The sequence below is a fragment of the Streptomyces sp. NPDC001292 genome (assembly GCF_042896465.1).
In the GTDB taxonomy this organism is placed as follows: Bacteria; Actinomycetota; Actinomycetes; order Streptomycetales; family Streptomycetaceae; genus Streptomyces.
The window spans coordinates 57,672-113,926 of record NZ_JBIAXG010000022.1; the positions used below are offsets into that span (position 1 = coordinate 57,672).

Annotated in this window: 49 protein-coding genes and 9 pseudogenes (1 of these 58 only partly in view); 26 read left to right on the forward strand and 32 right to left on the reverse strand. The window is 68.7% G+C overall.

The window, feature by feature from the left end; genetic code table 11:
- The 3 genes from ACFY4A_RS22790 to ACFY4A_RS22800 all read left to right on the forward strand — a co-directional run.
- A protein-coding gene (locus ACFY4A_RS22790; RefSeq protein ID WP_390726955.1) for an SsgA family sporulation/cell division regulator crosses the window boundary here: on the forward strand, positions 1-176 show its 3' portion. The gene continues 244 nt to the left of window position 1, outside the view; only the last 176 of its 420 coding nucleotides appear in the window; its start codon lies off the left edge, out of view; its stop codon occupies positions 174-176.
- A 183-nt stretch (positions 177-359) separates the two neighbouring features.
- The gene (locus ACFY4A_RS22795) at positions 360-1,211 is read left to right on the forward strand and encodes a Bax inhibitor-1/YccA family protein (protein WP_390726956.1); all 852 of its coding nucleotides are present in this window, start codon (positions 360-362) and stop codon (positions 1,209-1,211) included.
- Positions 1,212-1,610: 399 nt separating this feature from the next.
- On the forward strand, positions 1,611-1,850 hold the full coding sequence (locus tag ACFY4A_RS22800; RefSeq protein ID WP_390831262.1) for a hypothetical protein: 240 nt from the start codon (positions 1,611-1,613) through the stop codon (positions 1,848-1,850).
- Here the strand turns inward: ACFY4A_RS22800 and ACFY4A_RS22805 are convergent.
- From ACFY4A_RS22805 to ACFY4A_RS22825, 5 genes and pseudogenes are all read right to left on the reverse strand, one after another.
- A pseudogene (locus ACFY4A_RS22805) lies at positions 1,837-2,112 on the reverse strand (tannase/feruloyl esterase family alpha/beta hydrolase); the annotation flags it as partial. The gene ACFY4A_RS22800 and the pseudogene ACFY4A_RS22805 sit on opposite strands and share 14 nt — an antisense overlap.
- Positions 2,113-2,202: 90 nt before the next feature.
- Positions 2,203-2,688 (reverse strand): hypothetical protein, encoded by a 486-nt coding sequence (locus ACFY4A_RS22810; protein WP_390831209.1) that lies wholly within the window; start codon positions 2,686-2,688, stop codon positions 2,203-2,205.
- Between the two features lie 54 nt (positions 2,689-2,742).
- Positions 2,743-3,075, reverse strand: a complete 333-nt coding sequence (locus ACFY4A_RS22815; RefSeq protein WP_390831210.1) for a hypothetical protein — start codon at positions 3,073-3,075, stop codon at positions 2,743-2,745.
- A 96-nt stretch (positions 3,076-3,171) separates the two neighbouring features.
- Entirely contained in the window at positions 3,172-3,864 is a 693-nt protein-coding gene (locus ACFY4A_RS22820) for a cytochrome b/b6 domain-containing protein (RefSeq protein ID WP_390831211.1), read from the reverse strand.
- On the reverse strand, positions 3,812-4,537 hold the full coding sequence (locus tag ACFY4A_RS22825; RefSeq protein WP_390831212.1) for a molybdopterin-dependent oxidoreductase: 726 nt from the start codon (positions 4,535-4,537) through the stop codon (positions 3,812-3,814). The genes ACFY4A_RS22820 and ACFY4A_RS22825 overlap by 53 nt, the downstream gene beginning before the upstream one ends.
- A gap of 496 nt (positions 4,538-5,033) precedes the next feature.
- On the opposite strand from ACFY4A_RS22825, the gene abc-f reads away from it, so the two are divergent.
- From abc-f to ACFY4A_RS22840, 3 genes are all read left to right on the forward strand, one after another.
- Positions 5,034-6,668 (forward strand): ribosomal protection-like ABC-F family protein, encoded by a 1,635-nt coding sequence (gene abc-f / locus ACFY4A_RS22830; RefSeq protein ID WP_390831213.1) that lies wholly within the window; start codon positions 5,034-5,036, stop codon positions 6,666-6,668.
- A 79-nt stretch (positions 6,669-6,747) separates the two neighbouring features.
- Positions 6,748-8,412 (forward strand): ABC-F family ATP-binding cassette domain-containing protein, encoded by a 1,665-nt coding sequence (locus ACFY4A_RS22835; RefSeq protein WP_390831214.1) that lies wholly within the window; start codon positions 6,748-6,750, stop codon positions 8,410-8,412.
- A gap of 160 nt (positions 8,413-8,572) precedes the next feature.
- Positions 8,573-9,136, forward strand: a complete 564-nt coding sequence (locus ACFY4A_RS22840) for a CGNR zinc finger domain-containing protein (protein ID WP_390831215.1) — start codon at positions 8,573-8,575, stop codon at positions 9,134-9,136.
- Positions 9,137-9,179: 43 nt separating this feature from the next.
- Here ACFY4A_RS22840 and ACFY4A_RS22845 read toward each other — a convergent pair whose 3' ends face one another.
- The 3 genes and pseudogenes from ACFY4A_RS22845 to ACFY4A_RS22855 form a co-directional block, all read right to left on the reverse strand.
- Positions 9,180-9,866, reverse strand: a complete 687-nt coding sequence (locus ACFY4A_RS22845) for a hemerythrin domain-containing protein (RefSeq protein ID WP_390831216.1) — start codon at positions 9,864-9,866, stop codon at positions 9,180-9,182.
- Between the two features lie 163 nt (positions 9,867-10,029).
- A complete protein-coding gene (locus tag ACFY4A_RS22850; protein ID WP_390831258.1) occupies positions 10,030-10,557 on the reverse strand; it encodes a helix-turn-helix transcriptional regulator in 528 nt (175 codons plus the stop codon).
- Positions 10,546-11,188: pseudogene (locus ACFY4A_RS22855) on the reverse strand (cupin domain-containing protein); the annotation flags it as partial. The pseudogene ACFY4A_RS22855 and the gene ACFY4A_RS22850, both read right to left, overlap by 12 nt.
- A gap of 27 nt (positions 11,189-11,215) precedes the next feature.
- Here ACFY4A_RS22855 and ACFY4A_RS22860 point away from each other — a divergent pair.
- Entirely contained in the window at positions 11,216-11,518 is a 303-nt protein-coding gene (locus ACFY4A_RS22860) for an alpha/beta fold hydrolase (RefSeq protein WP_390831217.1), read from the forward strand.
- Here the strand turns inward: ACFY4A_RS22860 and ACFY4A_RS22865 are convergent.
- Entirely contained in the window at positions 11,496-12,233 is a 738-nt protein-coding gene (locus ACFY4A_RS22865) for a hypothetical protein (protein ID WP_390728884.1), read from the reverse strand. The genes ACFY4A_RS22860 and ACFY4A_RS22865 overlap by 23 nt on opposite strands.
- Positions 12,214-12,759, reverse strand: coding sequence for a SigE family RNA polymerase sigma factor (locus tag ACFY4A_RS22870; protein WP_390831218.1), 546 nt, complete (start codon positions 12,757-12,759; stop codon positions 12,214-12,216). The genes ACFY4A_RS22865 and ACFY4A_RS22870 overlap by 20 nt, the downstream gene beginning before the upstream one ends.
- A 210-nt stretch (positions 12,760-12,969) precedes the next feature.
- Here ACFY4A_RS22870 and ACFY4A_RS22875 point away from each other — a divergent pair, with 210 nt between their 5' ends.
- The 4 genes from ACFY4A_RS22875 to ACFY4A_RS22890 are packed head-to-tail and all read left to right on the forward strand — an operon-like array spanning position 12,970 to position 17,340.
- Positions 12,970-13,872, forward strand: a complete 903-nt coding sequence (locus ACFY4A_RS22875; RefSeq protein ID WP_390831219.1) for a hypothetical protein — start codon at positions 12,970-12,972, stop codon at positions 13,870-13,872.
- Entirely contained in the window at positions 13,869-15,236 is a 1,368-nt protein-coding gene (locus tag ACFY4A_RS22880; RefSeq protein WP_390831220.1) for a peptidoglycan-binding protein, read from the forward strand. The genes ACFY4A_RS22875 and ACFY4A_RS22880 overlap by 4 nt, the downstream gene beginning before the upstream one ends.
- Positions 15,233-15,976 (forward strand): ABC transporter ATP-binding protein, encoded by a 744-nt coding sequence (locus ACFY4A_RS22885; protein WP_390728880.1) that lies wholly within the window; start codon positions 15,233-15,235, stop codon positions 15,974-15,976. The genes ACFY4A_RS22880 and ACFY4A_RS22885 overlap by 4 nt, the downstream gene beginning before the upstream one ends.
- Entirely contained in the window at positions 15,973-17,340 is a 1,368-nt protein-coding gene (locus ACFY4A_RS22890) for an ABC transporter permease (protein WP_390831221.1), read from the forward strand. The genes ACFY4A_RS22885 and ACFY4A_RS22890 overlap by 4 nt, the downstream gene beginning before the upstream one ends.
- A gap of 291 nt (positions 17,341-17,631) precedes the next feature.
- Here ACFY4A_RS22890 and ACFY4A_RS22895 read toward each other — a convergent pair whose 3' ends face one another.
- On the reverse strand, positions 17,632-18,261 hold the full coding sequence (locus tag ACFY4A_RS22895) for a hypothetical protein (protein WP_390831222.1): 630 nt from the start codon (positions 18,259-18,261) through the stop codon (positions 17,632-17,634).
- 723 nt (positions 18,262-18,984) lie between these two features.
- Between ACFY4A_RS22895 and ACFY4A_RS22900 the strand changes: the two genes are divergently transcribed.
- Positions 18,985-21,135: a BTAD domain-containing putative transcriptional regulator gene (locus ACFY4A_RS22900; RefSeq protein ID WP_390831223.1), complete on the forward strand. Its 2,151-nt coding sequence runs from the start codon at positions 18,985-18,987 to the stop codon at positions 21,133-21,135.
- A gap of 77 nt (positions 21,136-21,212) precedes the next feature.
- Here ACFY4A_RS22900 and ACFY4A_RS22905 read toward each other — a convergent pair whose 3' ends face one another.
- A complete protein-coding gene (locus ACFY4A_RS22905) occupies positions 21,213-21,710 on the reverse strand; it encodes a sigma-70 family RNA polymerase sigma factor (protein ID WP_390831224.1) in 498 nt (165 codons plus the stop codon).
- 705 nt (positions 21,711-22,415) lie between these two features.
- On the opposite strand from ACFY4A_RS22905, the gene ACFY4A_RS22910 reads away from it, so the two are divergent.
- The 3 genes from ACFY4A_RS22910 to ACFY4A_RS22920 all read left to right on the forward strand — a co-directional run bounded on the left by ACFY4A_RS22910 (position 22,416) and on the right by ACFY4A_RS22920 (position 25,173).
- Entirely contained in the window at positions 22,416-23,147 is a 732-nt protein-coding gene (locus ACFY4A_RS22910; protein WP_390831225.1) for a YbaB/EbfC family nucleoid-associated protein, read from the forward strand.
- 323 nt (positions 23,148-23,470) lie between these two features.
- Entirely contained in the window at positions 23,471-24,235 is a 765-nt protein-coding gene (locus tag ACFY4A_RS22915) for an MBL fold metallo-hydrolase (protein WP_390831226.1), read from the forward strand.
- A gap of 371 nt (positions 24,236-24,606) precedes the next feature.
- Positions 24,607-25,173, forward strand: coding sequence for a hypothetical protein (locus ACFY4A_RS22920; RefSeq protein WP_390831227.1), 567 nt, complete (start codon positions 24,607-24,609; stop codon positions 25,171-25,173).
- Between the two features lie 109 nt (positions 25,174-25,282).
- Here ACFY4A_RS22920 and ACFY4A_RS22925 read toward each other — a convergent pair whose 3' ends face one another.
- The 5 genes from ACFY4A_RS22925 to ACFY4A_RS22945 all read right to left on the reverse strand — a co-directional run bounded on the left by ACFY4A_RS22925 (position 25,283) and on the right by ACFY4A_RS22945 (position 29,763).
- On the reverse strand, positions 25,283-25,519 hold the full coding sequence (locus ACFY4A_RS22925; protein ID WP_390831228.1) for a hypothetical protein: 237 nt from the start codon (positions 25,517-25,519) through the stop codon (positions 25,283-25,285).
- Between the two features lie 638 nt (positions 25,520-26,157).
- A complete protein-coding gene (locus ACFY4A_RS22930; protein WP_390831229.1) occupies positions 26,158-26,913 on the reverse strand; it encodes a hypothetical protein in 756 nt (251 codons plus the stop codon).
- Between the two features lie 247 nt (positions 26,914-27,160).
- Positions 27,161-27,763: a GPP34 family phosphoprotein gene (locus tag ACFY4A_RS22935; RefSeq protein ID WP_390728869.1), complete on the reverse strand. Its 603-nt coding sequence runs from the start codon at positions 27,761-27,763 to the stop codon at positions 27,161-27,163.
- Positions 27,760-29,199, reverse strand: coding sequence for a dihydrolipoyl dehydrogenase family protein (locus ACFY4A_RS22940; RefSeq protein WP_390728868.1), 1,440 nt, complete (start codon positions 29,197-29,199; stop codon positions 27,760-27,762). The genes ACFY4A_RS22935 and ACFY4A_RS22940 overlap by 4 nt, the downstream gene beginning before the upstream one ends.
- A gap of 117 nt (positions 29,200-29,316) precedes the next feature.
- Complete coding sequence (locus ACFY4A_RS22945) at positions 29,317-29,763, reverse strand: VOC family protein (protein WP_390728867.1); 447 nt, start codon at positions 29,761-29,763, stop codon at positions 29,317-29,319.
- Positions 29,764-30,159: 396 nt separating this feature from the next.
- Between ACFY4A_RS22945 and ACFY4A_RS22950 the strand changes: the two genes are divergently transcribed.
- Entirely contained in the window at positions 30,160-31,026 is an 867-nt protein-coding gene (locus ACFY4A_RS22950; protein ID WP_390728866.1) for an SGNH/GDSL hydrolase family protein, read from the forward strand.
- 76 nt (positions 31,027-31,102) lie between these two features.
- On the opposite strand, the gene ACFY4A_RS22955 is transcribed toward ACFY4A_RS22950, so the two are convergent.
- Positions 31,103-31,300, reverse strand: a complete 198-nt coding sequence (locus tag ACFY4A_RS22955) for a hypothetical protein (RefSeq protein ID WP_390831230.1) — start codon at positions 31,298-31,300, stop codon at positions 31,103-31,105.
- Between the two features lie 122 nt (positions 31,301-31,422).
- The gene (locus ACFY4A_RS22960; protein WP_390831231.1) at positions 31,423-31,848 is read right to left on the reverse strand and encodes an organic hydroperoxide resistance protein; all 426 of its coding nucleotides are present in this window, start codon (positions 31,846-31,848) and stop codon (positions 31,423-31,425) included.
- An 859-nt stretch (positions 31,849-32,707) separates the two neighbouring features.
- Between ACFY4A_RS22960 and ACFY4A_RS22965 the strand changes: the two are divergent.
- Together ACFY4A_RS22965 and ACFY4A_RS22970 are read left to right on the forward strand one after the other, a co-directional pair.
- A pseudogene (locus tag ACFY4A_RS22965) lies at positions 32,708-32,851 on the forward strand (hypothetical protein); the annotation flags it as partial.
- A 335-nt stretch (positions 32,852-33,186) separates the two neighbouring features.
- The gene (locus ACFY4A_RS22970; RefSeq protein WP_390831232.1) at positions 33,187-33,678 is read left to right on the forward strand and encodes a LuxR C-terminal-related transcriptional regulator; all 492 of its coding nucleotides are present in this window, start codon (positions 33,187-33,189) and stop codon (positions 33,676-33,678) included.
- Between the two features lie 63 nt (positions 33,679-33,741).
- Here ACFY4A_RS22970 and ACFY4A_RS22975 read toward each other — a convergent pair whose 3' ends face one another.
- The 7 genes from ACFY4A_RS22975 to ACFY4A_RS23005 form a co-directional block, all read right to left on the reverse strand.
- Positions 33,742-34,176, reverse strand: a complete 435-nt coding sequence (locus ACFY4A_RS22975; RefSeq protein WP_390831233.1) for a peptide deformylase — start codon at positions 34,174-34,176, stop codon at positions 33,742-33,744.
- A 1,001-nt stretch (positions 34,177-35,177) separates the two neighbouring features.
- Positions 35,178-36,443, reverse strand: coding sequence for a ParB/RepB/Spo0J family partition protein (locus ACFY4A_RS22980; protein ID WP_390831234.1), 1,266 nt, complete (start codon positions 36,441-36,443; stop codon positions 35,178-35,180).
- A complete protein-coding gene (locus ACFY4A_RS22985) occupies positions 36,440-37,705 on the reverse strand; it encodes a ParA family protein (protein WP_390831235.1) in 1,266 nt (421 codons plus the stop codon). The genes ACFY4A_RS22980 and ACFY4A_RS22985 overlap by 4 nt, the downstream gene beginning before the upstream one ends.
- 260 nt (positions 37,706-37,965) lie before the next feature.
- Positions 37,966-38,412 carry a transposase gene (locus ACFY4A_RS22990; RefSeq protein ID WP_390831259.1) on the reverse strand — a complete coding sequence of 149 codons (447 nt, stop codon included), beginning with the start codon at positions 38,410-38,412 and terminating at the stop codon, positions 37,966-37,968.
- A gap of 6 nt (positions 38,413-38,418) precedes the next feature.
- Entirely contained in the window at positions 38,419-38,718 is a 300-nt protein-coding gene (locus ACFY4A_RS22995) for a hypothetical protein (RefSeq protein WP_390831236.1), read from the reverse strand.
- A gap of 94 nt (positions 38,719-38,812) precedes the next feature.
- The gene (locus ACFY4A_RS23000) at positions 38,813-39,085 is read right to left on the reverse strand and encodes a hypothetical protein (RefSeq protein WP_390831263.1); all 273 of its coding nucleotides are present in this window, start codon (positions 39,083-39,085) and stop codon (positions 38,813-38,815) included.
- Positions 39,025-39,387: a transposase gene (locus ACFY4A_RS23005; RefSeq protein ID WP_390831237.1), complete on the reverse strand. Its 363-nt coding sequence runs from the start codon at positions 39,385-39,387 to the stop codon at positions 39,025-39,027. The genes ACFY4A_RS23000 and ACFY4A_RS23005 overlap by 61 nt, the downstream gene beginning before the upstream one ends.
- A gap of 2,059 nt (positions 39,388-41,446) precedes the next feature.
- Here ACFY4A_RS23005 and ACFY4A_RS23010 point away from each other — a divergent pair.
- Positions 41,447-41,655 (forward strand): annotated as a pseudogene (locus ACFY4A_RS23010) (IS110 family transposase); the annotation flags it as partial.
- Between the two features lie 31 nt (positions 41,656-41,686).
- Here the strand turns inward: ACFY4A_RS23010 and ACFY4A_RS23015 are convergent.
- Both ACFY4A_RS23015 and ACFY4A_RS23020 read right to left on the reverse strand, forming a co-directional pair.
- Entirely contained in the window at positions 41,687-42,508 is an 822-nt protein-coding gene (locus ACFY4A_RS23015) for a hypothetical protein (protein WP_390831238.1), read from the reverse strand.
- 150 nt (positions 42,509-42,658) lie between these two features.
- Positions 42,659-43,018, reverse strand: a complete 360-nt coding sequence (locus ACFY4A_RS23020) for a transposase family protein (RefSeq protein ID WP_390831239.1) — start codon at positions 43,016-43,018, stop codon at positions 42,659-42,661.
- 114 nt (positions 43,019-43,132) lie between these two features.
- Here ACFY4A_RS23020 and ACFY4A_RS23025 point away from each other — a divergent pair.
- The 3 pseudogenes from ACFY4A_RS23025 to ACFY4A_RS23035 all read left to right on the forward strand — a co-directional run.
- Positions 43,133-44,226 (forward strand): annotated as a pseudogene (locus ACFY4A_RS23025) (IS21 family transposase); the annotation flags it as partial.
- A 142-nt stretch (positions 44,227-44,368) separates the two neighbouring features.
- Positions 44,369-44,470 (forward strand): annotated as a pseudogene (locus ACFY4A_RS23030) (transposase); the annotation flags it as partial.
- Between the two features lie 555 nt (positions 44,471-45,025).
- Positions 45,026-47,115: pseudogene (locus tag ACFY4A_RS23035) on the forward strand (ISAzo13 family transposase).
- A 15-nt stretch (positions 47,116-47,130) separates the two neighbouring features.
- Here ACFY4A_RS23035 and ACFY4A_RS23040 read toward each other — a convergent pair.
- A pseudogene (locus ACFY4A_RS23040) lies at positions 47,131-47,604 on the reverse strand (transposase); the annotation flags it as partial.
- Between the two features lie 1,169 nt (positions 47,605-48,773).
- Here ACFY4A_RS23040 and ACFY4A_RS23045 point away from each other — a divergent pair.
- The 3 genes from ACFY4A_RS23045 (at position 48,774) to ACFY4A_RS23055 (ending at position 52,028) form a co-directional block, all read left to right on the forward strand.
- Complete coding sequence (locus ACFY4A_RS23045) at positions 48,774-49,892, forward strand: bifunctional DNA primase/polymerase (RefSeq protein WP_390831260.1); 1,119 nt, start codon at positions 48,774-48,776, stop codon at positions 49,890-49,892.
- Positions 49,889-51,442 (forward strand): phage/plasmid primase, P4 family, encoded by a 1,554-nt coding sequence (locus tag ACFY4A_RS23050; RefSeq protein ID WP_390831240.1) that lies wholly within the window; start codon positions 49,889-49,891, stop codon positions 51,440-51,442. The genes ACFY4A_RS23045 and ACFY4A_RS23050 overlap by 4 nt, the downstream gene beginning before the upstream one ends.
- 202 nt (positions 51,443-51,644) lie before the next feature.
- Entirely contained in the window at positions 51,645-52,028 is a 384-nt protein-coding gene (locus ACFY4A_RS23055; protein WP_390729858.1) for a DUF6009 family protein, read from the forward strand.
- 157 nt (positions 52,029-52,185) lie between these two features.
- Here ACFY4A_RS23055 and ACFY4A_RS23060 read toward each other — a convergent pair whose 3' ends face one another.
- The 3 genes and pseudogenes from ACFY4A_RS23060 to ACFY4A_RS23070 form a co-directional block, all read right to left on the reverse strand.
- Positions 52,186-53,103, reverse strand: coding sequence for an alpha/beta fold hydrolase (locus ACFY4A_RS23060; protein ID WP_390831241.1), 918 nt, complete (start codon positions 53,101-53,103; stop codon positions 52,186-52,188).
- An 88-nt stretch (positions 53,104-53,191) separates the two neighbouring features.
- The gene (locus ACFY4A_RS23065) at positions 53,192-54,157 is read right to left on the reverse strand and encodes an RNA polymerase sigma factor (protein WP_390831242.1); all 966 of its coding nucleotides are present in this window, start codon (positions 54,155-54,157) and stop codon (positions 53,192-53,194) included.
- A 139-nt stretch (positions 54,158-54,296) separates the two neighbouring features.
- Positions 54,297-54,967 (reverse strand): annotated as a pseudogene (locus ACFY4A_RS23070) (transglycosylase SLT domain-containing protein).
- Positions 54,968-55,268: 301 nt separating this feature from the next.
- Between ACFY4A_RS23070 and ACFY4A_RS23075 the strand changes: the two are divergent.
- On the forward strand, positions 55,269-55,715 hold the full coding sequence (locus tag ACFY4A_RS23075; RefSeq protein WP_390729855.1) for an acyl-CoA thioesterase: 447 nt from the start codon (positions 55,269-55,271) through the stop codon (positions 55,713-55,715).
- Positions 55,716-56,255 lie beyond the last annotated feature (540 nt).

Here is a 56,255-nt window from a genome sequence, read left to right on the forward strand (position 1 = left end):
GGCTGCTGCTCGAATCGCAGGAGGTGGAGGCCCTGTTCGAGGTGCCGACCGGGGAGCTCGCGGAGTGGCTCGACGCCACCTACCGGATCACCTCCTCCGAAGCGGAGATGGACGGTCTGGACTGGGACGACTTCTTGATGGAGCTGCTCGACGGCCCGGGAACGCACTCCGAGTGACGGCCACGGGGTCCGCCCTGCGGATGACTTGCTTCTCAATTCGTCACCTGTCAGAGTGGTGACGCGCAGGGTTGCAGTTGTCGGCCCGGTGCGGGGCCAACGCCACACGTATGCCGCCTCGGGCACCCGATGACAACGGCTTTGCCGCAGGCCGCGAGTGTGCGGCGGACGAGGAGGAATGACGTGAGGACCAGCAACCCGATCTTTTCCCGCTGGGGTGTCGCCGACACGGGCCGGACCGATGCCCACACCCGGCAGCCGGTGGGCGCCTCGGTCGGCCGTCGGCCGACGGACGACTACCTGGCCAACCCGTACGCCCCCGGCGCCGACGCGTCCCCGCGCGCCAGCCGGGACACCATCACGATGGACGACGTCCTCGTCCGCACCGGCATGACGCTCGGCACCGCGGCGCTGACGGCGGTGCTCTCCTGGCTGCTGCTGCCGGTCGACGAGGCGAACCTCGGCATGTCCTACGGCCTCGCCGTGGGCGCGGCCCTCGTCGCCTTCGTCCTGTCGATAATCCAGGCCTTCAAGCAGGCGCCGTCCCCGGCGCTGATCCTCGGCTACGCGGCGTTCGAGGGTGTGTTCCTCGGCGTGCTCTCCAGCACGGTCTCGACGTATCTCTCGCCCGGCGTGGTCGTGCAGGCGGTGCTCGGCACCTTCGCGGTCTCTGCGGGTGTGCTCATCGCGTACCGGATGCGCTGGATCCGGGTGAACCAGAGGTTCGCCGGGTTCGTCGCCGCCGCCGCGACCGGCTTCCTGCTGCTGCTGGTCGCCGACGCTCTCTTCTCCCTCTTCGGCGCGGGCAACGGTCTCGGCTTCCACAGCGGCGGCCTCGGCATCGCCTTCGGTGTCGTCGGCATCCTGCTCGGTGCGGCCTTCCTCGCCCTGGACTTCAAGCAGGTCGAGGACGCCGTCGCCTACGGCGCCCCGCGCGAGGAGGCGTGGCTCGCCGCCTTCGGGCTCACCATGACGCTGGTGTGGATCTACCTGGAGGTGCTGCGCGTGCTGACCATCTTCAACAGCGACAACTGAGTTCTCCAGGCGTACTGACACGCCGGAGGGGCACGCGCACCGCGCGTGCCCCTCCGGCGTGCCCGTAGGCGGGTCCGCCTTTTGCACTTCCACGGAATCCAGCTCCTTGTCATGACGACGACCTGCTTGCGCGAAAATGGAAGAGATGCGCCATGAGCCCCCATGAGGAGTGCCCGTACCAGGATGGCCGGGTGGTCATCGATGCCGCCTGCGAAAGCTCGGGCCCCTCCACCCGGCCGAGTTCCACCTCGGTCTAAAGGGCTGGGTGGTCGTCGGTTACGACCTGGCCCGGGAGGCGCTGATCCATCCGGCCCTGCTCAAGGACGCCACGCCGCCGCCGAGGCCCTGGCCGCCGCCGGCTACGTCCTGCACGAGCCCTCGGTCGGGCTCGGCGCGCAGATGATGGAGGCCGACCCGCCCGAGCACACGCGGCTGTGCTGGCTGGCCTCGGCGGCCTTCACCCCGCACCGTACGGCCGAACTGGCGCCGCGCATCGAGCAGATCGCCCACGACCTCATCGACGCGCTGCCGCCTGCGGGCGAGGTGGACCTGGTCGCGGCCAAGCGGCGCGCCTCCGGGGACGACCTGCTGTCCGCCCTGGTCGCCGTACGTGACGAGGAGGACGGACGGCTGTGTTGACCTGGCCCTTGCCGCTCAGCACCCAGCTGGTGTCGAGGACGTCACCGATGCCGGCGTCGGTGGTGGTCGCCGCGTAGCCGTTCTTGACCGCGGTGCCCAGGCCGACGCCGTTGTCTCCGGCGCTGTAGGCGCTGCCGCCGATGGCCTGGAAGCGGCCGTTCCACTCGGCCAGGGGCAGCCAAGTCTGCACCTTCGCATGGTCGTTGTCGCCCGGGTGGGTGAGGGTGACCGCCACCTGGCAGAAGGCCGGGACGCCGGTGACGAAAGGGGAGTGGGGAATTCCTGTGTACAGGTCGGCCCCGGCGCCCCGACCCGGTCCCACTCTGCCCGCGCACCGCTCACCCCACATCCGTCAGTTGACTGTCCGCCCCCTCCGCGCTGCGCTGCTCCCCCGGGGAACGTGGGCCTGCGGGATGTCCATCTCCAGCCAGATGGTCTTGCCCCAGCCGCTCGGAGAGGTGTTCCAGGTGTGCGCCAGCGCGTCGACCAGGCACAGCCCGCGGCCGTGCTCGGCCCGCGCGCTGCCCTCGTCGGTGAGTAAATGCGCGGTGGGCACGGGCGGATCGGTCTCCGAGTCCCGCGTCAGCCGCTGGAGGGCGTACAGCAGGGTCATCCCCGTGGAGCCGGGCACCCCCGGGACGCCCCGGACGACCGGGTCGGCCTGCTCGGCCTGCGGTTCGGTGCCGAAGACCGGGATCAGCACGGGGAGAGTCCCGGGCACGACCGCGACACCGCGGTCCTGGGGGCCGGACAGCAGGGCGACGAGCCGGTCGCCGATGCGGGCGAGCCGCCGACAGTCCGCCTCGCCGTATCCGCCGCGGTCCTCGGTGCGCAGCACGGTGAGGGAGCCGAAGCGGCGGCCTTCCCCCTGCAGCGGGACCGAGGCGACGGTCTAGGCGTAGGCCAGGGCACCCTGCTGCGGGTCGGCGAGAGGATCGGGGTCCGCCAGGAACGCCGGACCTCCTGAGGCCAGGGCGCGCACGGAGGCGTACGGGGAGTCGAGGGACATCCGGCCGGGAAGCGTGAAGACGGACGGCGGGCCGCCGCCGATCATGGCGGCGCGCAGTTCGCCGCCGTCGGGAGTCAGCAGATACACGGCTGCCGCCGCTGCCTGCAGGCGATGGGCGGTCTGGTGCACGGCGCGGCACAGCACCGCCGTCAGCTCGCCGCCGGGCACCCCGGCGCACTCGTGCCCCCGGCCGTCCGGCCACCCCGGCGCACTCATGCCCCCGGCCGTCCGGCCGGGGGGTCCTCCGCGTCCGGCGCTTTGCGGTCGTCCATGAGCCCTTCCGGCCAGACCTGCCCGCTTTCGAGAGACACGTCACACCTTGTCCGCATTCTCGGACACGGTACCCGTGCGTTCCTCTCTCAGCCACCGCGAGTGGTGCATCTCGGCCCAGGACCGGCTGACGTATCCGGTACGCATCCCGAGCCTCGCCTCCGGGTCCTCGAAGGCCTTGCGCATATGACCGAGCACGACGAAGGTGATCGCCCAGGCCAGGATGTCGTGGACGAAGATCGCACTGGTGCGGGAGATGAAGGGCAGCAGCCCCATGAACCACATCAGCAGGCCGGTGAACATCATCACCAGCACGGCGCCGGCGATCCAGCCCGCGTAGAGCTTCTGGCCCGCGTTGAACTTGCCGGCCGGACGCGCCTCGGGCCAGTTGCGGCGCTTGCGGACGGCGCGCAGCCACTGCCGGTCGTACACCGCGAGGCGGTTGATCCTGCGCAGGTCCGCGCGGAAGGCGGGAGACAGGAGCCCCAGCAGGAAGGGCAGCGGCAGGGAGATACCGGACCACTCATGGAGCGTGACCATCAGGTGACGCCGTCCGACGAGCTGCGCCAGCGGCCCGAGGTACAGACAGGCGGCGGTGACCAGGCACACCAGCATCAGCAGGCCGGTGGTCCGGTGGACCCAGCGTTCGGCGGTGGTGAAGCGACGAACCCTGTCGGCCGCTTCAGGCCGCGTCACCGTGCCGGTCGGCGTCGTCGAGCCAGCCATCGACCGCATAACCGCGCTCCTCCCAGTAGCCGGGGACGACCCTGTCGGTGACTGAGATACCTGACAGCCACTTGGCCGACTTGTAGAAGTACATGGGGGCCACGTAGAGGCGGACGGGGCCGCCGTGCTCGTGGGGGATGGGTTTGTCCTGCATGTTCAGCGCCACCAGGACGTCGGAGCGGCGGGCCTGTTCCAGGGTGAGGCTCTCGCTGTAGGCGCCGTCGAAGCAGGTGAAGCGGACCGCCGCGCCCGGGGAACGCACCCCGGCGTCGTCGAGAATGTCCGCCAGCTTCACACCGTCGAAGGGCGTCTTCTCAACGCGCCATCCGTCGGTGCACACGACATCGTGGACGACCCGGGTCTGCGGCATCGCACGCAGTTCGTCGAGGGTGTAGCTCCTGGACCGCTCCACGAGTCCGGTGACCCGGAGCTCGTAGTTCGTCTCGTCCTTGTGCGGCACCGAGCCGACGACGCTGTAGTAGCGAAAGCCGCCCGGGTTGGGCAGCAGTCCGGTCACGCCGGTGGCGTCGAACTGGGAGGCCGCGCCGAGGAACCCCTCCCAGCCGCGCTGGAGATACGGTGCGGCGGCGAGCCCCGCGGCGCCCGCGCCGAGCATGCCCAGCATCGCCCGCCGCCCCACCGGCGCGCCCTCCGCGGCCTCCCGCTTCGGCTTTCCTGCCATGGTCAGTGTGCTCCTTCGAAGTGGCGACGATCCCGGTGCCGTGCGGCCGCACGGGGCGGCGCCGGTCGGGCGAGCCCACACGTGTGAACACTGTCGAGTCCAACGCGACATCATCACCTGTTAAACCGGTGACGATAGTGGCACGGTCGGCCTCCGGCTGTCAACAACACGACGAATAGGGCAGTGGCGTGTGCCCGCGCGAGACATGTCCCGATGGGCACACATGTAGAGACTTCGTTGGCCGCCCGGCCCCGTACGGACGGGGTCGGACAGGGAACGCACAGCTGCTACACTCAGGAAGGCATCGACCATCTATCGAGGAGTCGCAGACGTGGCGGGTGAAGACGACATCTCCGGGTGAGACCCGGACCCGACGGCCACCGGCCGGCGCTCAGAAGCGCCGCTGACGTGGCCTGTCTCGTCGTACCCCTTTTCCCACGTCTGCCCAGGGCAGAGGTCTCTTCCCTGCCCTCAAGTCGCTCGAGGTCATCTCTCCATGTCCGACGCTTCCATCGTCTGCTCAAACCTTTCCTTCTCCTGGCCCGACGACACCCCGGTCTTCCACAACCTGTCCTTCAACGTGGCCCCCGGCCGCACGGGGCTGGTCGCGCCCAACGGCTCCGGCAAGAGCACCCTGCTCAAACTGATCGCCGGCGAGCTGAAGCCCGCCACCGGCTCGGTGTCCGTTAGCGGCACCCTCGGTTACCTCCCGCAGAGCCTCCCCCTGACCGGAAATCTCACGGTCGCCGAGGTGCTGGGCGTCGCCGCGGTGATCCGCGCCATCGACGCCGTGGAGTCCGGCGACGTAGGCGAGGAGCACTTCACCACCATCGGCGATGACTGGGACATCGAGGAGCGCACCCGCGCCCAGCTCGACCGCCTGGGCCTGACCGACCTCACCCTGGACCGCAGCCTGAGCACGCTCAGCGGCGGCCAGGTCGTCTCCCTCGGTCTCGCCGCCCAGTTGCTCAGGCGCCCCGACGTCCTGCTGCTCGACGAGCCCACCAACAACCTCGATCTGGAGGCTCGGCACAAGCTCTACGACGTGCTCTCCGACTTCTCCGGCTGTCTGCTACTGGTCAGCCACGACCGCGCACTGCTCGACCGCATGGAGCTCATCGCCGAGCTCGGCAGTGACGAACTGCGCCTGTACGGCGGCAACTTCACCGAGTACGAGGAGGCCGTGCGCGCCGAGCAGGAGGTCGCCGAGAAGAACGTCCGCAACGCCGAGCAGGAACTCAAGCGCGAGAAGCGGGAGATGCAGCAGGCCCGCGAGCGCGCCGAGCGCCGAGCGAGCAACGCCGCCAAGAACCTCAAGAACGCCGGCCTGCCCAGGATCTTCGCCGGTAACATGAAGCGCGGCGCGCAGGAGGCCGCGGGCAAGTCCGGCACGATGCACGCCTCCCGGGTCAGCGAGGCCAAGGCCCGCCTCGACGAGGCCGGACGCGCGCTGCGCGACGAGCAGCGGCTCACCCTGGAGCTGCCCGACACCCAGGTGCCCGCCGGGCGCAACCTCTTTCTCGGCGAGGGCATGCAGGTCCGCCTCGGGGACAAGGACGTGTTCGCCCCGGGCGGCGTCGAGTTGAGCATCCGGGGCCCCGAGCGCATCGCGCTGGTCGGGCCCAACGGTGCCGGAAAGACCACCCTGATGCGTCTGATCATGGGTGAACTCGCCCCGGACAGCGGGGAGATCAAGCGCAACGACGGCCGGATCGCCTACCTCTCACAGCGCTTGGACCTGCTGGACCTGGACCGCACGGTGGCGGAGAACTTCGCCGCGTTCGCCCCGGAGCGGTCCCAGGCGGAGCGGATGAACCTGCTCGCCCGCTTCCTCTTCCGGGGCGCGCGGGCGCACCTGCCGGTCGGGGTGCTCTCCGGCGGCGAGCGGCTGCGCGCCACCCTGGCCTGCGTACTGTGCGCCGAACCGGCTCCCCATCTGCTGCTTCTCGACGAACCGACCAACAACCTCGACCTGGTCAGCGCGGGCCAACTGGAGAGCGCACTCAACTCCTACCAGGGCGCCTTCATGGTGGTCAGCCACGACGAGCGGTTCCTCGCCGAGATCGGGATCAGCCGTTGGCTGCGGCTGGCCGACGGCACGCTCAAGGAGACGGGAGCTCCTGCGGTGTGAGCCGCCGACGTGTGACGTGGCCCGCGTCCGAGGCCCTGTGCCCGGCGGGCCGACCACCGATCACGCTGGACGGTTTCCCGTGCCTCAGCCCGCTCTGCTCGCTCACGACCTCGTCCGCAACCTGGGCGGCCGACGCGTCCTCGACGGCATCTCCCTGACCGCCTCCCCCGGCCACCGCATCGGCCTGATCGGGGAGAACGGCGTCGGCAAGTCCACCCTGCTGCGGGTGCTCGCCGGTGTTGACGAACCCGACGCGGGACGCGTCACCCGCCCCGCCGACCTCGGCTTCCTCCATCAGGAGATGCAATTCGACGCCAGCTCGACCATCGCCGCGGTGCTGGACGAGGCGCTGCGCGAGGCCCGCGAGGACCTCGCCGAACTGGACCGGCTCGGCGAGCAGCTGGCCCTCGTCTCCGAGGACGACCCCGGCCACCAGGAGCTTCTCGGCGCCTACGGCAGACGTCTGGAGCAGGCCCAGGACCGGGAGTCCTGGGACGCCGACCGTCGCGCCGCCCTGGTGCTGGACGGCCTGGGCCTCGGCGCGTTCGGGCACGACCGCACGCTCAGTTCGCTCTCCGGCGGGCAGCGCGGTCGGCTGGCCCTGGCCGCACTGCTCGTACGGCGGCCGTCGGCGCTGCTGCTGGACGAGCCGACGAACCACCTGGACGACGGCGCCGCCGCCTTCCTGGAGGAGCAAATCCGCGGCCTGCCCGGGACCGTGGTGATCGCCAGCCACGACCGGGCGTTCCTCGACGCCGTATGCACCGATCTGATCGACCTCGACCCGGCGGTGGACGGTCCGGTCCGCTACGGCGGCAACTACACCGCCTACCTGGCGCAGAAGCGCGCCGAACGGGAGCGGTGGGAACGGCACTACGCCGAGGAACAGCAGGAACTGGCGGAGCTGCGGCAGTCGGCGGGCGTGACCGCGCACCGGGTCGCGCCAGATCGGGGCCGTACCGACAACGAGAAGATGGGCTACGGCCACCGGGCCGGCCGGGTGCAGAACCAGATCTCCCGCCGGGTGCGCAACGCCACCCGGCGGCTGGAGGAGCTGGAGCGCGCCCAGGTCGCCGAGCCGCCCCGGCCGCTGCGGTTCGCGGGCGGGGAACTCGCCGCGCGGAGCGAGGAGCGCCCGCAGCCACTGGTGTCGCTGCACGGCGTACGAGTGCCGGGGCGGCTCGCGCTGGACGGTCTGGAGGTGTCGCCGACCGACCGGCTGCTGGTCACCGGCGGCAACGGGGCGGGCAAGTCGACGCTGCTCTCCGTACTCGCCGGACGCCTCCCGGCCGAGGGCGAGGTGCACAAGCGCCGCAGGCTCACGGTGGGGCTGCTCACCCAGGACACCGTCTTCGACCGGCCCGACCGCACGGTCCGGGACACCTACGAGCTGTCGCTGGGAGCGGCGCGGGCCGAGAAGGTGCCGCTGGGCTCCCTCGGTCTGATGCACGAGGCGGACCTCGACAAGCCGGTCGGACAGCTGTCCGTGGGACAGCGTCGGCGCCTGGCGCTGGCGCTGCTGGTGGCCCGGCCGCCCCAGCTGCTCCTGCTCGACGAGCCCACCAACCACCTCTCCCCCGCCCTGTGCGACGAGTTGGAGGCCGCGTTGGGTCCGGGTCCCGGCGCGATCGTAGTGGCGAGCCACGACCGCTGGCTGCGTCGGCGGTGGCAGGGCCGCGAACTACGGCTGGAACCAGGCCGCGGCCGACGGGAGGAGGCGGCACCGGCGCGATCGCGGCTCTGAGCCGCTCCCGGTCCACCACCTCGATGCGGTTCCTTCACCGTCCTGACCTGCGCGGACCGCACCCGGTGCCGTACGATCTCGATCGCGCCGCGGCGCAGGGCACCGCCTGGAGTGGTGACGAGCCTTGCGTTCGATCGGAGTCACCTGTCAAGATGGTGATGTGAATCTTAACCATGTATTCGTATGCGGTCATCCAGCCCTCGACTTCGCGGCCACGCTCCGGGCCCGACGCTCGACCCGGTTCGAGATGTTCGTGACGCCGGAGCGGCTGAATGCTTGGTACCTGGAGTCCGGGCTGGTGGACACGATCACGCCCGGCGACGAGGACGACGTCCGGGAGGCCACCGCCGTGCGCGAGGCCATCTACCGACTCGTCACCGGCCGTCGGCTCGGTGAGGACTTCGACCCCAAGGCCCTCGAGGCCGTCAACGCCGCGGCGCGGAAGACGCCCGCGACGCCGCAGCTCACCCCGACCGGACGACTCACCGAGGCGACCCCCGCGCAGGCCCTCGCGACCGTCGCCCGACAGGCCGTCGAACTGCTCAGCGGCCCGGACGTCCCCCTGATGAAGGAGTGCGGCAACCCCGAGTGCACGCGGGTCTACATCGACCACTCCCGGGGCATGCGGCGCCAGTGGTGCGGCATGGAGTCCTGCGGCAACAAGATCAAGGCCGCCGCCTACCGGGCCCGCAAGAAGACCGCGCCCGCCGTGACCGCGCGCTGACGACCCCTCACCTGGGCGGCGCAGGTCCCGGCGGACGCGGGACTCAGTCGGCGGCAAGCTCCCTGAGAGCCTTGCGGAACCTGTTCGTGAGCAGCCCCCGGGCCCAGCACACGTGCTGCGGAAAGTAGGCGTGCACACGTTCCCGGGCGGGGACGGGCCGGGGGTGCTCCAGGAATCCGAAGACCAGGTGCGGCCGGCTGCGCGGCAGGATGTCGTTCACCGCCCTGCGCAGGCTCGGTATGTCCTCGTCCGGGACCTTGGCGAGCAGTCCTCGCAGCAACGGTTCCTCGACGGCGAGCTGCTTGTGCAGTCCGTCCCGGATCCGGTGAGAGGTGAGCGTCCCCTCCTTCATCGCGTACCCCCACGCCGCCGATCCGCCGACCGTGCGTTCGTCGCGGATCCGTGCGATGACGCCCTCCAGGTCGTCGAGTCCTTCGGCGACCGCGTCGTCCTCCTCTGTCAGCCGGTCCAGACGGCGAAGCGCCAGGGGAAACCGCGCCCGCAGCACCGGCCAGAGCAGTTCGTCCCCACTTCGGTGGTGATGGCGCACGAGGTCGACAAGCCATTGCGCGGTCGTCACCAGGGCCTTCGTATCTACGGCCGCACCACCCGCCAGCCGGGTGAAGGAGCCGGCGACAAGCTCCGCCCCCCGGGTCATGACGGCGTGGACGGCGAGCAGTTCCTCGAAGAGACGGGTGCCTTCCTTGACCGGCACCTGCGTGGCGGACATCCGTGGGCCCTTCTTCTCTGTATGCGTGCCGTGAGGCGAAGACGGCAGCCCGACTGACCACCGACGGGCGTCCGCGCATGACGGACCGGCGGTCGCTGCCCGACGCTGGACGTCTTCGGTAGAACGAGGAGAGAGACGGTCCTTCCGTAAGCCTGTGCCGTCTTCACACCTCTGCGGGCGGGCACACGCAGTTCGCCAGGACCGGCCGATCACGGAACGTATCACAAGAGAGACATGTCACTGCATTCGCGTCTCTCCGCGGAATCCGGGTGCTCCCGGTAGTCCCGGGGCGAGGCCTCATGACACGTTTGAACGCGGTACTCAAAGCGCTGTCCGAGCCGTAGCCGACGGCGTGTGCGATGGAGGAGACGGTCCTCTCACCCCTGCGCAGTTGCTTGGCCGCAAGTTCGATCCGCCATGCAGTGAGGTACTCGTGCGGCCCCTGGCCGACCGCCTTCTTGAACCGCGTGGCGAGCACGGTGCGGGAGACTGATCCCGCCCGGGCCAGTTCGGCGACCGTCCACGGATGTGCTGGGTCACGGTGTACGCAGGCCAGCGCCGCGGCGACCGCGGGGTCGGCCAGGCCCGCGAGCCAGCCGGGTTCGGTGGCGGACTCGCTCGCCAGATGGGAGCGCAGCACATGCACGAGCATGACGATCGCGAGGTGCTCCGTGACCAGGGTGGCTCCCATCCGCCGGTTGCGCAGTTCCTCGTCGATCGCATCGAGCACCCAACGCACCGTCTGTGCCCGGCTCGTGCCGGCCGGCAGGTGGATGACCGGTGGAAGCCCGTCGAGCAGGAGTTTCTGGGCGCGCACCGAAGGAGAAGCGGCCGGCCAGTAGGTGCACCTCGTCGCCGTCGCCCGCGTGGGCCACTCCGGCGGCGGCCTTCGCGAAGAGGGGGCCTGCCGGAACCGCGGGGACACCCGGGGCGCCGCGGAGTGTGAAGCCGCGTTGCCGGGTCAGGAGGAAGCAGTCGCCCTCCGCCAGCGCGACGGGCTCGGGCACACCGTCGACCTCCAGCAGACACCTCCCGCGCCGGACGGCGTTGAACTTCACGCCGGGAGGCGGCGGGAAGTCCACGGCCCAGTCGCCGCCCGCCACCAGGCCTGCGGAGAGGTGACCGCGGGTGTCCAACAGCGCGAGAACGTCCTCCAACGGATCCACGCGACCTCCTTCCCGGACTACTGGGCCGGTCGCGGCGCGGAACGCACACGCATGTCCGGCGGACGGCCGAGCATGGCCGTCACACAGCACACTACCCAGGCTGACGGGCGGGACGAGCGAGACATCTGCCTTTCGTGTGCCCACCGCCGAACCCATGGTTCTCTTCGAGGAAGTCCTGCCCGCATGATCAGCGCAACGCGCAACGAACCCGTCATCCTGCTCGTCCACGGTGCATGGCACGGCTCCTGGTGCTGGGAGCTACTGGCTCCCGAACTCACCGCGCTCGGCTGGCAGGTGGAGACCGTCGACCTGCCGAGCGCGTCGGCCGACCCGGACAACACCGCCGGCATGTACGACGACGCCCGCGTCATCCGCGAGAAGCTGGCCGGCCTCGACGGCCCGGTGACGGTTCTCCGGAAGAGCCTGGCGCGTGGAGCACTCGGCACGCCCGCAGCGGCGCGGGTCAGGTTCCGTCGGCCGGGGTGATGCTGTTCAGGACCTTCGAGGCGGCACGGCTCATCTGCGTTGTGACTGAAGCGTCCTGGCAGTCGGAGACCTCCAGTACGACGGGGGCGGCCCCGACTTTCCAGAGAAACGACTCGCCCTTCGACGCCACGCTTTCACAGCCGTCCACCGAAGGGCTCACCGGTGACGAGGCCATGCCGCTTGCCACGTCGCTCTTGCCGGCGTGCCGGAGAACGATGAGCGCGCCTCCCCTGGCAAGCCGGGAGAGCGGCCGACAAGTGCGCACCGCCTGATGCGGGCCGCTCACGCACGCACCGCGGGCCGGCCGGGACAGCGGCTGGGACGCGATGAAGGCCACGGGTCCCCCGCGCGCGTCGTCTACGGAGAGCGCGTACCACCCTTGCGGCACCGTGACCGTCACCCCCTTCTGCGGCCCGAGCAGGCGCGCCGATGCGGCGGGACCGCGTACGAGTGCGGTCGGCTTTGAGGCCGCAGACCTCTCCCGGCTCGCGAGGTCGTGGGCACGCAGCCCGGGCAGCACGAAGGCGAGGGCCGAGACGGCAGTCACCGCGGCCCCGACCGTCGTCGCGGTGCGCCGACGGCGGCGCCGCGCCTTCCGCCTGATGCCGGCCATCCGGTCGGGCGGTGCGCCAGGCGCCGGCACCACCGTCTTTAGGAGGCTCCGGACCGCCCGCTCCGTCTCGTCCCACTGCTCCTCATACGGCTCGGCGGTCACGACTGTCGATCCCCTTCCACACCCCGGGCTCGGTTTCCAGCTCCGCTCGGAGCGTCTGAAGCGCCTTGGCCGCCTGGCTCTTCACGGTGCCGGAGTGACAGCCCAGCAGTTGGGCGGTCTCCTGCACGCTCAGCTCCTCGAAGTACCGCAGAACCACTACCGCCCGCTGCCGGGGCGGCAGCCGCCGGACGACCAGGGCGAGTGACTGTTCCAGGTCCACGGCGTCGAACGGATCGCCGGCACCCGTCCCCTCGGGCATCCGTTCGTGTTCGTGCGGGATCTCGCCCCGCCAGCGCCGCCGCCACCACGACATATGGGTGTTGACCAGGGCCTTACGCACATATGCTTCCGGGTTCTCCAAACCGATCTTGCGCCATTTGGACCAAACCTTCGCCAGCACTGTCTGCAGCAGGTCCTCCGCGAGGTGTGCGTCGCCCGTCAGGAGCCAGGCCACCCTGAGGAGTCTGGGTCCGCGCGCCGTCACGAACTCCTCGAAGTTCGGGGCGGTGTCCCCCGCTGTTGTCATTCCACTCCCGGTGCAGAAGGTGCCTTCACACCTGTCACACGGAAGAGCCCTCCGTCCGGTTGCCCGACCTCACAGGAACCTAACAACTTAAAACGTGAACTACATCACACACGCGGACGGCGATGCAACCTGCCGTTCCCTCCACCCGGTTGAAGCGACCGAAGAGGAGCGCGACATCCGCGCCCGACCAGACACACCTGGTGGATACACATGACTCGCACGTTCAAGAAGCACCTCATCTGGCCTGCGGTGGCGGCCGTCGGAGTGCTCTCCCTGTCGGCCTGTTCGGGAGACGGCGGCGACTCCACCTCCACGACGTCGTCCGGCAAGGGCGGGCAGCCGTCCGCGACCGCCGCTGCGGCCAACGGCGACCTGGCGATCCCGGTCGACGCCGATGAGGAGACCAAGAAGAAGTACATCGAGGAGAACACCATCGCCGCGTGCATGCGCGCCGAGGGATTCACCTACACCCCGCACGTGGCTCCGGAGGACTCGGGCGCAGCCAACCCCGTCGACGGCGAGGACTACGCCTCTGCGAAGAAGTACCGGCAGAAGTACGGATACGGCTTGTGGGCGAGGGTGGTCTACCGCAACGACCCCAAACTCAACGACGCCGGCCCGCCCAACCCGGACTCCGCGTACCTGCACGCTCTTCCGATGTCGCAGCAACTGGCCTGGAAGGCCGCACTCGCAGGCGAGACGGGCAACGGGGGCTGTTCGAAGAAGGGCCGGGAGAAGGCGTACGGACCGGACAAGTCGAAGGCGGAGGTCGAGAAGCAGGCGGCCGAGGAACGGGAGCGCTACCTGGCCAACCAGCAGGCGCTCAACGGCGATTCCCAGCTCGTCGCCCTCGCCCAGTCGTACGCGTCCTGCCTGACCAAGGAGGGCATCAACGTCACCACCACGCAGCCGACGTCCATTGGTGAGATGGTGAAGTTCCAGGTGGGCAACCAGCAGCCCGCGAACCCGGAGAGCGTCGGCGCGGCGCAGGCCCGCACGAAGCTGAACCAGGAGATCGGCCTGGCTCTGAAGGACCTGGCCTGCGGCAAGGACTTCCGCGCAGCATACTTCCCCAAGTACGCCAAGCACCCGTTCGAGGGCATCACCGGATGAAGCAGCGCAGACTCCGTATGCCGCAGACCCGCGGCAAGCAGGTCACAGTCGTCGTCGCCGCGGTGGTCGCCGTCGGCGCGGCCGGCTGGTTCGCGGGTTTGGGGATGCAGTCCCCGGCCGACGCCGCCGCCGCTCACCGGCCCCCCAAGGCCGGGCCGGTCACGGTCCCCGTGGAGCACCGGAAGCTGACGGCGACCGTGGTGGCCCAGGGCACCGTGGCGTTCGGTGCCCCCCAGACGGTCTCCCCGGGCGGAGCCGTCGCCACCAGCGGTGCGCCGGCCGACGCACCTGCCGCCCAGCTCGTGACGAAGGCACCGAAGCTGGGCGCCACCCTGACCGAGGGCAGCGTGCTGATGCAGATCAGCGGACGTCCGGTGTTCGTACTGCGCGGTTCGGTGCCGATGTACCGCACGCTCACGCCCGGAATCTCGGGTGAGGACGTCCGCCAGTTGCAGATCGCCCTGCGCAGGCTGAGACACGACCCGGGAGGCACCAACGGCCACTTCGGACCAGGCACCGCGACCGCGGTGACCAAGTGGTACGAGAGCAACGGGTATGAGCCGCAGACGCCCAGCGCGGAGGACGAGAAGCAGCGCGGTGATCTGGAGGAGGCCGTCACCCAGGCCCAGATCGCCGTGCTGCAGGCGCAGGGCGGCCAGAACGGGTCCGAGGACGCGTCCACGCCGCCGACCTCGGGCCTGGAGCACAGCCTCCAGCTCAAGTCCGCACGGGATCAGCTCGACCGGGCCAACCACGCACTGAGCGAGTTCCTGACGTCCTACGGCACGAAAGTGCCGGCCGGCGAGGTCGTGTTCCTGCCGAATCTTCCGGTGCGGGTCGACAAGGTCAACGTACACGTCGGGGCCATCCCCGACGGTGCGGTCGCGACCGTGACGAGTTCGGACATCGAGGTGCACGCCGACATGCCCGCGGCGGACGCCGGCCAACTGCACCAGGGCATGGCGGCACGCGTGGAGACTCCGGACGGCCACCAGGTCAGCGGCGTGGTGGCGAAGATCGGCGACTCGGCGCAGAGCGACAGCGGTTCCGGTGGCGGCTCCACCGACCCGTCCGCGACCGTGCCGGTGACCGTCTCTGTTCCCGAGCCCGGTGCGCTGCGGGGCCAGGCGGGCGGAACCGCCAAGATCACCATCGATCTCGGCTCCTCGAAGGGTGCCGCACTCGTGGTACCGGTCGCCGCCGTGCACACCACCGCCGACGGGCGGGCCCGGGTACAGGTGCGACGCGACGGCAAGATCGTCGACGTGCCCGTCACGGTGGGCCTGTCCGCCGCCGGACAGGTCGCGGTGACCCCACGCGGTACGCCCCTCGACGAGGGCGACCTGGTGGTGGTCGGACAGTGACGCGAAGGTCCGCGCCGGCCCCGGCGCCCCCGCCGCACGAGGCGCCGGGCCCGGACATCGTGATACGGCTCGACTCGGTCGGCCGGGTCTTCGACGCCGATCCGCCGGTGCACGCCCTGCGGGAAGTGGACCTCATGGTCCGCCGCGGGGAGCACCTGTCGGTCGTCGGCCCTTCCGGGTCCGGGAAGTCGACGCTGCTGAACGTCCTCGGTCTGCTGGACCGCCCCACCTCAGGCGCGTACTGGCTGGACGGGGTGCTCACCAACGAGCTCGCCGACCTGGAGCGGACCGCGCTGCGCGGCAGCCGTATCGGCTTCGTCTTCCAGTCCTTCCATCTGCTGCCGTACCGGACCGTGGACGAGAACGTGATGCTGTCCGAGGTCTACCGCGCCCCACGCTCCGGCCACGGGCGCGGCTCCCGGCGGGACCGGGCGCGTGAGGCACTGGCCCGGGTCGGGCTCGGCCACCGCTTCGGCTTCCTGCCGGGCCGGCTGTCCGGCGGCGAGCGGCAGCGGGTGGCCATCGCCCGCGCCCTGCTGGGCGAGCCCGCGCTGCTGCTGTGCGACGAGCCGACCGGCAACCTCGACAGCGAGAACACCGAGTCGGTGCTGGAACTCTTCGACGTGCTCCAGGGGCAGGGCATGACACTGCTGGTGATCACGCACGACGACGCGGTGAGCGCACGGGCGAGCAGACGCGTGCGGATCCGCGACGGCCGGCTCAGTCAGGAGGAGGTATGACGATCCCCCTGCGCGGCGGATACCGGATCCGCCGGACGGAGGACCCACCCAGCGGGGAACACGGTGTGCGGTCCAAGGAGGGTGTCCCGCGGCGGGCGCTTCACCGGAAGGGGGACGGTCTTCCCCGCCGGCGCCGCGGCCGCCGTCACGACCGGCCCCGGATGGACCCGCGGGACCTGTGGTCGGAGGCGTTGGCAGGCGTACTGGCACGGCCCGTGCGCTCTGCCCTGACGACTCTGGGGACGGTGCTCGGCATCGGCACCCTGGTCATCACGATCGGGATCGCCTCGACGGCCGCGAACCAGATCGTCGGCCGCTTCGACGCCCTCACCGCCACCTCGGTGTCCGTGGTGGCGCCCCGTCCCTCGCCCGATACGGACGCCCCCGCGGCGGTTCCCTGGTCCGGTGTCAATGCGGTGACCCGCCTGGCCGGAGTCACCTCGGCCGCCGCGATAGCGGAGTCGGACGAGACCTCCAACGTCCAGGTACGTGCCAACGACGTGGTCGCGCCCGGGGCGGTGAGCGGTCAGACCCTGGCGGTGTTCTCGGCGACCGCGAACCTGCCCACCGCGGTCCGCGGCGCCATGGTCTCGGGCCGGTTCTTCGACGCCGGCGACATCGCACGGCACGACCGGGTGGCCGTCCTCGGAGACCAGGCGGCCCAATTGCTCGGCATCGACGACGTGGGGCAAGCACCTGCCGTCTTCTTCAAGGGCCAGTCGTACACCGTGATCGGCGTGCTCGGTGGCATCCAGCGCGAACAGCGCCTGTCGACCTCCGTGATCCTGCCGCCGACCACAGGGGCGGACCGGATGGGGCTGAAGAACCTGACCCGGGTTCTGATCAACACTTCCCTCGGCGCGGCGCAGCAGGTGGCCCGGCAGGCTCCGATCGCGCTGGCGCCCGGCCACGCGGACTCCCTGACCGTGCTCGCTCCGCCGGACCTGTCCAAGGCCCGCAAGGGCGTGCAGGGCGACGTCAACGGCCTGTTCCTGGTCCTCGGTCTGGTCTCGCTGGTGGTCGGCGCGATCGGCATCGCCAACGTCACGCTCGTCACGGTGATGGAGCGGGTCGGCGAGATCGGCCTGCGGCGTGCCCTCGGTGCGTCCCGGCGTCAGGTGGCCGGGCAGTTCCTCGCCGAGTCCACAGCGATCGGACTGCTGGGCGGGGTCGTGGGCGCGGCGGTCGGTGTGGTCGTCGTGGTGTCTGTGGCGGGCGTCAAGGAGTGGACGCCGGTGCTGGATCTGCGGCTCGCTCTGGGCGCCCCGGTGGCCGGCGCCCTCGTGGGCCTGCTCGCGGGTCTGTACCCGTCGCTGCGGGCGGCACGGATGGAGCCGGTGGACGCCCTGCGCTCGCCGTCCTGACGGCACGTGTACGGCCCGCTTCCGCCACAGGGAAAGCGGAAGCGGGCCGCAGCGGGACAGGCCTCGGAATGGGGCCCTGAGCTGACGGGTGTCCTTGGGGGATCCGTCCCCACGACGAGAGGTACGCACTGGCGACCCGAGGGGGACTCCGGCCGCCGGTGCGGGGACGGGAACCGGACCACGGGCGTGGCTGGAGATCCCGTCACGGCTCGGCCGTCCGCGTGTCCGACAGCAGAGCCTTCCATCTCGAGAACGCGACAGCCGCCAGAAAGGTTCAGCCCCCTACGTGTGTCAGAGATACATGGCTCGGTGGCTGCGGAAGGCGAAGGGGTCGCCCGCGCTGAGGATGGTCACGATCTCCTCGCAGAAGCGCCGGTACTCCGCCTCCTGCTCGTCCGGCAGGGTCACGGAGACGACGGACCCCTCGGGCACGATCCGCCGCAGAGCGCCCAGCAGGCCTTGTGGGGGCGGCAGCAGCAGCACGTCCATGACGCGCCGGAAGACCTCGGTGAGGCCCTCCTCCCGGTCCGGCGGTTCGGCGCACATCTGGCCCGGCACCGCGTGCCAGGCCGGGTCGCTTCCCACGAAGAGGTCGAGGCAGGCCATCAGGTGCCCGAGCTCGGCTGCCGTCAGCTCGATCGGATACAAGCTCGTCAACTGGTCTCCGCGCGCGCTGTAGAGGGCGTATCGGGGCCGCTCCGCCGACGCGGAGTCGGCCGAGGTGTCTCCGGTGTGCCACTGGGACCACAGCGGCAGCTTCAGCAGCACCTGTACCCAGCTGTCGTAGGCATCCGAGATGATCCGCTCGTCGTCCGACTCCGGACCTGAGCTGTGGAGTTGGTACAGATGGCGGAGAAGCGGTTCTTCAAGGCTCTGGAACTTCGCGAAGAACACCGGATCGTCGGGGACCAGGACGTACATGGGGCTCCTCCTCTCACCAGCGTCACGGCCCGGTCCACATGCCGGTGAAGCAGACTTCCACGGGAGTCGATCGGTCGGCAGAAGCCCGTCATGAGATTCAACGGGAACGGACCACCGTGGGGTTCACGGTGCCTGCGGAGACATATGTTCGCCGGCAGACACCTCGTCCGTCTCCGGCAACGTGTTCACCTCCTCGTGATCCGTCATTCTCGGTTTCCGGGCTGGAGGCCCTCATGTCCGGACGGCCGGGGTACGGAGCAGCTCAGAGGCCTGAAAGACCGGCTCCGGACACTTTGGTCGTCATTCGACGTACCGAGATGGCAGGTCTCGCAGGAATGCTAAGTCAGCCGACCGATCCGGCGACGGGTTCCGGTTGACACACTGGCAGCAGCACTCGAACCCGTCGGGAGCCGTCCCGGCCGCGGACTCCGGTGAGGGCCGGTTCCGCCCGGACACCTGCATCACGACGGCATCGCTCCGGCATGCCGACAGCCCCCCACGCCACACACTCCTCCGCCAGCGAGATCCACGACATGTCTGCCTCCCACCGGGCGCATACGTGACATCCACAGCGGTCGATCCGGACTCCTCGTCCAGCCGCTAAAACATGTCGCGCGACATGGCTACACTTCGCGAGCTCGGCAACGAACTCCTCGGGAGGAGAAGGCTCGGGCCCCCGCCGACGCGGTGACGGCAGACCGGACGGGCGACCAGCAGCACCAGATGAGAAACAGCGAGGCCAGCCGCGAGATGGACGCGACAGTGCGCTACTCAATCCTCGGCACCGTGCGAGCGATACGCGGGGACACGGAGATCGACCTGGGCCCCCCGAAGCGCCTGGCCCTGCTCGCTCTGCTGCTGCTCCGCGCCCCCGGCCCGCTCACCCTGAGCGAGGCGGTCGACATCCTGTGGGACGACGAACCGCCGACCAGCGCGGTCAACGTTGTGCACCGGCACATCGGCGCGCTGCGCAGGACACTCGAACCCCAGCTGCGCAGCCGGACCAACGCGGCACACCTCGTCCGCGCCGCCGACGGCTACCGGTTGCTGGTCGACACCTCGACCTCCGACCTGCTGCGCTTCCGCGACCTACGTGCCCAGGCACAGCTCGCGGTCAAGGCAGGCGCCCCCGCACAGGCCGCGCAGGACTTCATCGAAGCCCTCCGGCTGTGGCGTGGTCCCGTCGTCGCCGCCGGGACCACGGTCGCCCGGCACCCGGTGTTCACCTCGGTCGGCCACGAATTCGTCGCGACGGTGAAAGAAGCAGCCGACGCCGTCCTGACCGCGGCGCCCGCACTCACGGAGGAGGTGCTGACAGTGCTGCGGCGGGCGGTGGAGAGCCATCCCTTCGACGAGGCGCTTCACTCCCGGGTGATCGCCGCGCTGGCCGTCACCGGCCGGCAGGCCGAGGCCCTGCAGCAGTTCGAGAGCATCCGCCAGGCGCTCGCCGAGGAACTGGGCGTCGAGCCCGGTCCCGAACTCCGCGCCGCCCAACAGCACCTGCTGCAGCGCCGCGTCTCCCGCTGCCCGAACACCCCGGCCTCCCAGCCCGTGGAGACCGGCAAGCCGACCCAACTGCCCGCGGACTGCGTCTCGTTCGCCGGACGCCAGCAGGCTCTGAGCCAGTGCCTGGAGCTGCTGCCGCTCAAGGGCGAGAGTCGGCCCCCCACGATGACCGCGGCCATCTGCGGCATGGCCGGCGTCGGCAAGACGACACTCGCCGTGCATTGGGGCCACATGGTCGCCGACCACTTCCCCGACGGGCAGATCTACGTCGACCTCCAGGGCCACCGCGCCTCCCAGTCCCCGCTCGACCCGGCCGAGGCCATCGCCGAGGTGCTCGGCGCGCTGGGTGTGGAGAACGATCGTTCGCACTCCAGTGCCGCGGCACTCGCCGCCACCTACCGCAGCGCCCTGGGCGGACGCCGGCTGCTGCTCGTCCTGGACGACGCGGAGGACTGCGAACAGGTACGTCCGCTGCTGCCCGCCACCCCCGGGTGTCTGGCGATCGTCACCAGCCGACGGCGGCTGGAGGGCCTGGCCGTCACCGACAACGCCCGGATCATCACCCTGGACCCGATGACCCGCGAGGAGGGCCTCGAACTCCTCGACCGGCGCCTGGGCACCGACCGGATCAGAGCCGAACACACCGCGGCGGAGGAAGTCGTGGAGCTGTGCGGCGGACTGCCGCTGGCACTGGCCGTCGCCGCCGCCCGGGCACTGGTGCGACCGCACTTCCCGCTTGCCTCGCTCACGGCCAGGCTCCAGGACACCGACGACTGCCTCGACGCCCTGTCCAGCCGCGATGCCCGCACCAACACCCGCAGTTCGTTCAACCGCTCCTACGAGTCGCTCAGCAGCAGCGCCGCTCGGCTGTTCCGGCTGCTCAGCCTGCATCCCTCACGTGACATCACGATGCCGGCCGCGGCCAGCCTGTCCGGCACCAACCTGCGCGCAACCCGCCAGGACATGGCCGAGCTGATGGACCACTACCTGCTCGTCGAACTGTCCGCCGGCCGGTACACCTGTCATGAACTGCTGCGCACGTACGCGGGGGAACTGAGCTCGTACCTGGACTCCCCCGGTGCGCGGTCCGAGGCGCTGTCCCGGATGTTCGAGCACTACCTCTACAGCGCCGACGCCGCCACGGCGCTGCTCGCACCGCACCGCACCACCGTGATCCTGCCGCCGCCGCGGCCGGGTGTGCAGCCCCAGCGCTTCAGCGGACCCGCGAACGCCGCCGAGTGGATCGTCGCCGAGCAGTATCTGCTGCCGGAACTGGTCCGCACCATCAGCCACCACCCCCGCGGCGAGACGTTCCGGCGCCGGCTGACCTCGGCGCTGGAGACGTGCCTCGACTCGACCGGGTTCTGACCCCGAGATGCCCCGAACCCGACGAAATCCCGGTGCCACCATGGCCCGGGACCTGCGGTCGGCTCAGCCCCGACTGTCTAAGCAGCCTCGGGCCGGACGACGCTCCGCAGCTTTCGCAGGGCGTTGTGGTGACGGCTCTTGACGGTGCCGGCGGGTACTCCGAGGATGCCGGCGGTCTCCTGGATGCTGCGGTCGCACAGATATATGTGGACCAGCACGGCACGGTGCTCCGGGGTCAGCCGACGCAGCAGCGGCCGGGCGACCAAGGCGTCGTGCACGACCTCGGTGTCGTCGGTGCCCGAGGTGGGGTCGTTGTAGGTGACTCCGACGACCTCCCGTCGTGCGTGGGGCTTGCGCACCCAGTCGATGACAAGGTGCCGGGTCACGGTGAAGAGCCAGCCGCGGACCGAGCCCTCCATCCCGAGCAGACGGTCTATGTTCCGCCAGGCTCGGATGGTGGTCTCCTGGACGATGTCCTCGGCGAGTCCGTGGTCACCGAGCATCTTCTCGGCGTACGAGACAAGACCGTCCCTGTGTTCCCTCATGATGGTGCCGAGCAGGTCAGGCCGGGACATACCCGTGAGGGGCGTAACCATAGTGTTCTGAACCATCCTGGTTCTCTTCGTGCGGCGACCGGAGGCCTGATGCAACCCCCGCCCTCGCACTGTAGTCAGCGGCAGGTGCCAGAAAAATGCTGCATTTGTGTCGCCCGAGTGCCGCGCCGGGGTTTCGAGACATGTGTGTGACACAAGCGGCTGACCCGGATCAGCGAAAACCTCTTCACCAGGGGATTTGTTCAGCCTGATCCGCATTCCCCGTCCTGACAGAATTCAAACAGATACAAGATGTGAGTTGTATGTCACGTAGGTCGAGCCGTCTTGACCTGCCGGAGAGCCAGCACCTCCAAGCGAACACGTGTGAAGATGACGAGGCGATTGAATGGATGGTGTGGTGTCCGGGTGATCAGCACCGCGTGTGTGACAGCGTCTCTGGCGGCCGATGCTCGACGTTTGCCTGGTGTGTGAACCCGATGTGCGGTCCGCTCGTGTCCTTCGTGTATCGGAAGGGCCCGGCCCGGGTCGCCTTCCGGCACAGCCCTCCTCTTCCTCTTCCGGTCACATGCAGCGAGGATGCCGGAGAGGCGGGGGCGGGCACGGGACGGGTGGATTCGCGCGGGCCGGACGTGAGCGGACACCGACGGTGTCCGGGAGCGACACGACCCTCTCGGCCGTTTCCGAGGTCATGCCGCCCGCGGGTGGCTTCACCGGCAGAGGAGGACGATGAACACGCCACCGGGAAGCCGTCTGGAGCAGGTCCTTGCTGACTTCGCCGAGCAATACGGGGCTCTGAGCAGGGCCCGGGAACAGATGAGGGCGCTTTCGGTGACGGCGCGTTCCAGAGACGGCGTCGTGGAGGTCACCGTGGGCACTGACGGTCGCGCGGCGGGGGTCCGCTTCGTCGACAAACGGTTCCGACAGATGACGGCCCCGCAGCTCGGCGACAGCGTATTGGAGGCGCTGACGACGGCCCGCGCCGAGGTCGCGGCCCGTGCCACCGCCGTGATGACGGCCGCGAACCTGCGGCTGCCGCCGGCCACCTGCGCCCTGCCTCAGGACGAACAGGTCCCTCCCGAGGCGGTGCTGGACGTCCCGTCGCGGTGCTGGTGCCGCCTGGTGCGGGAGGCTCGTGCGCTGGCCTCCGGACCGGCCCCCGTCCGCGACTCCGGCGTGGTGAAGGCCGGTGGCGCGGTGGGCGCATGGAAACCCGGGAAGGGAGTCCTGGAGACGCCGAGGACACGGCCGCAGGGGCCGTTGTGGGGCCGTAGCCGCCCGGGGCTGCGCCCGGCCTCGCCGCACGCTCCCTTGCCGGCGGAGCTGCTCGAAGCCGTAATGGCGCTGAGAGACTCCGTGTGCGAGGCCGTGAGCGACTCGTGCGGGTGCGTGGAGACGCTGGAACAGCCCTGGAGGGGCGCGACCGCGGAAGTCGGCCTGCCGGCGCCGCCCGGCCCGTAGGCAGCCGGGTGTGTTCGCAATCGCATCGCACGCACACATGCATGCCCCGCTGGCCACTCCGTGAACAGGAGTAGCACATGTATGACCAACCTTCCCTGCAGAGGAACCCTGATGTACAAAGGTTGGCTGTTCGCCGATCCTCGTCCGCGCTCAGGTAGGTTTGTGTTCGGATCCCCGTCCGCGATCCCGATGGCCTCGTCCGGAGCGCTCCCACCGGTCGCTCTCCGTCGCCGTGACATCGGCGCGCGGCGCGGGAAGGAAGGGCCCCTCGCTCGGTGACAGGGCCCCTGGGGTGCCATCACGACGAGAGGACCACAACGACCATGCCGAGGCTTCAGCGTGAGGACGACATCGTCCGCGTCGAGAGCAACGTCTATACAGTGTCCGGCAGCAACACCAACTGGATCATCGTCAAGGACGGCGACAGCTGCACCCTCATCGACACCGGCTACCCCGGCGACCGCGACGCTGTGCTGGCCTCGCTGGAGGCGGTCGGCCTGAACCCGCGCTCCGTGGCCGCCGTCCTGGTCACGCATGCGCACAACGACCACATCGGCACCGCCGAACACCTGCGCGCCCTGTACGACGTGCCGGTGCTCATGCACCGGGAGGAGGTGCCGCACGCCCGCCGCGACTTCCTCAACCAGGTATCCGTTGGACAGGTGCTCGCGCAGGGCTGGCGGCCCGGTGTGCTTCCGTGGGCCGTCCACGCGCTCCGGGCCGGCGGAACCACGCATGTTCCCGTCTGCGAGCCGGAGGCCTTCCCCGTACCGGGTGAGCTGGATCTGCCAGGTGCGCCGGTGCCCTTGCACACACCGGGTCACACCAAGGGGCACAGCGCCTACCATCTGCCCGGCAGCGGCATCCTGATCACCGGCGACGCCCTAGTGACCGCGCATCCCACGTCGCGGATCAGCGGCCCTCAACTGCTGCCCCACATGTTCCACACCGACCGGGCCCGGGCCCTGGACTCGCTGGCCGTGCTCGAGAACGTGGACGCGGGCATCCTCCTGCCCGGTCACGGCCCCGTGTACGAGGGGTCGGCCAAGGAAGCCGCCACGACGGCCCGCGAGCACGCCACCCGGTGACCAACCCGCACCCCGGGCGGCCCGACACGTCCCACCCGACCGACACCCGAGCGCGATCGGCCAGGTGGGACTGGGACCCGCTGTCACCGTGCCCCGGGCTCATCTCTCACACAACCGTCTGCAAGGGGGGCGGGCCGCGGTTCGACGACACACTTACCGGGCAGTATGTTCGGAGAGCACCTCGTGCGAGTGACGTCGTCGGACCTCGGGAGGTCGAAGAAAAGCCGACGCTTCCTGTGTGCGCAGGCACATCAGCGCTTATCGTGAAGAGCGAACATGCCGGAGGAACCGTCTGGCGTTGACACTTATCCCATGGGACCTCGGCATGGGTACCATGCGCAACGTCATCCATATCGAGGGAGTGAACGGTTGTGACCAGCCAGTCAGCCGCCACGCTCCGATCGCGGTACGTGGAACAAGCCGCATCGGACCTGGAGGAGAACCGCCGGCGACAGCAGGAGCTGGCGGAGAAGATCACGGTGTTGAAGCAGGAGGAAGCCCTCCTGGCAGACATCCTCAACCTCGCCGAGCGGTACGAGGGTTTCGCGGACGCGTCCCGTCTGCCGGAGCAGTTGCAGGATGAGGCCCCCGTCACAAAGGCGAAGCGGCCTGCCGCCGGAGCCACTTCTCGGCGCACGGCACCGGTCAAGACCGCTTCGGCGGGTACCTCGGCGAAGGCCGGCGCGAAGGGGAAGTCGCGCCAGCCGCTGCTTGGTGACCTGCTGGCCGACCTGCTCAGCAAGTACGACGAGCCGCGTCTGGCGAAGGAGCTGCGGGACGAGCTTCTGGAGAAGCACCCGGATCGCAACCCCACTCCGCAGGTGGTGCGGAACACCCTTGAGTCGCTGGTCGCCAAGGGACGTATCCAGCGACGCAAGCAGCAGCGCTCCGTGATGTACACCCTGGTGAAGCGGGACGCGGCGGCCGGCTCAGACTGACACACCCACTCGTCCCGCGGGCGCCACAGTCTGCCGCGGGACGGGTGAGGCACCCGGGAGCGCCAGGTCGGGAGTTCGTCGTGCAGGTCCCTGCGGTCCCTGCATCGCACTACAGGACCGCGTCCGCCGAGCGTGCCACCTCGGCATCGCCCCCTCCGCTCGTCTCGGCGGCCCGGGCTCCGTCCGGTCCGGCCGGACGGTAGTAGTCGTAGACGTTGGCACGGCCGCGGTCCGCGTCCCCGAGGGCGAAGTAGGCGAGTGCGACGAGGTATAGCGTGCCCTCGCGTCCGGCCGCGCTGGCCAAGGAGGTCACGGGCATCGACGCGATCTCCGGCGCGCGGCTCACGCTCGGCTTCGGCCCGTCGGCGGCACCCGCGCTCGTCGGCCCGGCCTTCGACCGCGCACGTGCGGCCTGGCAGGGCGGCGGCCACACGGGAGCCAGCAGATCAAACCGATCTCGCTGGTGGCGCCCGCGGCTGCGGGGTAGGCGATGCGCTCGAGCGCGGCGAGCGAGCTGAACCCAGCCTCATCGGACGCCCTGGCCCAAGCCGGTACCACGTCGGGCCGAACATCACGGACCTGGTTGGGAAGCCAGATACCGATCTTCATTGTGCGTCGCTCTGACGGCGGAGCCGACGAGCGGGTGCGGGACGCCCGGGCCTCCTCAGTTCTCCCTTCCTCCTTGACGGACGAGCGGGAGCGAAAGGTTCACCAGGAGTGGTCACTACCTCCGCGGACGCCAGCGGCTGATCAGCCGACGGGTGTTGCCATCAGAGGTCTGTACGCCGAGCCGGTGCAGCTCCATCAGGGCGCTGGAGTTCCCGTAGCGCCCCAGGGCCCTCACGGCGGCGTTGGCCGTCTTCGGATCGCCCGACCCATGCTGCGGCACCACCTGCATACATATGTCAACGAGGGAGCCGAGGGCCGACACCGCCTCGTGGTCGGGGGCCCCTGCAGGCGAGCATCAGCACAAGCCCGCGCAGGTCATCCGCGTTGAAGGGGGTCCAGCCGCTCGTTGACCGGCACCCACTCGCCGTTCGCCGTTCTCATGAGCGGGTTGGTTCTCGGCAGTCCCACCAGGGACAGCCAGGAGAGGATCCGCTTGTGTACCTCCGCTCCCCCTACGCGGGCAAGGAGTTCACGGGTCGCCCGCTCCCACTTGGCCGTCGGCTTGACGGCCTGGGCCGCCCCGGCGTGGGCCACGAGGTCGTGCCAGTCGGAGCCGAGCACGGCGATGTCGGCGAGGGCCACGTCCGACCACCACTCCCCTAGGTTGAGCACCGGCTCCATCACACGTACGGCGAGCGCAGCCCAGACGGGATCGTTGATCAGGCGGGGCGAGCGACGCACCGTGGCGACGGTCGCGGGTGGGAGCGTACTGCCGGTGCCGATCTTGAGGTGGGTCAAGGCGAGCAGGGTGTGATCCTTGACGGCCCAGCGGTTCCCGATCGCGCCGAGCACCGTGCGGCGTTCGACGGCGAGGACATCGGCCTCCAGGTCCCGGCCCAGGACCGCCTCGAGGTGCAGTAACGCCGGCCGGAGTACGAATTCGCGGGGTACCTGCTCGTACCGGCCGGGCAGCACCCACAGCAGGAAGGCGCGCATACCCGCCAGCTGCCGCTCGAGGTGCCGGACCATCCCATCCCACAGCCTCCGGAGCTCACCGCCGCTCGTCTCGTGCGCGGCTGCCACCACGTCCAGGACGGACAGGGGATCACCGCTCCGCAGGGCGGCATCCACCCAATCCCCGATAGCTCAGTCCGGCCATGGCCGTCCCTCTTCCGCACAATAGGTGTGAGTTTCTCGCTCACATATTTCTCGGATACTACCGATCCGAAAATGACACGTTCGGCCGACCGACAGGCTACAAACGCCGTCCGGAGGAGCTGGGTGTGAGCAACGCGAGGACGAGAGGGCGGTCTGGGCAAGCCCGCCACCGGCAGCGCGGACCTGCGCGAGGTGCGCAGGCGGTAGAAATCCCGGTGTCCTAGCCCCGCCACATGTTGTCGAAGGCGGCGTTCTCGACGTCCCGCCTCAGTCGTACGGCCTCCAACTGCGTCACCGCGTCGCCGACCGCGGCCAGCACTGTCGTCACGGCGTCCCCGAGAAGGCCCTCGGAGGCCGGGGCCGGGTCTTTCGAGATGCCCGTAGCCGCGAGCAGAGCAGCGAGGACAGGCTCGCCGGAGGCCACACGTTCCTCCGCGTCGCGACGGGCCGGCGAATCGGCCAGCACGGCCGACGCGAACCACAGTCGCAAGCCGTGGTCCACCGGATGGGTGACAAGTCCGGCCCGCTCCAGGTCGTCGACGTAGGCGGCGGCGAGTTCACTGCCTCGACGCCACAGCCAGGCAGCGACCGTCTCGTACGGCTTCCGCCGGACGAGCGAGGCGTACGCCTGGTCCAACAGCCGGTCGCCGGTCGCCGTCGGCGCATTGGGCATGAGCAGGTCGCCTTCCAGCGTCACCGCCCCGCTCCGAAGAAGATCGACCGCCTCGGCCCCCGCGAGCGCGAGGGACAGGTCGCCCTGTTCCACGGACCGGTCGGGCGGCAGGCCGAGGGCGACGAGCGTGAGGTCCCGTGCAGTGGTCACGAGTCCCGCCTCGTCTCCAGCAGACGCAGCCACACCTCGCTGATGGTGGGGAATGCAGGTACGGCGTGCCACAGGCGCTCCACGGGCACCTCACCGGTGATGGCGACGGTGGCCGAGTACAGCAGTTCCCCGACGCCGGGACCGACGAAGGTGGCACCGACGACGACCTGACGATCTGGGTCGATGAGGATCCGGGCCCTGCCCTTGTAGTCCTGGCGGAACTGCAGAGCACCCGCCAGGTGGCCGATCTCGTAGTCGACGACCTCGACGTCGCGGCCGGTACGCTCGGCGTCCTGGACGGTCAGGCCCACACTGGCGACTTCGGGATCGGTGAACACGACGCCCGGGACCGCCTCGATGTCGGCGGTGCTGCTGTGCGGCGCCCAGCGGCCGGTGTGCAGGTTCTCCCCCTTGGCTCGGGCGGCGATCACGGCGCCGGCAACGCGGGCCTGGTACTTGCCCTGGTGGGTGAAGAGGGCCCGGCGGTTGACGTCGCCGACGGCGTACAGCCAGTTTCCAGGGACGGCGGTGACGGTCAGGCTGTCGTCGGTGGCGATCCAGTCGCCCGGCTTCAGCCCCACGGTGTCGAGCCCGATATCCTGCGAGCGCGGGGCGCGTCCGGTGGCGAACAGGATCTCGTCGGCAGTGACCTCACCGCCATCGGCCAGCGTGACGCGGACGTGTCCGTCACCCGTCCGCTCCGCTCCGGTGACAAAGACCCCGAACCGGACGTCCGCACCGGCCTCCCGCAGCCGTTCGGTGACCAGTTGGCCCGCGAAGGGTTCCATCCGGGGCAGCAGTCCGTCCTCCCGGGCGAGCAGCGTGACCTGACTGCCCAGGGCCTGCCAAGCGGTGGCCATCTCGACGCCGACCACACCGGCGCCGACGATCACCAGTCGCTGTGGCACCTGCTGGGCGCTGGTCGCCTCACGGCTGGTCCAGGGCCGCAACTCCTCGATGCGCGGCAGCGGGGGCAGCGCCGCGCCGCTTCCGGTGCACACGGCGACGGCGTGCCGGGCGCGCAGGCGGACCGTGTCGCCGTCCGGTGTCTCCACTGTCACCTCGCGTTCCCCGGCCAGGCGTCCGTGGCCACGCAGCAGCTCGATCCCGGCCGACTTCAGCCATTCGATCTGGCCGTCGTCCCTCCAGTCGGCGGACATGCGATCGCGGTGTGCCAGGACGGCAGCGACGTCCAGCGGGGCCTTGACGGCGGGGTCGAGGCCGGGGACGTGCTGGGCGTCGGCGCGCAGCAGGGCGGGACGCAGCAGGGCCTTGCTGGGCTCGCAGGCCCAGTACGAGCAATCTCCGCCGACGAGCTCGCTCTCCACGATGAGGGTGTTCAGGCCTGCGGCAGTGGTTCGGTCCGCGACGTTTTCGCCGACCGGGCCTGCGCCGATCACGATGACGTCATACGTGCGGATGTTCTCGGTCGTCATGTGTCCTCCGCTGGATGGTTCCCGGTCGGATGGGTGTCGGTCGGATGGGTGTCGTGGTCCGTCAGGAGGTGTCGGTCCCGGCGCGGCGGGGAAGTCAGCCCGCGCCGGGACCGGGTCTCAGCGGCCAGGGGCGCGCTCGGTGACCTCCTGGAGGAACCACTCGTTGCCGTCGAGGTCCTTGAAGGCGGCGAAGGTGCCGTAGCTGGCCCGCTCGGGATGCAGGCCGGGGACCCGGTGACTGTCACCGGCGTGGTGGAAGATGCCGGTCTCGTCGCGGAACGGGCCGGAGACCTCGACACCATGGGAGGACAGTTCCTCCTTGGCCTTCACGATGTCGGTGACGGTCAGTTGAAGGCCGTGGAGCGTGCCCGCCACCTGCTGGGTGAGGCCCTCTCCGAAGATGATGGAGCACTCGGAACCGGGCGGCGTGACCTGCACGATCCGGTAGCCATCGTGGATCGCGAAGTCGGCGTCGAGGCGCCAGCCGAGCTGCTCCACGTAGAAGTCCTTGGCACGGTCCACGTCTGAGACGGGCAGGATGACTACTTCGAGCTTCATGTCCATGGCTATGGTCTCGCTTTCGATGTTTCCGTTATGGGTTCACTGTCGGGTGTGGGCGACACGTGCCGCATCAGTCACCTGACGGTGTGTCCGGGCCTGCGCCGGGCGGTGGCGCCTTAAGCCACCGTTCTCGCCGGTGTGAGGTATGCCGTCGGCCGGACCCGATGGCGGTAACCAATTCGTTACCGGATCCCCCAGCACCTGACGGCCTTCGGATACGTGTGAATGTTGGGTGCTCTGCCCTCACCATGTGCACGCGCATGGCGCAGTTCCCGGCCTTCGTCCGATCCCGGCCGTTCGACTGCGGCGCACTCCGGGCGGAAACCCGTCAGACCGATCAAGGAAGGACAGATCTTGAGGAAACTCTTCCCTACCTCCCGCGCAGGACGCGCTCTTACGGTGGGGGTCGCGCTCCTTTCCGCCGGGGCGGCCCTCGCCCCGGCCGGGACCGCTGCGGCGAGAACGGTCGCGGAGAACCCGCGCACGGTGGACTACGTCGCCCTCGGCGACTCGTACGCCTCGGCGCCGCTCGTGCCCACCCAGGTCGACGCGACCTGCCTGCGCTCCAGCCGGAACTACCCCTCGCTTGTGGCGCAGTCGCGGTCCGCGACGCTGACCGACGTCAGCTGCTCGGGTGCCACCACCGAGGACTTGACGGCCTCGCAGACCGACGGTGTCGCGCCGCAGCTGGACACACTCGACCGGGGAACCGACCTGGTCACACTCACCATCGGTGGCAACGACATCGGCTTCTCGGCGGTGCTGGGCACCTGCGCCCAGCTCAGCTCCGGCGACCCCGCGGGCACCCCGTGCCAGACGCACTTCACGGGTGCGGGTACGGACCAGATCACGGGTGCGATCGCCCAGACCGGGCCGAAGGTCGCACAGGTGCTGCGCGGTATCCACAAGCGGGCGCCGCACGCCCGTGTCGTGGTGGTCGGCTACCCTGACCTCTTCCCGGACGACGGCGTGGGCTGCACCAGCAAGACCGTGCCGCTGGCCGCGGGCGACTTCGCCTGGCTCCGCGACAAGGAGAAGGAGCTCAACGCGATGCTGGCCCGCGAGGCCCGGCACGGTGGCGCGAGGTACGTGAACACCTACGCGCCGACCGTCGGTCATGACCTCTGCAAGCCGACCGGCGAGCGGTGGATCGAGACGTTCGCCCCGGAGACGCCGGCCGCGCCGGTGCACCCCAACGCCACGGGTGAGAGCGTGATGGCGACCGCCGTCGAGCGTGTTCTCTCCCGTCACAGCCGGCACCACTGACGTTCCCGTCGTAGCAGGGTGGCCGGTTCGGCACGATCCCGTGCCGAACCGGGCTTCTCGTGCGGCCCCGCGGCCATCAGAAGAAGTTCGAGGCCGCGGGACCGTACCCGGACAGCACCGCGCTCTGCGCCCAGTGCCACACCTGCGTGTCCGTCGGCCAGTCGCGCTCCTCGGAGCTCGCCTCCTTCCGGGAGAGCAGCTCGGCGGAGACATCTTCGACAGCCGGACGACGGTGCTTGGCGGTCCGTATATGTGTATGCGTCAGGGAAGCCATGTCCTGCCTCGCTCTTCGGTCGGGCGGCGATGCGGGTGTGACGGGGAAAGGGTGAGCGGGTCCCGCGCGGGGGGCGTACAGGGGAGAACACGGGACCCGCGGTCAGGGGGGCGGGGGATGGATCAGGCGGCGTCGGCGTTGATGGTGACCGGGATGTTGCCGCGCAGGGCCTTGGAGTACGGGCAGATCTGGTGGGCGGCCTCGGCGAGCTCCTGGGCGGTGGCCCGGTCGACACCACCGAGGACGGGGTTGAGGACCGCGGAGAGGTTGAACTCGCCGTCGTCGCCGTGGGTGAGGGTGATCTCGGCGGTGATGGTGGTACTGGTCATCCGGATCTTGCGGGAGGTGGCGGCGTGGCGGAGGGCGCCGAGAAAGCAGGCGGCCCAGCCGGCGGCGAGGAGCTGCTCGGGATTGGGCGCGGTGCCGGCGCCGCCGAGCTCCTTGGGGAGGGCGAGGCTGGTCTCCAGCAGACCGTCGGAGGAGCGGACATGACCGCCGTTCCGGCCTTCCCCGTCGACGTCGACAACGGCGGTGTAGCTGACTGCCATGACTGGTGCTCCCCATCTGGGTCGAAAGGTCTTTGGCCACCTCTCACCAGGCACTCTCTGTGTCACCGGTTGAGGCGGTGACGTAATCATGGCAGTCATCCACGTCACCCGTCAAGGCGGTGACCCATGTCTTTCCGAGGCATGGCTACACCGCTCACACCCCGCCAGCCGCACAAGACTCCTGCCGCGCTTGCGACATGTCCGAGCCGTGCCACCGGTATCGAGTGACACGGCCTCACGGCCGTCGGATTCAGTCGCGCAGATGAACGACACGCAGCACGCAAGTGCACACCATCACCTTCGAGTTCGCCTCCCGCCAGTTCGTCGCCCCGGCTGCTCCAGACGCGCGCCACAGGCTTGCCCGGCACGCTGAACGCCTAGTACGTGCCTTCCTCCGCGCTCTTCGACGACCGCGAGGCCACCCTGCGGCCGTCGACGCGGGCAACGCCGTCGCCCCGACACCGACCGGAGTCCGCGGCCGTCTCGCGGTCCTCACCGCCGAACAGAAGTACCGTCCGGTGACGCCGACTGCCGCCTGCAGCTGAGCACTTCACGCACCGCCCCGACTGGGACCACGCCACCACGACCGACAATGGCCACGAGGTATTCCGCGCCATGGTGAACCGCCCGCACCACCAACGCGGCACCGCCTACGCGACGTTGTGCGTCACGGCCCGGGACGCCGCCGACGACAGCCTCCGGCAGACGGTCACCCGGGCTTGGGCTGAGCGCCCCTGACCGTCACCACCCTGGGCGAGAGGCCCGTACGGACCTCTCGCCCCTTTCCGTCGTCCGGCCCTGGAGTGCAGTCCTCGGATTCGGACTGTCCACGCCACGACGAGCGGGAGGAACCCTCGGAATGCTGGAAGCCGCGAGAGTCTCGCAGGAGCAGGAGGCCGTCTACCGGCTCCTTGTGACGGCAGGCGGAACAACCGCCGACGATGTCTCCCGGCGCACCGGAACGAGCGAGGACGACAGCACACATGTGCTCGAATCTCTCGTACGCCAGGGCCTGGCCAGCCACACCGACACCACACCGCGTGTGTACCGCGCGGTACCGCCGGACGTGGCGCTCCTCCCCCGTATCAAACACACCGCGGACGCGCTGGACACGGCACGCGCAGAGGCGGACCGGTTGCTGGAGGCGTACCGCGAGACCGCGCGCCGCCATGACGTCGGGCAATTGCTGGAGGACATCACTGGAGCGGAGGCCCTGCGCCAGCAGATGCGACAGATACAGGTCAACGCCCGCGAGGAGATGCTCTGGTTCTGCCGGGCCCAGTACGTGGCCATGCCCTCCGCACCGACACGGAAGAGCTCGATGCCCTCGCCCGGGGCGTGCGCTATCGCGTCCTCTACGAGAAGCCCTTTTTCGACGACGAAGGGGCGGTCGACAACGTGGGGGCCGGCGTGCAGGCCGGTGAAATCGCCCGAGCCGTCCCATGGCTGCCCCTGCACCTTGCCATCGCCGACCGCTGCGTCGGCATCTTCCCCCTGGTGCCCGGTGGCCCCCAGGGCAGCCCCGGCCAGCCCACCACCGCGCTGGTCAGGGACAGCAACCTCCTCGGCGCCCTGGTCGCCCTGTTCGACAGCTACTGGGAGAAGGCCGTGCCCCTGCACCTCTCCGAAAACCGCGACCTGGCCATGGACGACGCGGCGACACACCCCGCCCTGTCACCGGCCGACAGCAAGCTGCTGTCCCTACTGGTCGCGGGCGTCGCCGACAAAGCCATCGCCTCACAGATGAGCCTCAGCCGAAGAACCGTCCAGCGCCGCATCCAGAGCCTGATGACACGCGCCGGTGCGGGCACCCGCATGCAACTCGCCTGACAGGCCGCCAGACGCGGCTGGCTGTGATCTGCCGACCCTCAACTGCCGTTGGCGCAAGGACCGTTACGGCACGATCCGCGCGCCCAGCCCTGCGCACTCCTCCACAAGACGCTGCCCCCTCTCGTCCTCGCGGGTCAGCTTGATCTTCTCGGGACGAGTCACGATGGCCTGCCAGCCGTCCACGCTCAGACATCCCTCGAAACTCCCCGCCCGTTGCTCCCCCGCGGCCTCGTACGACGAATTGACCAGCACAGTGAACGGAACCGGCTGCTGCCCACGCTCGGTCAACCGGTCGGCGAACTCCGCCGGCGTCGCCGGCACCACCAGCCGCAGCGGAAGCCCGACCTGCGGCGCGGCCAGTCCGACGGGCCCCTGGATCTGCTCCATCGTCTCGCGCATCCGGCCGATGAGCCGCTGCAGCAAGTCGTCGCCGAGCTGCCCGTCGTAGTAGGCGGTCTTCTGCCGTAGTACGGGATCACCGGCCTGGACAATGCTCATTCCTGCAGGGACGGGGTTCGTCAAGGGCGGGGTCTCTGCTGGTCATTGATGGTTCCGGACACCCACGGGGCGGACGCCATCCCCTTCCTCGACAACGGACCCGGCTTGGTTTCTCTATGAGCGCCACCTTGTCGGCGAGTTCACTGCTTCCCATGGCTGACTTCCATCGTCGACATTGTGCTGTGCGCCTCGTCGGCATAACCGGAACCGACCCGATGCGGGTTCACACCTTCACCATGGAGTGAGAAGAAACACACCACGAAGTACGCACCCGCAACACAGACATATGTCGGACGGCCAAACAGGCGACGTACGTGTGCCCGACGTGCGATAGGAACAGCTTCGGTTTCATCGCTGAGGGACGGAAGGGACCGGAGGCAGAGAACTTGGTCCACTCATGGCCCTCATATCGTCCGCTCAGGAACTGTTCCAGCGCGGATTTCGCTCCAGCGGCGACGGACCCCTCTCCGGGAGAATCGTTCTGAGCGAAGAATCGAACTGTTCGAACACGGTGAAGATTTGCACCCTTCCGCCCCACTTGGGGGATTCGGGCAACAGGCGTCCGTGCCCCGCTCTCACGAACTACTGTCGAACCTCGAACCAGCCTTGCGCCCATGCCTACACCGACCTGACTGTCTTGACGCCCAATCCGCCCCCTCCCCCAGTCACCCGCACCACAGAAAGCCAGCCACGGCGGACGTGGAAGGAGGTCACTCCGGCACGCGTATGCCTCGGTCAGCCGCCACCAGGCCGGCCGCGCCAGAATCTTTTGACCACATCGCACGAAAGCAGCGGCCGACAGGCGCGAGCGTCACGTCGTGTCGGCGTACGGCCTGTAGTGCAGAGGTATGTACGGGCTGATGTGCAGAGCTTGAGTCCCTGTCAGCTGATGGCAGTGATGCCGCCTTCGATGGCGGAGAGTCGGCTCTATTACGCCGTAATAGCCAGAGACGCCTGTGGCCGGCAGGAGACGATGCTCGTGCCGGCCCCAGGCGTGGTGATCAGGAAGCACTGGTATGAGCCCCAACGCGCTTGCTCTGATGCTTGTTCAGAATCTCCAGCATCCTGTCGAACTCGGTGTCACTCATCCTCCGGATGAGGTGCAACGCGATGAACGCACCGTCGTCGTAAGGGAGTCGCCGAGCAGCACCAGACTCCGTCTTTGCGTAGTCCGCATCGACGGACTCACTGTCGTCAGCCCGGGGGTCGGGCACGGTCTCCGCTCGCTCGACAGGTGAGGTGCCCTGCTGGAGCGCTTGAACCGCCTTGGTGGTTGCGGGCGTTGCGTTCGCACTGCCGCTCCTCTTGGAAGGACTCCCCCCGGACTCACCCCTGTTGACGCGACTCGACGGAACTGTCTTGGGCGCTTCGGGGACCGCTGCTTCCCCGGAAACCTCCGGGATGTCGGCCTCGGGCTCGGAGACCTCAGGAATGTCGACGCTCTGGGAAGGCACCGCCGGCACTTCCGGCACGCTGCTTTCCTGCGGTGCGACTGGCGCGGGGGCGACCGCTGAGGGGGCAACCGTTGCAGGTACCGGTGGGGGAACCCGCCGCTCCGCCTCCTTCCGCGAGCGCTCGGCCTTGAGCTCCTGGAGGGCGACATCCTGCCGGTCCTGCGGTTCCTTGGCGACGGAGCGCAGGAGCTCGACAGGTTCCTCCCCCACAACTGCCTGGAGTTCGGGGCTCAGGTTGAGCAGAGCGAGGCGCTGAGACACCCAACCCTGGGATTTGCGCAGCCGCTTGGCGAGCTTGACCTGCGACCCGTGGATCGCGAGGAGACGCTGCAGGGCGCGTGCCTCGTCCAGGGGGTCTAGGTCCTTGCGGTGGATGTTCGCGACGAGGGCGGACTCGAGGATGGAGTCGCCGTCACTCCCCTGCTCATCGTCGACCATGACATTGAGGTGCGTGAGCCCTGCCTCTCGGGCGGCCGCCAGTCGGCTGCTGCCGTCCACAACGACATGGGTTGTGTCGGGCTCAAGGTCGTTCTCGCGCGCCGGGTTGGCCTTCAGGTAGGCGTCACGGTTCATGACTGTGATCGCCTGCTTCTGGCCGTGGTCTTTGAGGCTGCCCACGAGTTCGGTGAGATCGCCCAGGGTGCTGCGCGGGTTTTCGGGGTTGGGGCTGATACGGCTGACCGGGAGTCGCGTCGGAGGGGCCACTCCGTCGGTCGGCACACCTGTGGCGGCACCGATGGCGGCGCGACGGGCGCTGACGGGCAGGGTCCCTCCCCCGAAGCGTCCGGCACCCAACTGGTCGGCCTTGCTCATGAGATCTCCCGGGCCAGTGCGCGCATGGCGACGGCCTGCTGCGAGGTGGGCGCATAACTCAGCAGAGGCTGCTTCATGCGCACGGCTTCCTTCTGTTCCTTGAGGTCGCTGATGAGTCCGACGACTCGCGGATCCTTTATGTCGATCCAGCCCTGCAGAGACGAGGTCGCGATGTAACCGCGCCGACCGTCATAGAGGTTGACGACGATGCCCAAGTAGTCGATGTCGAGGGCGAGGTCGTTACGGAGATCCTCTATCTGGTTCGTCAGCAAGTGATAGGCGTCGGCCGAGCTGTCCTCGGCCTGGACGACGATGAGCGCTCCGGACTGGCCCGGCCCTTCACCATCACGCTTGCGCCCGTAGTAGGCGGCCGCGTCCATACTGAGGCCGAGGCTTGGCGGGCAGTCCACGATGATGACGTCGTAATCGGCTTCGAGCGGCATGAGGGCCCGCTCAAGGGCAGCCTCACGAGCGCGCACCGCAGACAGACGTACATCGAGAAGGAACGCGTCGTGGCACGCGGGCAGCAGGTGCAACCGCCCGCCGAAGTGCTCATCGTCGACGGAGACGATCAGATCCTTCAGCTCACCCTTTGGATCGCCGGCCATATGGTTGGTGAGGCTGTCACCGTTCATCGCCACCGGGGCCGCGCCCAGTTGGTTGGTGAGGTGGCACTGCGGATCGAAGTCGACCATGAGGACACGGAGTCCGTATCCCGGAAGCTTCTCGATGTCGAGCGGGTCGTTGTCAGCCCCGGCTGTGTCGACCTCCGCATCACCGGCCCGAAGGGCAGAAGCGAGAGCCTTCGCTACGCGCACAGGAAACAGGCGGTTGGGGTCCTCCGAGAGGGCCTCCCCCAATCCCGCCGTAATGGCGGTCTTGCCCACACCGCCCTTCTGGTTGCAGACGACGATGCGGCGGGTGATGTCGGGACGCTGGACATCCGGCGCGGGATTGGTGTCGAGCCAGAGCTGGACGGACTGGGCGAGCCCTTGGATCAGGGATACCTGCCGGTCCTCCGCGATGCTCCGGAACTCCTCCCACTGCCCTGACGGCAGGAAGGTGGAGAAGGACTCGGCTCCGGCGGTGTCGACCATAGCGGTGGCTGAGGCGAGGTCGCACCAGGCGGCGATGCCCTGCTCGACGGCGGTCTGAATCTCGATGCCGAGTTGGGCGGTTCTGACTTTGAGGTTCTGCCGGAGCCATCCCGGCAGTTTGGAGACGACCTTCGCTCGGTCGCTCGAGGTGGCTGACATACTCATGGCGCTACCTTACTAACGTCCTAGATCATCCACCGCATCAACACGTTAGTTAGTGCAACTTGGTGATGAAGAAGGACCTCCCTAGCCCTATTACGGCGTAATAGCTCGCCCGGGTTCACCAGTCACATGCGTCGAATCCACCCTCCTCGCCCACGACTCTCCCCACAAGCTCCCAAGCCTCCTGAACTTCCCGAACTACCCGAACTACCCGAACGGCGCCCTCCCCGGACCTTCAGCGACCTGCCGAACCCTCAGATCTATTACCAATGCCGTGACTCTGTTGGTGAGGTTGGCGAGGTCATGCGGTGGCTGCGCACTGCGCGTGAAAGCCGCGTGGTGCGGCGGCGGGTTCTGGGGGTGCTGGATATCCAGTCGGAGACCCGGGTGACGTTGCAGGCCAGGGCGATGAGAACGTGCTGGAGGCGGGTAGGGGCCAGGCCCCGGTAACGGGAACGGCGCAGGCCGTGGACGCGAACGTTCTGCGAGAAGGTGGCCTCGATGCCGGCGCGGATCGCGTAGCGGCGCTGCCATTGCTCGGTGCGCTGGTCGAGCCGGTTACGCGTCTGGATCTCGTGCAGCAGCCGGGGGAGCACGGCGATGGAGCAGGGCCGCGTGGCTGAAGTGGTGCACTGGGCGTGGTCTGGGCAGGCCAGGCAGTCCGCGTCGGCGAACCGGGCCTGCAGATAGGTGTGGTCCTTGATGTTCAGCCTGGTTCAGGACACGCTCGTGGCCCCGCGTGGGCAGATCGCCTGCTCGTTATCCCAGTCGATGGTGAAGGCCGCCTTGTCGAAGCCCGAACCGGCCTTGGCCTGGGCGCTGTGGTCGGCGACGACCGGCCCGAGGAGGGTGACGCCGTGCACACGCCGGGCCCGCTCGATGCGTGCCGGTGAGACGTAGTCAGAGTCGATCACATGCTCTGCGGGCAGCAGGTGCCGCTCGGCGAGTTCGTCGTGGATGGTGTCGGTCAGCTCGATGTCCTGGACAGTGGAGATGGTGGTGGCGACATCGACCACCAGCTCTGGGCGTTCTTCGTCGCATGTTTCTGTGAAATGTGTCCGGTATCCGCTCCGGGCGGTGTCCCGTTTGACGCAGTAGTGCGCGTCGGTGTCATAAGGGTGAGTCGAACCGCAGCGAGGCGGGCGGCAGGGCGTGGCCGTCCCGCCAGCGCAGGGATCCGTCCACGTCCCAGAAGTAGTCGTGGACCCAGACCTGGCGCAGGATCTCCACCTGCGGGAGATACCGCAGGTGGGGTGGGGCGCAGGCGGCCCATGCAGTAGTGAGAATCTTCTGTCCGTGGCCGAACTCCCCGGCCCGGGCGGTCACGGCCGCCTTCCCGCCCGGCAGTTTGCCGATCTCCGGCATCCGTATCGCTTGGCCCACACGGCTCGATCAGCGGGCTCATCCAGCATCACCTGCAGCAGTCGGTCGGCGGCGCCTTCCGGTTCGGCCAGCCTGGCCCTGAACTCGCACAGCACCGAGTGGTCGAATCCCGGACCCTCCAGCTCGAGGCTGAGGGCGTACTTCCAGTCGATCCTGGTGCGGACCGCGTCCGCCAGCCGCGCGGTCGGACAGGTTCTCCGCGAACTGCAGCACCGACACCAGCGCCAGCTGTCCGGGAGACAGCCACGGCCTGCCGTCACCCGGATACAGTCCGGCGAACTCCTCGTCCTCGAACAAGACATCGAGCCGGTCCCGGATGAGCATCGCCGGAGTGCCCTTTGGGCACGCCGCCCGCGCCGTCCTCACCGGAATCCGCTGAAAATTCCTCGGCCGTAACGACACCGCACCCACACCCCAGACCCCGAGGCCACCGGGCACACCCTCAGCGAAGCACCCCACGGCCCTCCCGTCAGCACCCCAAACAAGATCACCAACAGAGACACGGCATTGGATCTATTACGGCGTAATAGCCAAGGCGCGGCGGACCACTGTTGCCCGGAGACTGGCTGCGTGGGAGCTGTGCGGTGGGACCTCTGCTCGAGGCCCTGCGCAAAGTGGTGGGTCCTTCGGGGCGCAGGATCGAGGCCGCCCTTTCAGGAAGTCGTCCTGAGTCACCTCGGTCCTGGTTGGCGGACTCGTCTACGAGGGGGTCCTGATCGCGGCCGGTACCTGGCTGTCCATCCGCGTGGCGTTGGTATCCGGGCACGGCGGGGACCTGTGGCCGCGCCCCAGCGGACCTTCGCCGCCGTGCGCTTCCCGAAGTGGACGGCCGACTCTCGCTCCAGGTCTGTTGCTGTCCTGGCTGGTGCGCAGGCACAGCATCGGAGTCTTCCCTCAGCCGATCAAGGACACACATCCAAGTCTTTGTTCGAACCATCTTTCGTCGCGGTCACCTGACTTACGAAAAGCAGCGGCGGGATCGAACCTTCTCTGAGGTACTCACCGAGACGAACGGCTGCGCTGAACGAGCGAGCTCACCCGTCGGTCTGCTCCCTGACTACCGCGCTGTTCCGTCGCCCTGTCCCCTCTATCTAATACGGCGTAATAGATAGAGGGGACAGGGCGACGGCTGGACGACTCGAAGTACGGACCGCGCATCGCTCACGCACCCGGTATTTGAGCGCCTAGCCTCTCTAGTGCACATGGCTCGGTTTGCTGCGCCAGGTGGCACCGGACGGCCAGAATGATCAGTGGCTGAACGTGTGCAGGTCCGGAGATGCACCAGCCGGCGCTCCGCCTCGAGAACCGCCTCGGGCGTCCGGCGGACATGGTTCGCTCGGGGAGTCTCGTCGATCAGCTCGACCGCCTTGAGTCGCTTCGCCTTGTTATAGGCAGCGCTCGGCGCAGCCACTGCCAACGCCGGAGCGAGGTGGATCCACTGGGCTCCGGCGGCTCGTGCGTCGTCCACTGCACGCGCCTGATGGATCTCGGTCTGCTCACGCACGTACTCCCACAACTGCACTCGCTTGAGTGCTGCGGCCTGCTGCACCTCGGGTGGCTGCCTCCGCAGCGCCTGGCTATGTCTCTCCGCGTAGAGGAGTGCACCGAAGAGCTCGTCGTCAGCAGGCATGCGCTCCACATCCGGATCCTCCGCGTCTTCGTGCATCTGACGCAGCTCGCCGACAACAGCCGGAGCATCGAGTGGACCGATCCGCATGGGCGCTCTGATCAGCGGTTTTGTGGGCTGGATCGACCTCCGCGCGCGTCTCTTCATGCCGACATCCTGTCCCACCAGACGCAATTCACAGAATGTGAAACTGCTTCACCCAAGGATGCCTCAGCCAAAGCAAGACAAAACGTCCCCAGTCCAGCGCAGGGTTGTGAGGGGCCCATACCTATTACGCCGTAATAAGTGCCCTCCTCATCAGCGACGTCCACGTAATTGATGAGACTCCGCAGCAAGAACGGAGGGCGGCGGGGGAGTGGCGGTTGAACGTGTCTCGACGACGGCCGAACGCTGGTTCTGGATCAGCCCGTCGACCTGCTCCGAACGTCGCCTGCATAGGCAGCGCTCGGCGCAGCCGCTGCCAACGCCGGAGCGAGGTGGATCCACTGGGCTCCGGCGGCTCGTGCGTCGCAACGCCGAAGTCGGCCTGCACACCGACCGGCAGCTCCTGGCTGAACCGCATCGAGACCCGGTTCACCGCCCCGCGCTGCTTCGCCCTGGGCGGCACCGGCCAGGCCGGCCGCCAGGAAACAGGGCAGCACGCTCCGCCGCTCCACCAAGTGGTCCAACGGCCTGTGCCAGCCCGAGGCCCGCGAGCTCCTCAGGACGGCCCCACGCCAGCCGGGGCCGCCCTCGGCTATTTGTGGGCCTTCTCCGCGATCACCGCCTCGCCCGGAGCCAAGGCCCACTACCAGCGGCGCCGCACAACGACCATGGAGACTGGCACGCAGCCGCCCAGCGCAATCTCTTCAACGGCATGATTAGCCAGCTCTACCACTGCCTCCAGAAGCGCAAGCTGTTCGATGAGAACACGGCCTTCCCCACCGAACTCGCTATCGCTTGACGGTTAAGGCCCTGAGGTGTCTGATGCGGCACTAGCTCTCACCCGGTCCGTGTTGAAGCTCCAGAGCAGCAGCCAACGCCAGTCGAGCATCCTCAGTCAGTGCGACAGAACGAGCCCTCTGCTTCTCCAGCTTGGTCAAGGCACGGAGGGCGGCGTCGAGATAGCGCTTGAGGCTCACCATCTGCAGCGGTGTCCGGCAGTGAGGCAGCACCGCCTCGATCTCCTCCAGCCAGTAGTCCGCGTCGTCGTCCCGTACCAAAGCCTCACGTTCTTCCAACAACCGAGCGGCAACCGGCACCAGAAGCTCATGCCGTCGCTGTGCCGCTTCCTGCGCCCGACGCTCGGCGGCCTGCTCAAGCGCCAGCCGGCGCTCCGCCTCGAGAACCGCCTCGGGCGTCCGGCGGACATGGTTCGCTCGGGGAGTCTCGTCGATCAGCTCGACCGCCTTGAGTCGCTTCGCCTTGTTATAGGCAGCGCTCGGCGCAGCCACTGCCAACGCCGGAGCGAGGTGGATCCACTGGGCTCCGGCGGCTCGTGCGTCGTCCACTGCACGCGCCTGATGGATCTCGGTCTGCTCACGCACGTACTCCCACAACTGCACTCGCTTGAGTGCTGCGGCCTGCTGCACCTCGGGTGGCTGCCTCCGCAGCGCCTGGCTATGTCTCTCCGCGTAGAGGAGTGCACCGAAGAGCTCGTCGTCAGCAGGCATGCGCTCCACATCCGGATCCTCCGCGTCTTCGTGCATCTGACGCAGCTCGCCGACAACAGCCGGAGCATCGAGTGGACCGATCCGCATGGGCGCTCTGATCAGCGGTTTTGTGGGCTGGATCGACCTCCGCGCGCGTCTCTTCATGCCGACATCCTGTCCCACCAGACGCAATTCACAGAATGTGAAACTGCTTCACCCAAGGATGCCTCAGCCAAAGCAAGACAAAACGTCCCCAGTCCAGCGCAGGGTTGTGAGGGGCCCATACCTATTACGCCGTAATAAGTGCCCTCCTCATCAGCGACGTCCACGTAATTGATGAGACTCCGCAGCAAGAACGGAGGGCGGCGGGGGAGTGGCGGTTGAACGTGTCTCGACGACGGCCGAACGCTGGTTCTGGAGCAGCCCGTCGACCTGCTCAGCGAACGTCGCCTGAGTGCAGGAGCGTTGGCGGCACCGGAAACGGCGGACCTGTAACTCGATCATCACTGGCCGCCCACCGACCGCGGTGCCGGCGAGTCGACGCACGTACCGGCTGTGCACCCGCGCCGACACCGTCCCGCAGGCCGGACACGGGGCCCGCTCAGCTGACGCGCGGGCTCGTACGAGTACCAACTCGGGTCCACCGGGAGGACGGGCAGGCCTCCGCTGCGGCATGACGAGCCATCTGCTCTGCCGGAAGGGAAGGCAGCATGAGGCCCAGGCTGCTGCCTGGGCAAGCGACGCCCTCAGCCACTGCCAAGCCTCATTCGTTATGGCGGCCAGTAGAACGTGCACCGCCGGATCACGCCGATGGGCTTCACAGGCGGAGAGAGGACCACGCGGCGGGCGGTCGCGGAGGCGAAAACACAGCTGCGGGCCGGGCAGCAGCGAGTGTAACGGCCGTGGATCATCGAGCCGAGCTTGCCGCTGCAGTCGGACGGGGGCGAGGAGCCGAAGATCGCCGACCATCGTACTTCTTTGGGGTGTGCTTGGCCGGCCTGGTCCCGGTTACGGGTGGTCGTCCCGGTGTTCGGCAAGACGCTGCCGACCATCGTGGACTGCCTGGACGCCACCTTGCGGCCGATCGCCGGGGTTCCGCCCTATGCGCTGACCGACAACGAGAAGGCGGTCACCACCGAGCACGTCGCGAACATCGCAGTCCGCAACCCGGAGATCGTCGAGGTCACCCGCCATTACGGCATGACGATCCGTACCTGCCTGCCCGCCGACCCGGAGACCAAGGGCAGTTCCGAGGCGACGAGTCGGATTCCGAAGGCCGACCTGGTGCCCACCGACACCGACATGCTTGACCAGTAGGCGTCGTTCGGACACCTGAAGGCGTCTTGCCGCGACTTCTGCGACGACATCAACACACGCATCCACTGGGCCACTCGGTGCAAGCCGGCCGAGACCCTGGCCGAAGAACGGCAGCGGCTGCATCCGCGGCGGAAGGAGACGTTCGCGGTCGCCACCGGCACCACAAGGCGAGTGAACTGGGATGTCACCATCTCCGTTGAGCGGTGCGCCATTCGGTCCCGCACCTCACCACACGACTCTGGGCTCGTTTCCACGGCCACGAGCTGATCGTCACCGGTCACCACGGACGGCCGGACCGACGAGGCTCCTTCCTCGCGCTCGGAGAACGGGGCTGCCTCCAGGCTGACCGAGGCCGCTGCAGCCGGGGCCCGCCGCATCAAACGAAGATGGCCGAGGCCGTCGCCACCCTGGCAAACCTCCACGGCATCGCCGAGGTCTGATCGGGCCCTGCGATCGCCGGACGGTTCGCAGAGAACGACCTGATCCCCATCGTCACCTACCAGGCGGGCCTCGAAAGCACCGAGCCCACCCGGGCCACCGAGGAACACCGCCTCCAGCCGGGGACCTGGGTCCCGTCGGAGCCGGAGACGGTGCGGTGCTATCGAAGCCGAGGGCTATTACGCCGTAATAGCCCTGGCCCCTCACCGGTGCTCCTTGCCATCAGCGATGTCCGGTCCGTGAGGAGCTGGCCAGGTAGCCGTTCGGGCAAGGATCGACTGGAAGTACGCACTCGGACTCCACCTGGAAGATCCAGGCTTCGACTTCTCCGTGCTCAGCGAATTCCGGGCCAGGCTGCTGCGAGGCCCGGACAGCCAGATCTTGGACCTTGCCCTGGAGCGGCTGCGAGAGGCGGGGCTGCTGAATGCCGGCGGACGGCAGCGTGCGGACTCCACCCACGTCATCGGCGCAGTCCGCACGCTCAAACGGCTGGAGCTTGTGGGCGAGACACTGCGGGCGGCGTTGGAGGCGCTTGCCGCCGTGGTCCCCGACTGGCTCACCGCCCACAGCGAACCGCACTGGGCGGAACGATACGCGCATCGGGCGGAGGAATACCGGCTACCCAAGGACGACGCGGAGCGACTTGCCTATTGCGAAAACATCGGTGCGGGTGGTGCCAGCTTGCTGGCACTTCTCGAGGCTCCCGATATCCTGCCGTGGCTGGGGGAGCTTCCCGCCATCAGGACGCTGCGGCGGATCTGGGACGAGCACTACCGCCAGGAAGACTCCGGTCAGCTGCGATGGCGCACGGCCAACGAGTTATCGCCAGCTGGAGAACGGCAGGCCAGCCCCTACGACCCGGATGCCCGCTATGGCATCAAGCGCAACGGTGGGGTGGACCGGCTACAAAGCCCACCTGACCGAAACGTGCGAGCCGGATACACCACACGTGATCACAGGTTCTCGGTGTTGTTGCCGCATTTGAACGAGAGGCAGCGGCGACTGGCCCTGGCGGCCGAGGCCCGTCTGATCGGGCACGGCGGCATACGGGCGGTGGCGCGGATCGCGCAGGTCAGCGAGACGACCGTGCGTCGTGGAGTATTGGAGCTGGAAGCGGGGGCCGGGCCGCTGCCGGGCGGCCGGGTGCGTACACCGGGCGGAGGCCGCAAGCGGGCCGAAGTCAACGATCCTGGCCTGCTCAAAATCTTGTTGGGGCTGGTCGAGCCGGACGAGCGGGGAGATCCTCAGTCTCCGCTGCGGTGGACGGCGAAGTCGCTGCGCAACCTGGCCGAAGAGCTGACCCGGCAGGGGCATCCGGTGTCCGCGCCGACGGTGGGCCGGCTGCTCAAGCAGGAGGGCTTCAGCCTGCAGGCGAACGTGAAGACCCTCGAGGGTGCCCAGCATCCCGACCGGGATGCCCAGTTCCGTTACATCAACGAGCAGGTCAAGCAGCACCAGGCCGACGGCGAGCCGGTGATCAGCGTGGACACTAAGAAGCGGGAGCAGATCGGACGGCTGCCCATGGCCGGCCGCGAGTGGCGGCCCAGGGGCGAGCCTGTCGAGGTGGAGGACCATCACTTCTTCTTCAGCGGTCCGGACGTTCAGCAGGCGATCCCGTACGGGACCTACGACATCGCCCGCAACACCGGCTGGGTCAACGTCGGTGTTGACCACGACACGTCGGTCTTCGCGGTCGAGTCCATCCGCCGCTGGTGGCGCTGTCGCGGCAGCCTCGACCATCCGAAGGCGTCACGGCTGCTGATCACCTCGGACGCGGGCGGCTCCAACGGCTACCGCTACCGAGTCTGGAAGAGCGAACTGGCCGCCCTGGCCGCCGAAACGGGCCTGACGATCACGGTGTGTCACTTTCCTCCGGGCACAAGCAAATGGAACAAAATCGAGCACCGGCTGTTCTCACACATCACCCACAACTGGCGAGGCAGGCCGCTGACCAGCCACGAAGTCGTCATCGAGACGATCGCCGCCACCCGCACCCGGGCCGGTTTGCGTGTCGAGGCCCACCTGGATCCCGGTGACTACCCCACCGGCATCGCGATCAGCAAGGACCGCTTCGCCGCACTGCCGCTGGTCCGGCACGAGGTTCACGGCCAGTGGAACTACACCCTGCTGCCCGAAACCTCCGCGCCACAGGCCCTTCCCGTCGGCGAGGCGCACGGCGTCTCCGGCCGACGCCGCGAACTTCTGGCCCGCCTGGCGGACCCGCGCCTGACCGGGCTGAGCAGTACGGAACTCGGGACCTATGCGCCGAGTTGGCCCCACTGCAAGCCGCCCGGGCCCAGGGAAGGTATAGCGAACAGCGCGGCGGACGCGCCCGGCGCGCCACCGGAAACCAGCGGGCCAAGCCGCTGTTCGACGACGCCACCCGGGTGATGCTCACCCTCCTCTACCAGCGCCAGGTCTGCTCGATGAAGCTGCTGGCCGACATGCTGGAGGTGACCCCCACCTGCATCGGCCACCTCATCGCCGAGACCCGCCGGGTCCTGGAGGACCACGGCCACCAGCCCGGATACGCCCCTAGCCGGTTCACCACGGCGCACACGCTGATGGCCTTCCTCGACACCGACAAGACCCCACCGCGGACCCGGATCATGGAAAGCCTGTCCCATCCACGGCTTACCGGCATGTCCCGCACGGACCTGGATGCACTCACCTGCCGCCTTGCCCCACGCCAGGTCGCCCAGGTCGAACGGGCCTCCTACCAGCGTCGGGGCGCCGATCGTCAGCCAGGCAGCCGCGGCGGCGTCTTCCCGCAGAAGCTCGGCGACAGAGAACGCGTCGTCGTCGCCATCCTCTACCTGCGGAAACTGTGCACCCTGGACATCCTCGCCGCCGCGCTGGGGGACGTTAGCAGGTCCTCGATCGGGAACGTCGTCCGCGAGATCCGGCCCCTGCTTGCAGAAGGCGGACTCCTCCCGCCCCCGGCCACGACCCGCTACCGCACCGGCCCCGATCTCCTTGCCGCCGCGCATGAAGAAACCGACACGCCGACAGGTTGATTCTTTACGGCTTCAGTGGGTGCGGCACCGCTGCCAGGAGGCGCCGGGCAACACGGCGCCGATCGCGTCGACCAGGCCGGCGTGCGCGTCGGAGACGACGAGCTGGACGCCGGACAGCCCGCGGGCGATCAGTGAGCGCAGGAAGGCCAGCCATCCGGCGCCGTCCTCGGCGGTGGCGACGTCCAGGCCGAGGATCTCGCGGTGGCCGTCGGCGTTGACGCCGACCGCGATCAGCGCGTGGACGTTGATAATGCGGCCGCCCTCGCGGACCTTCTGCGTGAGGGCATCCACCCAGACGAACACATACGGCCCGGCATCCAGGGGCCGGTTGCGGAACGCGGTGACCTGCTCGTCCAGGGGCCGGACCATCGCCGAGACCTGAGACTTCGACAGCTGGGTGACGCCGAGGGACGCGGCGAGCTTCTCCACCCGCCGGGGGCTGACCCCGAGGAGGGGGGCAGTGGCGACCACGCTGATGAGGGCCTGCGTACGCTTGTCGGAGTGCTCGCCCAGGCGGCAACGATCACATGGGGGGCCTCGGCATCGATGAGCTCCTCGATGCGCTCGTACACCACCCTGTTTTCACCAGGAAGACGTGCGCGACGGCCTTCCCTCAGGGAGCACGCACGGTCAATGAATGCACCCGCAGCGCAGACACCCGGCGCGTTACGGGACCACGCCCAGCTACACCACTTCCTTGGGACGAGATCTGAACTCTTCCTGAGGAGGGGCGCCTTGGATGGGAGGGACTGGAGGCCAGCCGCAGGGCATCTGTACTCACACTTGTCGAGCAAAACGACCGGAAACGCGCAGGGCGGGCCAAATGCCTTGCCGGGGGAGGCCTTCCCCTCCGGGGGGAACGGGAACCTGCTCCCTTGGGGCAAAAGCCGCCACTGAGCGCTCAATGACCAACCTCTGCCTCCCACGCCGAGGGAACGGAATCAAGGGACTGAAAGGTTCACCGCCTCTTTGCCGGGGAGAGGCTCCGTACTACATGCCCAGGGACCAAACTGCCTCAGTCCCTGGCGGAGCTCACCATGCCTGGGCGGGGACAGACTTCTGCCCGGGACGCAGAAGGGGCTCAGTGAGGGACCGTGACCCTTTCGGTCCCTGGCCCTTAGTCCCTCACGTTTTCGCAGGTCAGGGCACTCTCACCCCCTCCATCAGGGACTGTAGGGACTGAACCTTGCCATTATGACGTAGACAAGAGATGCATTCGTACGCGCGCGCGCATGCAAGACACACATCAAGTACAGCTCATAATGGCGACGTTAAGTCCCTACAGTCCCTGTTCTGGTTGGGTATACGGCTCTGACCTGCAGTGATGTTCAGTCCCTGTCCGGGGACTGCCCTTTTTTCAGGCCCTGTCGTTTGGTCCCTGGCCCCTCGGTCCCTGCCCGTGTGGGGATCGACGGTCCCTCGGCGGAAGTCCGAACCCATCCCGCTCTTCGGTCCCTTCAGCCCCTAGGGTGGGAGGTAGCCGGTCGGCCAAGGGACCCAGAGACCTGATGGAAACGGCACGCCCGTGGGACAGCCTTCTCTTTGTGATCGTGGGCCGTACACTCTTTTCGCATCAGAGTCCCTTTGGTCCCTGGCGGGGTGATGCCCGTCAGGTGTGTGAAGTGATCGGGCAGGCAGAAGTGACGAGGACGATTCCCGTGCCCCGTGAAGGCGAGGACCGCGACAGTGCTGCCACCGTCGCGCCTGCGTCGCCGCATGCCGTCGCCCGGTGGTGTGCCGCGCAGGGCTGGCCGATCCATCCTCTGTCCCCAGGTCGGAAGACGCCTGTCAGGAACTGTCCTGCCTGCTCAGGGGCCAGGCCCTCTCCCGGCAGGCACGATCCGGCTTCCTGCCCCTGTATCCCCGCAGGGCGGCCTTGTCACGGCTTTCATTGCGCCACCACCGATCCAGGGCTCGTCGATCGGTGGTGGGGCGACGCCCCGGCCGCTGGCGTGGGTGTCGCCTGCGGGCCTGCTGGACTTGTCGTGATCGACATCGATGCGCACCAGGTGGCTGTCGCCGACAGAGCACACCTACTGCCCGGGATTCTGATCCCCGATCAGGTGAAGCTCGACGGCCTTGCCTCGGGTTTCGACACGTTGGCGCTGCTCGCGGCCTTCCGGGGCGAGCAGGACCCGGCGCAAGACGAGACGACGTTGCGGGTACGGACGCCCTCCGGTGGTCTGCATGTCTGGTACCGGAACCCAGAGCCGTCCATCCGTTACCGGTGTTCCACCGGTTCCGGTCGGAACACGGCACTCGCCTGGCAGGTCGACGTCCGTGCCCATGGGGGCTACATCGTTGCTCCCGGCACACGTACGCCGCAGGGTGTCTACCGTCCGGTGGGTGCTGCCCGGCAGCCGGCCGTGCTGCCGGAGTGGCTTCGGAGCGAACTCAGGCGTACGGGGCATGTCGTCGAGCCCCCCGGTCCGGCTCCGGCGCCTTCCGGCGAGGGCATGGCTGCAGTCATTCCTCCTGCGAGTGGCCGTCGGCGCACCGCTGCCCCCCATCAGGTCATCGACCCGCTCATCGCACAGGTCGCGCAGTGTGCCGCCGCTTCGGAAGGGACCGGGTTCACGGAGAAGCTCAACAGGGCTGCCTACACGGCTGGAGGGCTGGTCGGAGCGGGGCTTGTGGACCACGCCGCCATTCGTGACCGACTTATCCGTGTCGCCCACTATGCCCGCCCTTGGCAGCAGTCCCGGAATGAAAAGATCGTTGACGACGCCCTTGCCGTAGGGTTCGTCCGCCCTCTTCACCTCAAAGGACGTCCATGAGCAGCAGCGCCGAAGGCTCACCGCGTTTCGACCCGCAGGCCGCCGCTCAGCAGATGCTCGACCTCCAGGTGGCGACCCCTGTCCCAGGACCCATCCGGCTGCCCGCACAGGGCTTTATAGGCGCTTCTGTGGCCTCTCCAGCCCATAGCGGCATCGGTGCCTCGGCACCACTGCCTCCGTCCCTCTCCGACCGCGGGAACGCCCGCCTCTTCGTGCAGTTGCACCAGGATCAGTTCCGGCATGTGGAGGGTCTGGGCTGGTTCGCGTGGGACGGCTACCGATGGAAGCGCGGGGGAGGGGAGAAGGCTGCTCTGTGGGCCGCGGGGGAGATGGCCGAGGACATGCCCGACACGGACCCGCGCGGAGTCTTCAGTGACCGTGAGCTCGCGCAGCACAAGCGGCGCACGCTGTCCACGACCGGTCTGAAGGCGCTCCTGACGCAGGCCAAGGCCTCGCCGGACATCTCGGTGGATCCCGACCGGCTGGACGGCGATCCCTACGCCTTGTGCACGCCTGTCGGTGTCGTCGACCTGCACAACGGGCATCTGCGCAAGGCCGACCCCACCCGTGACTTCCACTCCCGTGCCACCAGCGTCGCCCCGGAGGACATGGAAACGCCTCGCTGGCACCGCTTCCTCTTCGACACCTTCGGGGACGACGACGAGGGCCGGGAGATGATCGACTTCCTGCACCTGCTGCTCGGGTACTCCATCACGGGTGACGTCGGTGCCCAGGTGCTGCCGTTCCTGCACGGTGAGGGTAAGAACGGCAAGTCCGTGCTGCTCGACATCATGATCCAGATCCTCGGCGACTACGCTGACGCGGCTCCGCCGGGCTTCCTGATGGACCGGGGTGCCTTCTCGGAGCACTCAACCGAGCTGACTGAACTGCACGGGCGGCGGCTGATCGTGTGCAGTGAGCTGAAGCCCAACGACAAGTTCGACGAGGCCCGGGTCCGGCTGTTGACGGGCGGCGACAAGATCAAGGCCCGGCGTATGCGGCAGGACTACTTCTCGTTCACCCCGACCCACCATCTGTGGCTGCTGGGCAACCACCGACCGGAGGTCTCCACCGGTGGCTTCGCCTTCTGGCGGCGTATCCGGCTGCTGCCCTTCACCCGGACGGTCCCCGCGCACCGAAGGATCGACAACCTCGCCTTCGAGCTCGTCCGTGACGAGGGCCCCGGGATCCTCCAATGGCTCATCGAGGGCGCCCAGCGCTATCTGCGCACCAGAGACCCGCTGGAGGGCCCTGACAGAGTCCGTATCGCCACGACGGCGTACGCCACCACCGAGGACCACATCGGCCGCTTCCTGGCCGAGTGCTGCACCCGGGACGGCGAATCCGCAAAGGATTTGAGGGTGGAGCAGGGGCTGCTGTACACGGAGTACAGCTCCTGGTGCAACGCCGGCGAAGGGATCCGGCCGGCGACCCCGAGGGCCTTCGCGAACCGCGTCCGCCAAGAGGTGGGCGTGACCTCGCCGACGGACATGATCAAGTCGAACGGCCGGAAGTACTACCCCGGAATTGCCCTGCTGGAGCACGCATGACGGCTGTCGTAGGTCAGCCATCCACACCACGTGCCCTACACCCTTGTGGTCGTGAGCTCTACCATGGTGGCCAGGCCCCGCATGCGGTGGCCCCCACAGAGCGGCCCGTCACTTGGCGGCGAGCGGGCCGGAGTGACACGGACAGATGTCCGGCCATGCGCCTATGGCCGGAGAGCACGCCGACGAAGGAGGGGCTGCAGCCATGAGTTCGCTGTTGACCGAGAGCGACCTCATCCACGAGGCCGAGGTGGTGTGGCTGGAGAACCTGGAGAGCCTGGACTACGTCCGTCAGGCACTGGACAAGACCAGGCGGCGCAACACCAAGCCGCCGTACGCACGCGACGGGCGCATGGTGGGCTACGTGCGGCTGGACGAGGACGCCTCTCCCGATCCGGACAGCGGCCTGTACAAGCGCCGGGTCTTCTTTCTGCTTCCGCATGACCGCGACAGCCTGCCCGACGGCCTCTACCGCGAGGGCGCCCCGGGCGAGGCCGTCGACCCGCGTACGATCGCCCCGAAGAAGCCGGGATCGAAGACGCCGAGGTCGCAGTGTGGTGGCTCGGTCGCCATAGCGTCGGCGCCCTGACACTTTTCCAGGCGATTTCTCATCACGGCACGTCACGGTGCTCTTGTCGCCGGAGGTACAGGAGACCCCGTTACTAGCACGAGGCGGACCGGGTACGGGGTTCACGTGCGTCGACCCGAAGTCGGGGCGACGCACGTGGTGAGAGCTCGCCGCCCGACTACACGGCCCCGTCCCGCAGGTTGTTCCGCAGCACGAAGTCACGGACCGCGTCCGCGAACAGCTCGGGCTCCTCGATGTGCCCCATGTGCCCGCTGTTCTCCAGTACCAGCAACTGCGAGTCGGGGATCAGCTCGTCCATCTCGAACGCCCAGCGCGGCCCGCAGATCACGTCGTGTCGGCCCACGATGACCAGAGCCGGTACCTCCAGTTTCTTGAGGGCGGCCCGGTCGTCGATGGCCTCGGGCGTGAGATCCGCGTCCAGGCCCGAAATGTACGTGGCCCGGACCGAATCCCGGAACGGGGCGAGCCGCTCCTCGTTGCCCCAGTAGTCGGCGAAGTACGACGGCAGCACACCTCGGGCGACGGCCTCTGTCTGCTCGTCGCTGGAGATGGCGGCCATCGCGCCGAACGCGGCCATCACGCCGGGCAGTCCGGGGTGGTCGGCGTACTTTGCGGCGAACTCCTCCACCCTGCGGCCCGCCTCCGCGCCGTGCTCGGGCCCGGTGACGGGTGCGCCCTCGTACAGCACGACGCCCGCGAGCTGCTCCGCGCGGTGCAGGGCGTGGTAGGCGGCGACGAAGGCGCCGTGCGAGTGCCCCAGCAGGTGCACCTTCGGTACACCGAGCCGGTTGATCAGTGCCTGCAGGAAGAGGCTGTAGCGCTCCCGGGTGTAGCCGTGCGGGTGCGAGGGGAGGCGGCTGTCCTCTGCGGTACCGATGGGCTCGACGTAGACCATCGTCAGGTGCTCTTCGAGGGCGGGCATGCGCATGTAGTCCCAGTGGATACCGGGGCCACCGGACTGCGCCACGCACACCGGGCCGTTGCCGTGGACGTGGTAGCGCTGGACGATTCCGCCCGTGCGGTAGGCGTGGGTTCCGGGGGAGAGGGGGTCGGTGTGCGTGGTGGCAGTTTTCATCGGGATCTCCGTGAGGTCCGCAGGTTTCAGGAACACCGACAGGACGCTCCCGGATCCGGGAAGTTCGATCGGAAGAATGTGATCCGTATCACGCTGTGATGGTGGTGGGGGCGGCCTCGGGGCGCGGTGCGTGATACAGCGAGACCCGGTCGAAGCGGCCGCCGTCCAGCGACATGATCCAGGCGACGCCGGGCGGGCAGTGGTCCGGGTCGTCCGGAGGGCTGATCAGTTCCATCTCCCATACGACCAGGGACCGGCCGGCCACCACGTGCAGGGGGCGCTGGCGCACGCCCGCCGAGAGGTCGCAGTCCATTCCCGCGAGGAGAACGTCGACTCCGCCGAGCCGTTCGCCTCCTGTCAGCAGCGAGACAGCGGGGGAGTAGCGGTCCTTGACCACCTTGCCGAATTCGCCGCGCTCGGCGGCCGCGAGGGTCGCGTGTGCCTCGTGCCAGCTGTTCTCGGTACGGCGTACCGCGTCCTCGTGTGCCGTGGCCGCGGTCGTGGTGAGCGACTGGGCGAGGGCGCTGCGGGCCTGGCTCAGCCGGCTGCGTACGGTGCCTACGGGAATCGCGCAGGCCTCGGCTATCTGCTGGTACGAAGTGATCCCGGTGGAGAAGTAGCGCAGGACCAGCGGTAGCCGCAGGGCCGGGGACAGCGACTCGACGGCCTCCCAGATCCAGTCCCGTAGCGCGTGGCTCTGCAGGACCTGCTCGGGCGTCTCGTCGTCCGACGGCAGTGGCACCGCCTCCATGGGCTCGACCCGGCGCGCGGCGCGCAGCAGGGTCCGGCAGCTGTTGCGAACGACCATGCGCAGCCAGGGTCCGACGGCTTCGGGGTCGCGGATGTCCACGATGCGGCGGAGCGCCACCAGCGCGGCCTCCTGCATGACGTCGTCCACATCCGGACCCGGCCCCAGGAGGCTGAGCGCCACGGCGCGCATCCCGGGCCGGTGCCGCTCGAGGAGCAGGGCCAGCGCCGATACGTCGCCCGCCTGCGCGGCTCGGGTCAGTGCCGCGTCCTTCACCGGACCGGCGTCCACCGGTGTCCCGCTCATACCTGTCCTCCCGGCCACGACACCTGTCTGCTGTCGAGCGTAACCGTTCCGGGGATCGTGCCGGGCGGGGGAGACGTGCGGGGTGATGTGCTGGGCGTCGAGACACGTGTGGCCCGTTTGTGCGGGCCGGAGCAGGAACTCAGTACCATTGGTTGGCCTGCCAGAAGGACCAGGCCTTGCATGGGCTGCCGTAGCCGCTGTTCATGTAGTTCAGGCCCCACTTGATCTGGGTGGTCGGGTTGGACTGCCAGTCGGAACCGGCAGAGGAGTACTTGGAGGCGGGCAGGGCCTGGAAGAGGCCGTAGGCGCCGGAAGAGGCGTTGACAGCATGCATGTTCCAACCGGACTCGTGGTTGACGATGTTGCTGAAGCACTGGAACTGGCCACTCGGCACCATCTGTGCCGCCATCGCCTGGATCTGCGCGACGGAGTAGGAGCTCTGGACGGGGAAGTCGGAGGCGTCCCGGGAGGGGGCGGTCTTGGCTTCCGCTCGCTCCTTGGCCTCCCGCGCGGCTTCCTTCTTCGCGATCGCGGCCTTGGCGGCGCCCTGCGGGCGGACTCCTCGGCGTCCTTCTTGGCGCTCGCATCCGCCTGGATGGCCTGTGCGTCGGCCTGCTGGGTGAGGAATGTCGTCTGCACCTGGGCCTGGTGACCGGCCGGGATGTCCGTGAGGAGCGTGGTGCCGGCCGCCGTTGCCTGTGCTTCGCCGGGCTGCGCGGTGCTGCCCGAGGCAACTCCGACAACGCTTCCGACGGCGGTGACCGCGGTGGCGGAGGCCACTGCGAATCCCCGGACCGTTATCTGGCTCACGCGTTTTTCTTCCGGTTCGTGTCGGGTCGTGCCGCGACTGCCGCAAGCGATTCGCCTGCCAGGTCCGGCAGTTGGAACACTCTGCCGTGCCGGAGCATGTGGTGCAATCCTGATGAAAGATATGCATGCTCACACCTGATGCCAGCCGATGAGGCACGAAGCCACCACAAACGTTGATTCCCTGTGCTGTGCCCTCACCGCTGTCCGTGCGGCGGACTGAACCCCTCGCCCTCTTCGGAACGTGTAAGAAGAGGTTTCACTTCGGTCGGTGACCGCGGCGCGGAAGGGCTGGTTCTGACACATGTCCAAGGTATTCACGAAGACTTTCGAAGTTCGTTGGGACGACGTGGACCTGAACGGTCATCTGCGCAATACGAGATACCTGGAGTACGCGGCGACGGCCAGGCTCGGCTTCCTGGTCGAATCCGGGTGGAGCCCGAGGGCCGTGCAGAAGGCCGGGTTCGCGCCCGTGACGCTTGGCGACGAGGTCCGCTACCGGCGTGAGGTCTTCCCGTCAGAGGTGGTCACCGTGGCCTCCCGCATCATCGGTCTGAGCGAAGACGGCGCACGGTGGCGGTTCGAGCACACGATCTACCGCCAGAGCGGTGAGGAGGCCGCCGTCGTGCGTACTCTCGGTGCCTGGATCGACATCGCGGCCCGCAGGATCGCCGCGCCGCCCGCCGCGCTGCTGACCGTCATGGAGGAGGCCCGGGCCGAGGACTGCGAGGTACTCGCTCCGAAGTCCTGAGGCCCGCTGCCGGTGGGGTGGGGCGGTCGTCCTCATATCGGGGAAGAGCATGAGGACGACCGCCCCGTCCTGCGACCAGGCCAGCCAGTGAACACCCTGACCGCAGGAGCTCTTCTCTGGGGCAACGGGATTGGAACCGCGGCAGGTTCACGTTCTCGGACGAGGTGATCACGCTGTGGCGGGCGGACACCGTCGTCCGCGCCGCGTCATCTCCTTCGGTGGAGGGGCTGTCAGCTTGTCCGGTGTCCTTAGTCCCGCCTGGAATCGGAGTGCCGGATGATCGACGAACCGACGCTCCCGGACGCCGCCCGACTGCGACGGCACGTGGAGTTCCTAGCCGCCGAGCCGCGCAGCCGGCTGCGCGCGCATCGGGCGATGGACCGCGCCGAGGCGTAGGTCCCTGACGAACCGACCACCGCGGGCTGGCTGGTGGAGCGGCGGCCGTTCGACGTGCGCTGGCAGATCGGCTCGCTGCGGCAGGCTGCCTCGGCCGCCGCCTTTGACGGGGCGGGCGCTGCGAGGGGCGGATGGGGCGCGCAG

Bases quoted from the DNA above. Each gene is read 5' to 3' on its own strand.
- ACFY4A_RS22800 (WP_390831262.1), top strand. From the start codon at position 1,611: ATGATGGAGGCCGACCCGCCCGAGCACACGCGGCTGTGCTGGCTGGCC.
- ACFY4A_RS22815 (WP_390831210.1), bottom strand. From the start codon at position 3,075: ATGAGTGCGCCGGGGTGGCCGGACGGCCGGGGGCACGAGTGCGCCGGG.
- ACFY4A_RS22820 (WP_390831211.1), bottom strand. From the start codon at position 3,864: ATGCGGTCGATGGCTGGCTCGACGACGCCGACCGGCACGGTGACGCGG.
- ACFY4A_RS22825 (WP_390831212.1), bottom strand. From the start codon at position 4,537: ATGGCAGGAAAGCCGAAGCGGGAGGCCGCGGAGGGCGCGCCGGTGGGG.
- abc-f (WP_390831213.1), top strand. From the start codon at position 5,034: ATGTCCGACGCTTCCATCGTCTGCTCAAACCTTTCCTTCTCCTGGCCC.
- ACFY4A_RS22845 (WP_390831216.1), bottom strand. From the start codon at position 9,866: ATGTCCGCCACGCAGGTGCCGGTCAAGGAAGGCACCCGTCTCTTCGAG.
- ACFY4A_RS22850 (WP_390831258.1), bottom strand. From the start codon at position 10,557: ATGGGAGCCACCCTGGTCACGGAGCACCTCGCGATCGTCATGCTCGTG.
- ACFY4A_RS22860 (WP_390831217.1), top strand. From the start codon at position 11,216: ATGATCAGCGCAACGCGCAACGAACCCGTCATCCTGCTCGTCCACGGT.
- ACFY4A_RS22870 (WP_390831218.1), bottom strand. From the start codon at position 12,759: ATGACAACAGCGGGGGACACCGCCCCGAACTTCGAGGAGTTCGTGACG.
- ACFY4A_RS22875 (WP_390831219.1), top strand. From the start codon at position 12,970: ATGACTCGCACGTTCAAGAAGCACCTCATCTGGCCTGCGGTGGCGGCC.
- ACFY4A_RS22880 (WP_390831220.1), top strand. From the start codon at position 13,869: ATGAAGCAGCGCAGACTCCGTATGCCGCAGACCCGCGGCAAGCAGGTC.
- ACFY4A_RS22890 (WP_390831221.1), top strand. From the start codon at position 15,973: ATGACGATCCCCCTGCGCGGCGGATACCGGATCCGCCGGACGGAGGAC.
- ACFY4A_RS22895 (WP_390831222.1), bottom strand. From the start codon at position 18,261: ATGTACGTCCTGGTCCCCGACGATCCGGTGTTCTTCGCGAAGTTCCAG.
- ACFY4A_RS22900 (WP_390831223.1), top strand. From the start codon at position 18,985: ATGAGAAACAGCGAGGCCAGCCGCGAGATGGACGCGACAGTGCGCTAC.
- ACFY4A_RS22905 (WP_390831224.1), bottom strand. From the start codon at position 21,710: ATGTCCCGGCCTGACCTGCTCGGCACCATCATGAGGGAACACAGGGAC.
- ACFY4A_RS22910 (WP_390831225.1), top strand. From the start codon at position 22,416: ATGAACACGCCACCGGGAAGCCGTCTGGAGCAGGTCCTTGCTGACTTC.
- ACFY4A_RS22915 (WP_390831226.1), top strand. From the start codon at position 23,471: ATGCCGAGGCTTCAGCGTGAGGACGACATCGTCCGCGTCGAGAGCAAC.
- ACFY4A_RS22940 (WP_390728868.1), bottom strand. From the start codon at position 29,199: ATGACGACCGAGAACATCCGCACGTATGACGTCATCGTGATCGGCGCA.
- ACFY4A_RS22945 (WP_390728867.1), bottom strand. From the start codon at position 29,763: ATGGACATGAAGCTCGAAGTAGTCATCCTGCCCGTCTCAGACGTGGAC.
- ACFY4A_RS22955 (WP_390831230.1), bottom strand. From the start codon at position 31,300: ATGGCTTCCCTGACGCATACACATATACGGACCGCCAAGCACCGTCGT.
- ACFY4A_RS22960 (WP_390831231.1), bottom strand. From the start codon at position 31,848: ATGGCAGTCAGCTACACCGCCGTTGTCGACGTCGACGGGGAAGGCCGG.
- ACFY4A_RS22975 (WP_390831233.1), bottom strand. From the start codon at position 34,176: ATGAGCATTGTCCAGGCCGGTGATCCCGTACTACGGCAGAAGACCGCC.
- ACFY4A_RS22980 (WP_390831234.1), bottom strand. From the start codon at position 36,443: ATGAGCAAGGCCGACCAGTTGGGTGCCGGACGCTTCGGGGGAGGGACC.
- ACFY4A_RS22985 (WP_390831235.1), bottom strand. From the start codon at position 37,705: ATGAGTATGTCAGCCACCTCGAGCGACCGAGCGAAGGTCGTCTCCAAA.
- ACFY4A_RS23005 (WP_390831237.1), bottom strand. From the start codon at position 39,387: ATGTCTTGTTCGAGGACGAGGAGTTCGCCGGACTGTATCCGGGTGACG.
- ACFY4A_RS23015 (WP_390831238.1), bottom strand. From the start codon at position 42,508: ATGAAGAGACGCGCGCGGAGGTCGATCCAGCCCACAAAACCGCTGATC.
- ACFY4A_RS23020 (WP_390831239.1), bottom strand. From the start codon at position 43,018: ATGCCGCAGCGGAGGCCTGCCCGTCCTCCCGGTGGACCCGAGTTGGTA.
- ACFY4A_RS23050 (WP_390831240.1), top strand. From the start codon at position 49,889: ATGAGCAGCAGCGCCGAAGGCTCACCGCGTTTCGACCCGCAGGCCGCC.
- ACFY4A_RS23055 (WP_390729858.1), top strand. From the start codon at position 51,645: ATGAGTTCGCTGTTGACCGAGAGCGACCTCATCCACGAGGCCGAGGTG.
- ACFY4A_RS23060 (WP_390831241.1), bottom strand. From the start codon at position 53,103: ATGAAAACTGCCACCACGCACACCGACCCCCTCTCCCCCGGAACCCAC.
- ACFY4A_RS23065 (WP_390831242.1), bottom strand. From the start codon at position 54,157: ATGAGCGGGACACCGGTGGACGCCGGTCCGGTGAAGGACGCGGCACTG.
- ACFY4A_RS23075 (WP_390729855.1), top strand. From the start codon at position 55,269: ATGTCCAAGGTATTCACGAAGACTTTCGAAGTTCGTTGGGACGACGTG.